Below are 43,009 nucleotides of genomic sequence, written 5' to 3'. Positions count from 1 at the left end.
TCGTGTTCCCAGCTTATCAGATGTTTTCCGTGCCGTTCCCGGCGCTTCCTTCGTCCAACTCGCTGGTGTCTTCTGCGGCTTGACGCCCCGTCCGACGTTCCAAACTCTAGCCGACCCCCGCTCCGAAAAGCGAATCCGGCCGCAATCATCAAAAATGAGCACAACAAAACAAACCCTTGCTGCGAAAGCCAAAAGGCATGGCGCAGCTCAGTCGGTTCTGGAAGTGGTGTTTCGAGGATTGGCCGCCCCGGGACCGTCCGCGCTGCTGCGTGTCCGGTGCTCCCTGTCGAGCGACTAGGGAACACTACGCCGGTTCGCGGCCGAAGGCAAACGCCCGGCAAACTCCCGGGACAAGCCGCAGGCCGGCCCGCACGGGTGCGGGCCGGCCTGTCGAGCGGGAGGGGCTCGGAGCGGGAGCGGGCGGGTGCCCGTCCGGATCAGTTGTTGGTCGGGAAGCCCAGGTTGATGCCACCGTGCGAGGGGTCCAGCCAGCGCTGGGTGACCGCCTTGCCGCGGGTGAAGAACTGGACACCGTCCTGGCCGTAGGCGTGGGCGTCGCCGAACAGCGAGGCCTTCCAGCCGCCGAAGGAGTAGTAGGCGACCGGGACCGGGATCGGCACGTTGATGCCGACCATGCCGACCTCGACCTCGTACTGGAAGCGCCGGGCCGCGCCGCCGTCGTTGGTGAAGATGGCGGTGCCGTTGCCGTACGGGTTCGCGTTGATGAGGGCCAGGCCCTCCTCGTAGGAGTCGACCCGCACCACGGACAGGACCGGGCCGAAGATCTCGTCGTTGTAGACGGACATGCCGGGCTTGACGTGGTCGAACAGGGTGGGGCCGAGCCAGAAGCCGTCCGCGGTCGGCGAACCGTTGCGGTCCTCGGCGGTGATCTCGTGCTTGCGGCCGTCGACGGCCAGCTCGGCGCCGTCGGCGAGGCCGGACTCCACGTAGGAGGTGACCTTGTCCCGGTGCTGGCCGGTGACGAGCGGGCCCATCTCGGACTCGCCGTTGCAGCCGGGGCCGACCTTGAGGGTGGCGATCCGCTGCTTGATCTTCTCGACCAGCTCGTCGCCGATCGGGTCGACCGCGACCAGGACGGAGACCGCCATGCAGCGCTCGCCGGCCGCGCCGAAGCCGGCGTTGACAGCGGCGTCGGCGCTCAGGTCGAGGTCGGCGTCCGGCAGGACCAGCATGTGGTTCTTGGCGCCGCCGAGGGCCTGGACGCGCTTGCCGTAGCGGGTGCCGGTCTCGTAGACGTAGCGGGCGATCGGGGTGGAGCCCACGAAGCTGACCGACTTGATGTCGGGGTGCTCCAGCAGCCGGTCCACGGCGACCTTGTCACCGTGGACGACGTTGAAGACGCCGTCCGGCAGACCGGCCTCCTTCCACAGCTCGGCCAGGAAGTTGGCGGCGGACGGGTCCTTCTCGGACGGCTTGAGCACCACGGTGTTGCCGGCCGCGACGGCGATCGGGAAGAACCACATCGGCACCATGGCCGGGAAGTTGAACGGCGAGATGATGGCGACCGGGCCGAGCGGCTGACGGATCGAGTAGACATCGATGCCGGTGGAGGCCTGCTCGGTGAAGCCGCCCTTGAGCAGCTGCGGGATGCCACAGGCGTACTCGACGACCTCGAGGCCGCGGGCGATCTCGCCGAGCGCGTCCGAGTGCACCTTGCCGTGCTCGGCGACGATGATCGACGCCAGCTCGTCCTTGCGGGCGTTGAGCAGCTCGCGGAAGGCGAAGAGCACCGTGGTGCGCTTGGCGATCGAGGCGGCGCGCCACTCGGTGAAGGCCGAGGCGGCGGCGGCAACCGCCTGGTCGACGTCCGCGACGTCCGCGAAGTCGACGTGGCCCGTGACCTGGCCGGTGGCCGGGTCGAAGATGTCACCGCGACGGGGCGCGGCACCGGCGGTGGCGACCGGGCGGCCGCCGATCCAGTGGGTGATGTGCTTGCTCAAGGTCCGTCTGCCTCCGAAGTCCGGGCGGCCTTGCGCCACCGGTCCCTTGTGTGACGCCGCCCGCACGGGACGGGGGCGGCGAGGTCACGGGGCTACCGCGCTCACTCGTCCAGTCTGCTGGGCGGTGGGGGCTGCCTCAACGAACAGGCTGACGGGGATTGCGGATTCAGCCTTACAGGTCGTACTGCCGACCCGTTCCGAGGGCCCGGTCCTCCACGTCCTCCACGTCTTCCAGGTCCACCAGGTCCTCCCGGGCCTCCACGTCCTCGAGGTACGGGTCGTGCAGGCCGTCCGCGTCCTCGCGGGTCTCCAGGAGGTCCAGCCTGAGGTCCTGGGCCCAGGCCAGCGCCCACCGCTTCAGCGCGTCGACCTCCCCGCCGGGCAGGCCGCGGGCCCGGAACCGCCCGTCGGCGGCCTCGGCCAGGGTCTCCAGCCGGTCGGCGAGCGCGGTGGGCTGGAACTCGGCGTCCAGCGCGGTGGCCAGCGCGAGCAGTTCGCCCTCCCGGTAGCAGGCGGTGAGGGCGTGCACGTCGATCAGGTCCCGGGGCATCGCCCGGTCGACGAGCAGCGCGGTGGTGAGGGCGGCGGCGTCCTCCAGCGCGACCGTGTCCACCACGAGCGGGGTGCCGGGCGCGCTGTCGGAACCAACGCTGTCGGAACCAACGCCGTCGGAACCAACGCCGTCGGAACCAGCGCCGTCGGGACCGGGGCCGCCGAGGTCGAGGCGGACCGGACGGTGCCCCAGCGGTTCCTTGCGCAGTTCGACGGTGTGCGCCCGCCCGCCCAGGGTGAGCCGGACGGAGAGCTGTTCCAGCCGGGGCGTGCCGGGACGCTCCACGACCACGCCGCCCACCGTCCGGTAGGCCTGCGCCAGCTCGGCGGCGGCCCGGGGCAGGTCGGCGGTCCCGGTGGCCACCAGGGTGATCCCGTCCTGGTCGCAGGCCCGGACGCCGTGGGCGCGCAGGGCGTGCCCGCCCGCGAGGGCGAGGCCGTACCGCTCGCGCACGGGTCGGGCCAGGTCCACGAGGCGCAGCTGGGCCGGGCCCGGGTGGAGGGCGGGGTCGACGGCGTCCGGGGCTGTGGTCACCCCTCCAGTCTGGCGCGCCGCCCCCTCCGGCGCGCCCGACCGGGAGGACCGCAGGCGGGCCGGACCGCTCCGGTCACCAGTCGCCGAGCCCGGCCGCCGCCTCGTGCAGGGCGAGTTCCAGGAGTACGGGGTCGTTGAGCCGTCCGGACCCGTCGGGCGGTACGAGCCAGCGCACGCCCCGGCCCCGCCGCTCGGGGTGGGGGACGACGATCCAGGTGCCCTCCCCGGCGCAGCGCACGCCGGTGCCGATCCAGCGGGCGGCGGTGCCGGCGGGCACCAGGAAGCCGATGTGCTCGTCACCGAAGTCGGCCAGGACCGGTCCGCAGGAGCCGGTGCCGAGGAGTTCGACGACCGGGCGGCCCAGCCGGCCGGGTACCGAGAGGACGTCCCAGTGCCGTCCGGCCGGGAGCAGGACCAGGCCGAGGCCGGAGCGTTCCCACTGGGCCCGGAAGGCCTGCGGGTCCGGCGCGGCCTGGGCCAGCCAGTCGAGTGCCGTGGTCTCCATGTGCTGTCCCCGCTCTGCGCGTCGGTGTGTTCGATAACGCGGCGGGGCATGCGGAGACCCGCCGTCACCTTCGAGAGGCGAACGGCGGGTCTCTCTTACACGAGTACACGGGTCCGGTTCACGGGTCCGGCCCGGATCCGTGAACCGAATTCGTGGACCGGACCCGTTGTACCGGTCAGCTCGTGCACCGGTCAGCTCGTGCACCGGTCAGCTGTCGAAGCCGAGCCCCAGCTTGTCGAGGGTGCGCAGCCACAGGTTGCGCTCCCCGCCGGTGCGGTCGGCGCGCTCCAGCGAGCGGGTGGTGATGCCGATGCCGGCCCAGCGGACGGGCTCGGGCGGGAAGGGCAGCGGCTTGCGCCGCACCATCTCCAGTTCGGTGCGCTCGGTGCGCTCGCCCGCGAGCAGGTCGAGCATGACCTCGGCGCCGAACCGGGTGGCGCCGACGCCGAGGCCGGTGTAGCCGGCGGCGTAGGCGACCCGGCCCCGGTAGGCGGTGTCGAAGAACGCGGAGAACCTGGTGCAGGTGTCGATCGCGCCGCCCCACGCGTTGGTGAAGCGGACGCCCTCCAGTTGCGGGAAGCAGGTGAAGAAGTTCCGGGCCAGGGTGCGGAACGTCTCCGGCCGCTGGTCGTACTCGTGCCGGACGTGCCCGCCGAACCGGTAGACGGCGTCGTACCCGCCCCAGAGGATCCGGTTGTCCGCGGAGAGCCGGAAGTAGTGGAACTTGTTGGCGCTGTCGCTGAGGCCCTGGCGGCCCTTCCAGCCGATCGCGGCCAGCTGCTCGTCGCTGAGCGGCTCGGTCATCAGCGCGTAGTCGTACACCGGGACGATGAACGGACGGACGCGCTTGACCAGCGAGGGGAAGGCGTTGGTGCCGAGCGCGACCTTGCCGGCGAAGATCCGGCCGTAGGGGGTGCGGACGGCCATGCCGGCGCCGTGCTCGCGCAGGGCCTCGGCCGGGGTGTGCTCGAAGATCCGCACGCCCAGGCCGAGGCAGGCCTGCTTGAGGCCCCAGGCGAGCTTGGCGGGGTGGACCATGGCCACGCCCTCCTTGTCCCAGATCCCGCCGAGGAAGGTCGGCGAGTCGACCTGGGCGCGCAGTTCGCCGCGGTCGAGCACGGTGACGTCGAGGCCGTACTGGGCGACGGCCTCGGCGACCTCGTGGAGTTCGTCGAGCTGGTGGGGCTGGGTGGCGATGTCGATCTCGCCGGTGCGCTCCCACTCGGCGTCGATGCCGTAGCGGGTGAGGGTGGCCTCGATGCCGTCGAGGTTGTCGGCACCGAGGCGCTCCAGCCGGCCGAGCTCGGCGGGCCAGCGCTGCAGGCCGTTGCCGAAGCCGTGGGTCAGGCTGGCCGCGCAGAATCCGCCGTTGCGCCCGGACGCGGCCCAGCCCACTTCCTGGCCCTCGACCAGGACGACGTCCAGGGAGGGGTCGCGCTCCTTGGCGACGAGGGCGGTCCAGAGGCCGGAGTAGCCGCCGCCGACGACCAGGAGGTCGCAGTGGGCGTCGCCGACCAGGGCGGGCTGCGCCGTCGGCCGCCCCGGGTCCTCGAGCCAGAAGGGGGTGGGCCTGGCGTCACTGAGCGCGCGGGCGGAGTCCATGCATTATCAGCCACTTTCTGCACATTGATGGTGATGATCGGCCGCCGTCCCGACGGTACGCCGGGACGGCGGCCGGGGCGGTCAGGCGGTCGCCTTCCGGCGGTTCCCGAGCCACTGCCCGCCCACGGTGAGCCCGACGGCGGCGATGAACATCGCGGTGCCGATGACGTTCACCTGGACCGGGATGCCGCGCTGCGAGGCGCCCCAGACGAACATCGGGAAGGTGACCGTGGTCGGTCCCGAGTTGAACTGGGTGATGATGAAGTCGTCGAAGGAGAGCGCGAAGCTGAGCAGCGCGCCGGCCGCGATGCCGGGGGCGGCGAGGGGCAGGGTGACCCGCAGGAAGGTCTGGACCGGGGTGGCGTAGAGGTCCTGGGCGGCCTGCTCGAGCCTCGGGTCCATGCTCATCACGCGTGCCTTGACCGCCGTCACCACGAAACTCAGGCAGAACATGATGTGCGCGATGAGGATGGTGGTGAAGCCGAACGGGATGCGCATGTTGAGGAAGAGCGTGCCGAGCGAGGCGGCCATGACCACCTCGGGCATGGCCATCGGCAGGAAGATCATCGCGGTGGTGGCGGAGCGGCCGCGGAAGCGGTAGCGGGCCAGCGCGAAGGCGACCATGGTGCCGAGCACGGTGGCGCCGACGGTGGCGAGCACCGCGACCTGGAGGCTCAGCGAGAGCGACTGGCACATGTCGGCGACGCCGCAGGGGTCGGTCCAGGCGTCGGTGGAGAACTCGTTCCACTCGTAGTTGAACTTGCCGACCGGCTTGTTGAACGAGAAGGCGAGGACCACCAGGTTGGGCAGTACCAGGTAGGCGAGGGCCAGCAGGCCCGCCAGCACCACCAGGTGCGCGCGGATCCATGTGAAGAATCGGGACATCAGACCAGTTCCTCCGTCCCGGCCTTGCGCATGTAGACCGTCACCATGCCCAGGATCAGGGCCATCAGGATGAAGCTGAGCGCGGCGGCCGTGGGGTAGTCGAGCACGTTCAGGAACTGCTTCTGGATGCCGTTGCCGACCATCTGCTCGCTCGGCGAGCCCAGCAGCTGGGCGTTGATGTAGTCGCCGGAGGCCGGGATGAAGGTGAGCAGGGTGCCCGCGACCACACCGGGGAGCGAGATCGGGAAGGTGACCTTGCGGAAGGTGGTGAACGGGCGGGCGTAGAGATCCCCGGCGGCCTCGTGCAGGCGCGGGTCGATCCGCTCCAGCGAGGTGTACAGCGGCAGGATCATGAACGGCAGGAAGTTGTAGGTGAGGCCGCAGACCACGGCGAGCGGGGTGGCCAGCACGCGGTCGCCGGAGGTGAGACCGATCGCGCTGGTGACGTCCAGCACGTGCAGGGTGTTGAGCAGGCCGACCACCGGGCCGCCGTCCGAGAGGATGGTCTTCCAGGCCAGCGTGCGGATCAGGAAGCTGGTGAAGAACGGCGCGATGACCAGGATCAGCAGCACGCTGCGCCAGCGCTTGCTCGCCTTGAAGGCGATCGTGTAGGCGAGCGGGTAGCCGATGGCGAGGCAGAGCAGGGTCGCGGTGGCCGCGTAGCCGAACGAGCGGACGAAGTGCCACTTGTACTCGACCAGGGCGTCCCAGTACGTGGCGAGGTGCCAGGTGACGCGGAAGCCGTCCTCGAGCGAGCCGGTCTGCAGCGAGGTGGAGCCCTGGTAGAGCATCGGCACGGCGAAGAAGACGACCAGCCAGGCGACGCCGGGCAGCAGCAGCCAGTACGGGGTGAGCTTGCGCCGGGTCCTGGGTGCGGAGCCGGCGGGCTGGCCGCTGTCGGGGGGTATCGCCTGCGGCGGGGCGGCCTCGGTGAGGGTGCTCATGCCGCCGCCTCCCCGGTGCCCGCGTCGATCGCCTGCGCGGCGTCGAGGGCGAAGGAGTGCGCCGGGTTCCAGTGCAGGACGACCGGGGCGCCGGGGACGACCCGGGCGTCGCGCTCCATGTTCTGCTCGAAGACGGTGACCTCCTGGCCGCCCTCGGTGCGCACCAGGTACTGGGTGGAGACGCCGATGAAGCTGGAGTCGACGACGGTGCCGGCCAGCCGGTTGCGGCCCTCGGCGACCTCGGCGGAGCCGTGCTCGATGGTGATCTTCTCCGGGCGGACGCCGAGGTGGACCCGCCTGGCCTCGGTGGCGCAGCGGGCCCGGGGCACGGTGAGCCGGGCGCCGGCGGCGCTGAGCAGCAGGTCCTCGCCGGCGCCGCCGGTGACGTCGGCGGGCAGCAGGTTGGACTGGCCGAGGAAGTTGGCCACGAAGGTGGTGGCGGGGTTCTCGTAGAGCTCGGCGGGCGCGCCGAGCTGCTCGACCCGGCCGCCGTTCATCACCGCGATGGTGTCGGCCATGGTCATGGCCTCCTCCTGGTCGTGGGTGACGTGCACGAAGGTGATGCCGACCTCGGTCTGGATCCGCTTGAGCTCCAGCTGCATCTGGCGGCGGAGCTTGAGGTCGAGGGCGCCGAGCGGCTCGTCGAGGAGCAGCACCTGCGGGTGGTTGATGAGCGCGCGGGCGACGGCGACGCGCTGCTGCTGGCCGCCGGAGAGCTGGTGCGGCTTGCGCCGGGCGTACTGGCCGAGCTCGACGAGTTCGAGCATGTCCTCGACCTGCTTCTTGACGTCCTTGCGGCCGCGCCGGCGCAGGCCGAAGGCGACGTTCTCGAAGATGTCGAGGTGCGGGAAGAGCGCGTAGCTCTGGAAGACGGTGTTCACCGGCCGCTTGTACGGGGGCAGCGCGGTGACGTCCTGGCCGCCGATGAGGACGGTGCCGCTGGTGGGCTCCTCCAGGCCGGCGATCATCCGCAGGGTGGTGGTCTTGCCGCAGCCGGAGGCGCCGAGCAGGGCGAAGAAGGAGCCCTGGGGGACGGTCAGGTCCAGCGGGTGGACGGCGGTGAAGGAGCCGTAGGTCTTGCCGATGCCGGTGAGCCGGACGTCGCCGCCGACGGCTGCGGGGCTCTGCTGCTCTGTCATGGATGGTGTCTCTCTGGGTTCGCTGCCGTCAGTGGGGGTCAGGCGCCGATGAGCTTGGAGAACTTCTCCTCGAAGTCGCTCTCCTCGGTCTCGGTGAGGGTCCGGAAGACGTGCGCCTTGGCCGCCATCCCGGGGGTGGGGACGACCAGCGGGTTGGCGGCGCTGTCCGGGGCGATCGCGGCCAGTTCCTCCTTCACCCCGGTGACGGCGGAGACGAAGCCGATGCCTGCGGTCAGCTGCGCCGCGATCTTCGGCTGATAGTAGAAGTCGATCAACTTCTCGGCGTTCGTCTTGTGCTGCGCCCTGGCCGGGACCAGCAGGTTGTCGGTGCTGGTCACGAAACCCTTCTCGGGGATGACGAACTCGATGTCCGGGTTGTCGGCCTGCAGCTGGATCAGGTCGCCGCCCCAGGCGACGCAGGCGGCGATGTCGCCGGAGGAGAGCTCCTGGCCGTAGTCGTTGCCGGTGAAGCGGCGGATCTGCTTGTTGTCGACCGCCTTCTGCAGCCGGGCGACCGCGGCGGCGTAGTCGTCGGCGGTGAACTTCGCCGGGTCCTTGCCCATGTCCAGCAGGGTGATGCCGATGCTGTCGCGCATCTCGGAGAGGAAGGTCACCCGGCCCTTGAGGTCGGGGTCCTCCAGCAGCTGGGCGACACTGGTGACCTCCTTCCCCTTGGTGGCCTTGCGGTTGTAGGCGATGACCACCTGGATGCCGGCCCACGGGTAGCTGTACAGCCGGCCCGGGTCCCAGTCGGGGGCCCGGAAGCGGGACTCGACGTTGGTGATGGCGGTGGTGACGTTGGCCGGTTTGAGCTTCTGCGCCCAACCGAGGCGGATCAGCCGGGCCGCCATCCAGTCGGTGAGCACCATCAGGTCGCGGCCGGTGTCCTGGCCGGCGGCGAGCTGCGGCTTGACCTTGCCGAAGAACTCGACGTTGTCGTTGACGTCCTCGGTGTACCTGACCTTGATGCCGGTGGCGGCGGTGAAGGCCTCCAGGGTGCCGTGCTTCTCCTTGTCGTTCTCGTCGGTGTCGACGTAGAGCGGCCAGTTGGAGAAGTTCACCTCCTTCTCGCTGTCCGAGAGGTCCTTGGCGGCGTTCGCGGTGGAGTCGCCCGTCCCGCCGGTGTGCCCGGCGGGCGGGATGCCGCAGGCGGCGAGGCCGGCCGCGCCGGCGGTCAGGGCGGCGGCGCGCAGCACGGCGCGCCGGCCGAGAGCGGCCCGGCCACTGGTCAGACTGCGTTCCCAGGCCTTGCGGACCGGTTCCGACAGTCCGTCGGTGAGCTCGTTGAACGCCATGGGACGGGCCTCCTGGGGGGCGAAGGGGGGTGTGGGGGGCACCCCGGTCCGGGTTATCTGTCTCCGAAGACGGTGCGGTGCCAGTCCTTGCGGGCGACCGCGGTGGTGTCGAACATGACGTGCTTGACCTGCGTGTACTCGTCCAGCGAGTACTGCGACATGTCCTTGCCGTAGCCGGAGGACTTGTAGCCGCCGTGGGGCATCTCGCTGAGGATCGGGATGTGGTCGTTGACCCAGACGCAGCCGGCCGCCAGCTCGCGGGTGGCCCGCAGCGAGCGGTGGACGTTGCTGGTCCAGGCGGAGGCGGCCAGGCCGTAGGGGGTGTCGTTGGCCAGCCGCAGGCCCTCGTCGTCGCTGTCGAAGGGCAGGACCACCAGCACCGGGCCGAAGATCTCGCCCTGGACGACCTCGCTGTCCTGGGCGGCGCCGGTGATCAGGGTGGGGCGGTAGTAGGCGCCGCGGGTGAGGTCGGTGCCGTCGTGGCCCTTCGCGGGCGCGGCGCCGCCGGTGACCACGGTCGCGTAGCCGCGGGCGCGCTCGACGAAGCCGGCCACCCGGTCGCGGTGGGTGAAGGAGACCAGCGGGCCGAGGTCGGTGCGCGGGTCCAGCGGGTCGCCCAGCCGGATCCCCCGGTACAGCTCGGCCACGCCGGCCACGAAGGCGTCGTAGAGCGGGCGCTGGACGTAGGCGCGGGTGGCGGCGGTGCAGTCCTGGCCGCTGTTGATCAGGGAGGCGGCGACGGCGCCGTGCGCCGCGGCGTCGAGGTCGGCGTCGTCGAAGACCACGAACGGGGCCTTGCCGCCGAGTTCCAGGTGGGTGCGCTTGACGGTCGCGGTGGCGAGTTCGGCGACCCGCTTGCCGACCGGGGTGGAGCCGGTGAAGGAGACCATCGCGACGTCCGGGTGCGACACCAGGTGCTCGCCCGCGACCCGGCCCGCGCCGGTGACGACGTTGACCACGCCGTCCGGGATGCCGGCCAGGGTGCAGGCCCGGGCGAACATCAGCGAGGTCAGCGGGGTCAGCTCGGCCGGCTTGAGGACGATGGTGTTGCCGGCCGCGATCGCCGGGAGGACCTTCCAGGCGGCCATCTGGAGCGGGTAGTTCCAGGGCGAGATCGAACCGACCACGCCGATCGCCTCGCGCCGCACGTACGAGGTGTGGTCGCCGGAGTACTCGCCGGCCGCCTTGCCCTCCAGGTTGCGGGCGGCCCCGGCGAAGAAGGCCGTGTTGTCGATGGTGCCGGGGACGTCGAACTCGGTGGAGAGCTTGATCGGCTTGCCGGTCTGCGCGGTCTCCACCCGGGCGAGGTCGGCGGCCGCGTCGGTGAGGACGGCGGCCAGCCGGGTGAGCGCCTCGGAGCGGGCACCGGGGGTGGCACCGGCCCACTCCGGCAGCGCGGCCCGGGCGGCGGCCACGGCCTCGTCGACCTGTCCGGTGGAGGCCAGGGAGAACTCCTCGACGACGCTTCCGTCGGCCGGGTTGACGACCTGGAAGGCGTCACCGCTCCCCCGGCTCTGCCGGCCCGCGATGTACTGCGCGCCCGCGCCGAAGTCGGTCAGGTCCATCTGGTTCCTCCAGGTTCCGGTGGTGCGACCGTCCGGACGACCGCCCCGGGCCGTCCCGCCCGCGCCGCCGTGGGGGGCGGGCGAGGGGGCGGACAGGGCGTGGCCGGCAGGCCGGTCGTCGCGCTCGTGGCGCCGGGTTCCGGCCACAGGGCCGGAACCGTCACGGTCGACCCGCTGACCATGCCTGCTGGCGCCGGGGCGTGACAAGGACCACTGCGACAACCTCGGCGGAAAGCGCCTTACAAGGTGCAAGGCTTCGGGCAGGGCAACAGGTCGTCGCCGCGATGGATGATTTCCCTGACACTCTGAACCCTGGAGGCCCCGCGATGCTCCCCACCGTCGCCCGTGTGCTCGACCTGGAGGTGATGCGCCGCGGCCTCCCCCAGGTGGTGGCCGGAGCCGACCACCTGGAACGCCCGGTCCGCTGGGTCCACGTCAGCGAGCTGCCCGACGTCGCCGGCATGCTGCAGGGCGGCGAACTGGTGCTGAGCACCGGCATCGCCCTGCCCGAGGACCGCGAGGGCCTGGCCCGGTACGTGCGCGAGCTCGCCGACATCGGCGTCGCCGGACTGGTCATCGAGTACGGCCGGCGCTACTTCGACAGCCTGCCGCGCGCTTTGGTGCACGCTGCCGAGCAGCGCGGACTGCCGCTGATCGCGCTACGCCGCGAACTGCGCTTCGTCTCCGTCACCGAGGCCGTGCACGCCCTGGTGGTCAACGCCCAGCTGGAGCAGCTGCGCACCTCCGAGGCGATCCACCAGGTGTTCAACGAACTGGTCGTGGAGGGCGCCGAACCGGCCGAGGTGGTCCGCCAGGTGTCCCGGATAGCGGGAGCCCCGGTCGTCCTGGAGAACCTCGCCCACCAGGTGCTCACCCACGAGTCCGCCGGGCGGCCCGAGGCCGAGCTGCTGGAGGACTGGGAGCGCCGTTCGCGCGGGGTGCGCCCGCCCGGGCGCACCGGGTACGACCCGCGCAGCGGCTGGCTGGTCACCGCGGTCGGCGCCCGCGGGCAGGACTGGGGCCGGCTGGTGCTGATGCAGGAGCCCGGTCCGCAGCCGGAGGGCGGGCCGCACCCGTTCACCATGCTGCTGGAGCGCGGCGCCTCCGCGCTGGCCCTCAACCGGCTGGTGGTCCGCGACCGGGAGAGCCTGGAGCGGCAGACCCACCGCACGCTGCTCTCCGGGATCCTCACCCATGCGCTGACCGTCTCCGAGGTGGCCCTGCGCGCCCAGGCGCTCGGCGTGCCGCTGGAGGGGCGGCGGCTGGTCGGCGCGGTGCTGCGGCAGCGGCGCGGCCCGATCCCGGCCGCGCTGGAGGCGCAGGCCCGGCTGCGCGACTTCACCGAACTCGCGGCCAGCGCCGTCCGCGCCTGCCGGCTGTCCGCCCTGGTCGGGGCCCTGGACGACGAGGGCGTCGGCGTGCTGATCACGCTCGGCCCGCAGCAGGACGAGCACGCCGCGCTGGACGCCTTCGCCGCGGCGCTGCGCCGGCTGGCCGCCGAGGCGGCCCGGGACGCCACCGCGCCGGAACCGGTGGTCGCGGTCGGCTCCTCGGTCGGCTCGGTCCGCGACGCCCGGCGCACCCTGCTGGAGGCCACCCAGGTCGCCGACGCGGCGCTGCACGACGCGCCCGGCGGTCGGGCCGCGTCCTACTACCGGCTGCCCGACGTGCGGCTGCGCGGACTGCTGCACCTGCTGCGGGACGACGCCCGGCTGCAGACCTACGTGGAGCGGGAGCTGGGGCCGCTGCTCGCCTTCGACGCCGAGCACAACGGCCAGCTGGTGCAGATGCTGCGGATCTACCTGGAGCAGGGCCGGAACAAGTCCGCGGCGGCGGACGCCGCGCACCTGTCCCGGCCGTCCTTCTACGACCGGCTGCACAAGGTCGAGCGGATCCTCGGGGTCGACCTCGACCAGGTCGAGTCCTGCCTCTCGCTGCATGTCGCCCTGCTCGCGCTGGACGCCGTCCGCCGCTGACCCGGTCGCCGCCCGCCCCCGCGCTCGCCCCGAGAAGGACCGGTCGACGGGGGCGGGGCCACGGCCCCTGGACGCCGGTCAGACGCCGGTGATCCGGGTCCAGACCTTGTGCAGACCGGGCCGCTCGGCGGAGCCGACGTCGCGCATGGTGTGCAGCCGGGCCCGCATCTCCTCGGTCGGGAAGAGCAGCGGGTGCTCCGCCAGCTCCGCCTTCTCCCGGTCCCCGCTGGCCGCCAGCACCTCGCGGGCGGCCGGAACGGGGCAGATGTACTGCACCGCGGCCGCCAGCTCGGCGGCCACCTCGGGCTGGTAGTAGTGGTCGATCAGCAGCTCGGCGTTGCGCTTGTGCTCGGCCCGGTTGGGGATCATCAGGCTCTCCGCCCACAGCTCGCCGCCCTCCTCGGGCACCACGAACGCGATGTCCGGGTTCTCGGCGGTGAGCTGCACGGCGTCGCCGGAGTACGCCTGGCAGGCCAGCGCCGCGCCGGAGGCCAGGTCGCTGGTGTAGTCGTTGCCGGTGAACCGCCGCACGTGCCGGCTGTCGACCATCCGCTGCACCAGGTCCATCGCCTGCCGGGCCTGGTCCTCGGTGAACGCCGAGATGTCGGCGCCCTGGGCGAGCATCAGCAGGCCGAGCGCCTCGTCCAGCCCGGCGAACAGGGTGACCCGGCCCTTCAGGTCGGGCGCCCAGAGGTCGGCGACGGACTTGATCTCCCGGCCGAGCTCCTTGCGGTTGTACGCGATGCCGGTGATCCCGGACTGCCAGGGCACGCTGCGCCGGCGCCCGGGGTCGAAGGCCGGGTCGGCGAGCTGCGGGTCCAGCTGCGCCGTGACATTGGGCAGGTTGGCCCGGTCCATGGCCTGCACCCAGCCGAGCGAGACGTACCGGCCGGCCATCCAGTCGCTGACCACCATCAGGTCGCGGCCCGGGTCGGTGCCCTGAGTGAGCACCGGGCCCATCTTGCCGAAGAACTCGTCGTTGTCGTTGATGTCCTCGGTGTAGGTGACCTTGATGCCGGTCCGCTCGGTGAAGGCGTCCAGGGTCGGGCGCCCGCCGTCGTCGTCGACGTCGATGTACTGGGTCCAGTTGGAGAAGCCCAGCCGCTTCTCGCTCTCCGAGCGGTCGGGGGCGGAGCGGCGGTCCTCGTCCACGTAGGCGGACGGGATGCCGCAGCCGGTCAGGGCGGCGGCCCCGAACAGTCCGGCACCGGCGCCGAGCACCCCGCGGCGGGACGGACGGCGGCGGGTCGGACCGTGGAGACCGCTCGGGCGGCGGGCGGGGGTGGTGCTGGGCATGGTGGGGCCTCCGGAGCGGGAGACGGCCCCGGACGCGAGGGCGCCCGGGGCCGTCCTGTCGGTGAGAGTCAGACGGTGTGCGCGTCGGCCAGCGACAGCACCTCGTCGAGGACGGCGAGGCCGGCCTTCGCCTCCTCCTCCGTCACCGTGCACGGCGGAACGACGTGGAAGCGGTTCATGTTCACGAACGGCCAGAGCCCGCGCTGCTTGCACGCGGCGGCCAGCTCGGCGATCGGGCCGTTGGCGGCACCCGCCGCGTTGTACGGCACCAGCGGCTCGCGGGTGGCGCGGTCCTTCACCAGGTCGAGCGCCCAGAAGACGCCGAGTCCGCGCACCTCGCCGATGGACGGGTGGCGCTCCGCCAGCTCGCGCAGGCCGGGGCCGAGCACGGTCTCGCCGATGTGCTTGGCGTTCTCGACGATGCCCTCCTCCGCCATGGTGTTGATGGTGGCGACGGCCGAGGCGCAGGCCAGCGGGTGGCCGGAGTAGGTGAGCCCGCCGGGGAACGGCCGCTCCGCGAAGGTGGCGGCGATCTCCGCGCTGATCGCCACGCCGCCGAGCGGGACGTAGCCCGAGTTGACGCCCTTGGCGAAGGTCAGCAGGTCCGGGGTGACGCCCCAGTGGTCGGCGGCGAACCACTCGCCGGTGCGGCCGAAGCCGGCCATCACCTCGTCGAGGATGAACACGATGCCGTAGCGGTCGCAGATCTCCCGGACGCCGGCCAGGTAGCCGGGCGGCGGGATCAGGATGCCGGCGGTGCCGACCACGGTCTCCAGGATGACGGCCGCGACGGTGCCGGGGCCCTCGAAGGCGATGACCTGCTCCAGGTGGGCCAGCGCGCGCTCGCACTCCTGCGCCTCGTTCTCGGCGTGGAAGTTGCTGCGGTAGGCGTACGGGCCCCAGAAGTGCACGATGCCGGAGACACCGGTCTCGCTGGCCCAGCGGCGCGGGTCGCCGGTGAGGGCGATCGCGTTGGCGGTGGCGCCGTGGTACGAGCGGTAGGTGGAGAGCACCTTCTGCCGACCGGTGTGCAGCCGGGCCAGCCGGATGGCGTTCTCGTTGGCCTCGGCGCCGCCGTTGGTGAAGAAGATCTTGTCCAGGTCGCCGGGGGTGCGCTCGGCGATCAGCCGGGCGGCCTCGCTGCGCGCCTCCACCGCGAAGCCGGGGGCGATGGTGCAGAGCTTCGCCGCCTGCTCCTGGATGGCCGCGACCACCTTCGGGTGCTGGTGCCCGATGTTGGTGTTGACCAGCTGCGAGGAGAAGTCCAGGTAGCGGTTGCCGTCGTAGTCCCAGAAGTACGAGCCCTCGGCGCCGGCCACCGCGAGGGGGTCGATCAGCGCCTGGGCGGACCACGAGTGGAAGACGTGCGCGCGGTCGGCGGCCTTGACGGCCTGGCCGGCGGCCGAGTCGGCGGTGGGGATGCTCATGCGGCAAGGCTAGGGACTCGCCGTACCGAAGTGGAGAGCCATCCTGTCAGCCGGTCGGCTCAACGGCCGACAGGGTGCAAAGGCACAGGGCCCGGGTCGCGGGGACCCGGGCCCATGGTCGGATCACACGATCGTCGTCCGGTCGGACCGTGCTCCGGTGGTGGTGCTCGCTCAGATGGCGGTCATCACGTGCTTGACGCGGGTGTAGTCCTCGAAGCCGTAGGAGGAGAGGTCCTTGCCGTAGCCGGACTTCTTGAAGCCACCGTGCGGCATCTCGGCGACCAGCGGGATGTGGGTGTTGATCCAGACGCAGCCGAAGTCCAGGCGGCGCGACATCCGCATGGCGCGGGCGTGGTCCTTGGTCCACACCGAGGAGGCCAGCGCGAACTCGACGCCGTTGGCGTAGTCCACGGCCTGCTCCTCGTCGGAGAAGCGCTGCACGGTGATGACCGGGCCGAAGACCTCGTTCTGGATGATCTCGTCGTCCTGCTTCAGGCCGGAGACGACGGTCGGGGCGTAGAAGTAGCCCTTGTCGCCGACCCGGTGGCCACCGGCCTCGACCTTGGCGTGCTGCGGCAGGCGCTCGATGAAGCCGGAGACCTGCTTCAGCTGGTTGGCGTTGTTCAGCGGGCCGTAGAGCACGTCCTCGTCGTCCACGCCACCGGTCTTGGTCTCGGCGGCGGCCTTGGCCAGCGCCTCGACGAAGGCGTCGTGGATCGACTCGTGCACCAGCACGCGGGTGGCGGCGGTACAGTCCTGGCCCGCGTTGAAGAAGCCCGCCACCGAGATGCCCTCGACGGCCTCGGCGATGTCGGCGTCCTCGAAGACCACGACCGGGGCCTTGCCGCCCAGCTCCAGGTGGACGCGCTTGACGTCCTTGGAGGCCGACTCGGCGACCTGGATGCCGGCGCGCACCGAGCCGGTGATGGAGGCCATCGCCGGGGTCCGGTGCTCGACCATCAGCCGGCCGGTCTCGCGGTCGCCGCAGATCACGTTGAAGACGCCGGCCGGGAGCTCGAGGTCCTTGAGGATGCCGCCGATGATCTCGGCCAGCAGCACGGTGGAGGCCGGGGTGGTGTCGGAGGGCTTCAGCACCACGGTGTTGCCGGCGGCGATGGCCGGGGCGAACTTCCAGACGGCCATCATCATCGGGTAGTTCCACGGCGCCACCTGGGCGCAGACGCCGACCGGCTCGCGGCGGACGATCGAGGTCATGCCGTCCATGTACTCACCGGCGGACTTGCCCTCCAGCAGGCGGGCGGCGCCGGCGAAGAAGCGGATCTGGTCCACCATCGGACCGATCTCCTCGGAGAGGGTCAGCCCGCGCGGCTTGCCGGTGTTGCGGACCTCGGCGTCGACGATCTCGTCGGCACGGGCCTCGACCGCGTCCGCGATCTTCAGCAGCAGCTTCTGCCGGGTGCTCGGGGTGGAGTCCCGCCAGGCCGGGAACGCGGCCGCGGCGGCGTCCATGGCGGCGTCGACGTCGGAGGCGCCGGACAGCGGGGACGTCGCGTAGACCTCGCCGGTCGTCGGGTCGACGATGTCGAGCGTGCGGCCGTCGGCCGCATCGACGAACTCACCGTTGATGTAGTTGCGCAGCGTGCGAAGGTCGCTCACGGATGTCTCCTCGGTCTCGGCCTGCGGCATTGCAGAATCCGGCGCCATGGTACGTCGGTTGCCGGGGCCGACGGCGGGCGCCGAGTGGCCGCGCCGGTCGTGCCGCGGTCCACTGGTTGGCGGAATGCGCGCGGCACAGCGGAGCCGCGCGCGTACCGTAGCCAGGGTAGCCGTACGACTGCCGTTATCGACAGGCCGAGCGCGCATAGACGATGAAATCCGCATGCGTTTTCCAAGATCTCGACGAAATCAGCAGCTGCCGCGCTTGCGCACACGAGACCGATCGGGCACAGTGGCGGCGTGGCCAACCGCGACCGGAACGCCAGCGTTCCCCTCGACGCCGCCTCCAAGGCGATCATCGAGCAGCTCCAGGAGGACGGGCGCCGCCCGTACGCCGCCATCGGCAAGGCCGTCGGCCTGTCCGAGGCGGCCGTGCGACAGCGCGTCCAGAAGCTGCTCGACCAGGGCGTGATGCAGATCGTCGCCGTCACGGACCCGCTCACCGTCGGCTTCACCCGCCAGGCGATGGTCGGAATCCGGGTCGAAGGAGACATCGATCCCGTCGCCGACGCGCTGGCCGCCCTCGACGAGGTCGACTACGTCGTCTGCACCGCCGGCTCGTTCGACCTCCTGGCCGAACTGGTCTGCGAGGACGACGAGCACCTGCTCGAAATGATCAACAAGCGCATCCGCGCGCTTCCCGGCGTGCGGAGCACCGAGAGCTTCGTTTACCTGAAGCTCCGGAAACAGACCTACACCTGGGGCACCCGATGACAGCCGACCCGGCGCAGAAGGACCTTTCCAAGACCGCCTACGACCACCTGTGGATGCACTTCACCCGCATGTCGTCGTACGAGAACTCCCCCGTGCCGACGATCGTCAAGGGCGAGGGCACCTACGTCTGGGACGACAAGGGACGCAAGTACCTCGACGGCCTCGCCGGCCTGTTCGTCGTCCAGGCCGGCCACGGCCGCGAGGAGCTGGCCGAGGCCGCCGCCAAGCAGGCCAAGGAGCTCGCCTTCTTCCCGGTGTGGAGCTACGCCCACCCGAAGGCCGTCGAGCTGGCCGAGCGCCTGGCCAACTACGCCCCGGGCGACCTGAACAAGGTCTTCTTCTCCACCGGTGGCGGCGAGGCCGTCGAGACCGCCTGGAAGCTTGCCAAGCAGTACTTCAAGCTGACCGGCAAGCCGACCAAGTACAAGGTCATCTCGCGGGCCGTCGCCTACCACGGCACCCCGCAGGGCGCCCTGTCCATCACCGGCCTGCCGGGCCTGAAGGCCCCGTTCGAGCCGCTGGTGCCGGGCACCCACAAGGCCCCGAACACCAACATCTACCGCGCCCCGGCCTTCCTGGCCGGCCCCGACGGCACGGTCGACCCCGAGGCGTACGGCCGCTGGTGCGCCGACGAGATCGAGGTCGCGATCCTCAACGAGGGCGCCGACACCGTCGCCGCGGTCTTCGTCGAGCCGGTGCAGAACGCCGGTGGCTGCTTCCCGCCGCCGCCCGGGTACTTCCAGCGCCTGCGCGAGATCTGCGACCGCCACGACGTGCTGCTGGTCTCGGACGAGGTCATCTGCGCCTTCGGCCGCCTCGGCACCATGTTCGGCGCCGACAAGTTCGGCTACCAGCCCGACATGATCACCTGCGCCAAGGGCATGACCTCGGGCTACTCCCCGATCGGCGCCACGATCATCTCGGACCGCCTGGCGGAGCCGTTCTACAAGGGTGACAACACCTTCCTGCACGGCTACACCTTCGGTGGCCACCCGGTCTCCTCCGCGGTGGCGCTGGCCAACCTCGACATCTTCGAGCGCGAGGGCCTGAACCAGCACGTCCTCGACAACGAGTCGAAGTTCCTGGGCACCCTGGACAAGCTGCGCGACCTGCCGATCGTCGGCGACGTCCGCGGCAACGGGTACTTCTACGGCATCGAGCTCGTGAAGGACAAGGTCACCAAGGAGTCGTTCAACGACGACGAGGTCGAGCGCGTGCTCTACGGCTTCCTGTCGAAGGCGCTCTTCGAGAACGGCCTGTACTGCCGCGCCGACGACCGTGGCGACCCGGTCATCCAGCTGGCGCCGCCGCTGATCTCCGACCAGTCGACCTTCGACGAGATCGAGCAGATCCTGCGGACCAGCCTCACCGACGCGTGGGCGAAGATCTGACCCCTCGGAACTTTCCTCCCCACCCTCAGTCGCAGGGCGGTCCCGCTTCGGCGGGGCCGCCCTGCGGCGTTCCCGCTTCGGCGGGGCCGCCCTGCGGCGTTCCCGGCACTGCCCCGACTGCGGCTCCGGCGGCGGTTCCCAACACCGCCCCGGCACGGTTCCGACGGCGGTTCCCGGCCGTTCCGCCATCGGTCCGTCGATCAAACACGCCTGATTGCGGGTGATTTGCCCCGGATGGGCCAGTGTGCCGCAACCGCGCCCAGGCCCGATCGTTCTAATCTGACGACTGTCATATCCCTGCGGCCACCCAGGATGGAACCTCATGTCAGCGGCCCCTCCTGACAACGACGTGCTGTGGGCCCGGGGGATCGTCAAGTCCCACCAGGGCACCCCCGCGCTGCGCGGCGTCTCGCTCGGGGTCCGGGAGGGCGAGGTCCTCGCCGTCACCGGCCCGCGCGGCTCCGGCAAGAGCACCCTGCTCGGCTGCCTCTCCGCCCTGCTCCCGGTGGACGAGGGCGAGGTCTGGTTCAACAGCTCCCCCGTGCACACCCTCGGCCGGGCTGGCCGCGAACGGCTGCGCCGCGACCGCTTCGGCTTCGTCGGCTCCGAACCGCACCTGGTCCCCGAACTGACCGCCCGGGAGAACGTCGCCCTGCCCCTGCTGCTGGCCGGCGCCGGCGGCAAGGCCGCCTACACCGCCGCCGACGAGTGGCTGGAACGCCTGGACATCGGCGACCTCGCCAAGGTCCGGCCGGAACGGCTGGTCCAGGGCCAGCGCCAGCGGATCGCCGTCGCCCGCGCCCTCGCGCCGCTCCCGCCGGTCGTCTTCGCCGACGACCCCACCGCCCCGCTGCACCGCGAGACCGCCGAACAGGTCCTGCGGATACTGACCAGCGCGGCCCGCTCCCACCAGCTCACCCTCGTGCTGGCCACCCACGACCCCGAGCTCGTCCGGTACGCGGACCGCGCCGTCGCCCTCCTCGACGGCCGCCTGACCGGCCCCGCCACGCCCGTGCCGCGCGGCATCGCCGCCCCCGGCACCGCCGGGGCCACCGCCGTCCCGGCCGCCGGCCGCTGAAAGAGTCGACGCCGTGTTCTATCTCCGCCTGGCCCGGGGCTACCGGGTCCTCGACCTCGGCCGCTGGCTGCTGACCGCCCTGGCCGGCGCGGTCGTCGCCGCCTTCCTGCTGCGCGCGCTCGGTCGGGCGATGAGCGGCCCCGCCGACGGCCACGACGCGCTCGTCCGGCTGCTCTGGTGCCTGCCCCCGCTGGCCGCGGTCGCCTGGTTCGCGGCCGTCGCCGCCCGCGCCGTGCCCGCCCGGCGGGCCGACCGGATCACCGGGCTCACCACCGCCGGCGCCGGGGCCGGCCGGATCCGCGCGCTGATCGCCGGCGAGGTCGCGCTCGCCTGCGGGGCCGGCGCCGGACTCACCCTGCTGCTCTTCCTGGTCCTGCGCAACGACATCGCCGGACCGGGCCTCGCCGACGAACTGGGCATGGGCGTCGCCCTCCCCGCCGCCGCACCGGTCACCCTGCTCGCCCTCGTGCCGCTGACCGCCGGACTCGCCGCCGCCGGGGCCGTCCGGCCCGCCGAGACCCTGCCCGGCCGCTCCGGCGCCGAACCGACCGGCTTCGGCCCGTGGCGGCTCGCCCTGCCGATCGGCCTCGCCGTCATCGGCCTCGCCCTGGAACTGATCGCGCTGCGCCCCGGCGCCGCCGCCGACGGCCGCCCGATCCAGCTGCCGGCCGGTCTCGGCAGCACCAGCACCGCCGCGCTGGGCGGCTGGGTCGCCTCCGCGGTCGGCCTCGCCCTGCTCACCGGCCCGCTGCTCGGCTGGGCCGGCCGGCTGCTGGCGGTCGGGCGGCCCACCCCGCTGCGGCTGCTCGCCGGCCGCGGCCTCACCGCCCAGGCCCGCCGGCTCGGGGCGCCGCTGGCCGTCCTCGCCCTGGCGCTCGCGGTGGTGCTCACCACCGTCCGCTACTGGCTGGGCGAGCCCGGCAGCGCCGATGTCCTGCCCGCGATCGAGGCCGCGCTGGTGCTGGGCTGCACGGCCGGGGCGGTGGTGGTCCGGCTGGCCGAGCTGCGCACCGCCCGCCGGGGTGTCGCCGAGGCGCTGCTGCGGCTCGGGGCGGCGCCCCGGCTGCTGTTCGGCGCCGTCGTGCTGCGGACCCTGATGACCGGCACGGTCCTGCTGGTCACCGGCGGGGCGACCGCCGCCCTGGCCGCCGCCGGACTGCGCTGAGCCGCCGGGGCGGTCCACGGACGACGCGGAAGGGCCCGGCCGATGGCCGGGCCCTTCCGCGTGATTCGGCCGGTGGTCCGGCTCGTCGTTCGATCAGCCCGCCGCCGCGAGCTGGCCGCAGGCGCCGTCGATCTCCTGGCCGCGGGTGTCGCGGACGGTCGTCGGCACGCCGTGCGACTGGAGCCGCCGGACGAACTCCCGCTCGTCCTCGGGGCGCGAGGCCGTCCACTTGGAGCCCGGGGTGGGGTTCAGCGGGATCAGGTTGACGTGCACCCGGTGGTTCTTGATCAGCCGGCCGAGCAGGTCCGCCCGCCACGCCTGGTCGTTGATGTCCTTGATCAGCGCGTACTCGATGGAGATCCGGCGACCGGACTTCTCGGCGTAGTTCCACGCCGCGTCCAGCACCTCGGCGACCTTCCAACGGGTGTTGACCGGCACCAGCTCGTCGCGGAGCTCGTCGTCCGGAGCGTGCAGCGACAGCGCCAGACGGCAGCTGAGCCCCTCGTCGGCGAACCGGTACATCGCCGGGACCAGGCCGACGGTCGAGACCGTGATGCCGCGCTGGGACAGGCCGAAGCCGTCCGGCGCCGGGTCGGTCAGCCTGCGGATCGAGGCCAGCACCCGCTTGTAGTTGGCCAGCGGCTCGCCCATGCCCATGAACACCACGTTGGACAGCCGGGCCTCGCCACCGGGGATCTCCCCGCTGCGGAGCGAGCGCATCCCGGCGGCGATCTGCTCGACGATCTCGGCCGTCGACAGGTTGCGGGTCAGCCCGGCCTGGCCGGTGGCGCAGAACGGGCAGTTCATGCCGCAGCCCGCCTGGGAGCTGATGCACATGGTGACCCGGTCCGGGTAGCGCATCAGCACCGACTCGACGAGCGTGCCGTCGAACAGCTTCCACAGCGTCTTGCGGGTGGTGTCGTCGTCGCAGGACACGTGCCGCAGCACCGACATCAGCTCGGGCAGCAGCCCCTCGATGAGCTTCTCCCGGCTTGCGGCGGGGATGTCCGTCCAGCTCGCCGGGTCGTTCGACATCCGGCCGAAGTAGTGGTTGGAGAGCTGCTTCGCGCGGAACGGCTGCTCGCCCAGCTCGGCGACGGCCTCCTTGCGCTCGGCGGGGCTCAGGTCGGCGAGGTGTCGCGGGGGCTTGGCGCCGCGCGGCGCGACAAAGGTGAGTTCTCCGGGCTTAGGCATGGTTCATCCAGTGTCGCAGACGCGCGAGGGCCCCGGACGCCGTGCGTCCGGGGCCCCGGGCCGGGGCGGGTGGCCTCAGCTGCCCACGAAGGCCGCCAGCAGCAGCCAGACCACCGGGGCGGTCGGCAGCAGCGAGTCCAGCCGGTCCATGATGCCGCCGTGACCGGGCAGCAGGGTGCCCATGTCCTTGATGCCGAGGTCGCGCTTGATCATCGACTCGCCCAGGTCGCCCAGGGTCGCGGTGACCGCCGCGCAGCCGCCCAGGATCAGGCCCTGCCACCAGCTGCCGCCGTCGATGATCAGCTCCATCAGCAGCGCGCCCGCCAGCATCGACAGGCCGATGCCGCCGGCCAGGCCCTCGCGGGTCTTGCCCGGGCTGATCGTCGGCGCCAGCTTGGTCCGGCCGAACTTGTAGCCCACCGCGTAGGCGCCGGTGTCACTGCACACCGTGACGATCAGGAACAGCACGATCCGCTGCGGACCGTCGTCGGCCGCCAGCATCATCGCCACGAAGGTGGCGAGGAAGGGGACGTAGAAGGCGGTGAAGATGCCCGCCGTTATGTCCCGCAGATAGTTCTCCGGCGGCTCGGCCATCCGCCAGACCATCACCGCGAGGCCGGTGAGCGCGAGCGAGGCCGCCGCCCACTGGATCCCCGACCAGTAGCCGGTGGCGACCATCGCGATGCCGCCCACGACCAGCGGGACCAGCGGCGCCTTGATCTCCTTGCGCTCGGCGAGCCTGCTGGTCAGCTCCCAGACGCCGACCGACACCGCCGCGATCACCACGGCCAGGAACAGGGCCTTGACGAAGAAGAGCGAGGCGACGATGACCGCGCCGAGGCCGACTCCCACGCCTATCGCGGCCTGGAGGTTGCGGCCACCGCGCTGCTTGCGCTGCGCCGGCTGAGGCTGCGGATCGGGCTGGGCCACTGGTGTCTCCTGCCCTGGGTGGGACGACGGCACGAGGAACGGCTGCCCCGCCGCCGGTCCGCCCGGCACACCGGGGTGACCCGCCGCGACCGGCGGCGCCTGCGGCGCCGACGGCCCCGGGTACGCCGCGGCGCCCGGGTACGGTCCGCCGACCGGGGCGGACCTGGCGTCGTCGGTGATCGCGCGCAGCACGACCGTCTCCGACGCGCCCGGCTCCACCGCCCCGGGCTGCTCGTCGCGGAACAGCGGTCCGCTCAGCCGGCCCGTCTCGCGGGACGACCCCTCGGCGGGGTCGGGCCCGGACGGGGCTGCCGGCTGCGGGCCCGGGTCGGCCGGAACGGGAGGCATGACCTGAGTCTCCTCCGCGTCGGGGTCCCAGTACACCGGAGGCTGCTGGGAGTGACCCGTTCGGTGGCCGGGGTCACCCGAGCCGTACTGCCCGGGCCGGTCGTACTGGCCGGGTCGGTCGTACTGCCCCGGCCGGTCGTACTGCCCGTGCGGCGGCTGCGCCGGGTACCCGCCGGCGGCGGGCGCGCCGGACGGACCGGACGCGCCGGGTGCGCCGGGTTCACCGGCGGCCTGCGCAGGCGTGCCGGGGGCCTGCGCAGGCTCGTGCGGACGGTACGGCTGGTACTGCTGGTCGGACGTGCCCCAATAGCCAGGGGCGTCAGGGGCGTCGTTCATCAGACCTCGAGCAGCTCGGCTTCCTTGTGCTTCAGCAGCTCGTCGACGGTGGCCACGTACTTGGCCGTGGTGTCGTCGAGCTCCTTCTCGGCGCGACGGCCGTCGTCCTCGCCGATCTCGCCGTCCTTGACCAGCTTGTCGATCGCGTCCTTGGCCTTGCGGCGGACGGCGCGGATCGAGACCTTGGCGTCCTCGCCCTTGCCGCGGGCGACCTTGATGAACTCCCGGCGGCGCTCCTCGGTCAGCTCGGGGAGCACGACCCGGATGATGGAGCCGTCGTTCGACGGGTTGACGCCGAGGTCGGAGTCGCGGATCGCCTGCTCGATCGCCTTCAGCGCGGTCTTGTCGAACGGCGAGACGACCGCCATCCGGGGCTCCGGAACGGAGAAGGAGGCCAGCTGGTTGATCGGCGTCACGGCGCCGTAGTACTCCGCGACGATCTTGGCGAACATCGCCGGGTGCGCGCGGCCGGTGCGGATGGCGGCGAAGTCGTCCTTGGCGTGGGCGACGGCCTTCTCCATCTTCTCCTCGGCGTCGAGGAGGGTCTCTTCGATCACTGTGATCTCCCTGTCCGGTTCATCTGCTGGTGTCCCGACCGGGGTCGGGCGCCGGAGCCTCGCGGCGGCGCCGTCCGGTACGGCTGGTTACTGCTCAGGCCCGGACAGAATCCTGGCTGATGAGTGTGCCGATCTTCTCACTCTTCACCGCGCGCGCGATATTGCCCTCCGCAAGCAGCTCGAAGACCAGCATCGGCAGGTTGTTGTCCTTGCACAGCGTGATCGCGGTGAGGTCGGCCACCTTGAGGTCGCGCGCGATGACCTCGGAGTACTCCAGCGCGTCGAACTTGACCGCGTCCGGGTTGGTGCGGGGGTCGGAGTCGTAGACGCCGTCCACGCCGTTCTTGCCCATCAGCAGCACATCGGCGTGGATCTCCAGCGCCCGCTGGACGGCCGTGGTGTCGGTGGAGAAGTAGGGCATGCCCATACCGGCGCCGAAGATCACCACGCGGCCCTTCTCCAGGTGCCGGACGGCGCGCAGCGGCAGGTACGGCTCGGCGACCTGGCCCATCGTGATGGCGGTCTGGACCCGCGTCTCGATGCCCTCCTTGACCAGGAAGTCCTGGAGCGCCAGGCAGTTCATGACCGTGCCGAGCATGCCCATGTAGTCCGAGCGGGCCCGGTCCATACCACGGACCTGGAGCTCGGCGCCGCGGAAGAAGTTGCCGCCGCCGATCACCACGGCGACCTCGGTGCCCGCGCGGACGACCGTGGCGATCTCACGGGCGATCGCGTGCACGACGTCCGGATCGACGCCGAGCCCGCCGCCGCCGGCGAAGGCCTCACCGGACAGCTTCAGCATTACCCGGCGGCGCGTGCCGTCCTGGATCTCCCGCGCGGTCTCCTGCGTCTCCTGCATGGACTTCTCCTTCTGCACCTACTGGTTCACAGGCGCGGGTGTGCGGGTGCCCGGCCTGCGCGTACACGCGAGGAGGCCACTGCCGCGGGAACCGGTTCGGTGTCCTGCACGGCAATGGCCTCCTCGTCGTTCATGTCGCCGACGCGGCTCGCCCGTGAACGGATGGCGCTGGGTGAGCCCGTACGGCGCGTTCCCCGTGGCCCTGGTCAGCGGGCGGGGGGCGGTTCCCAGCCTACGGCCGGGGGGACCGGTGGAACGTGGCTCAGGCGCCGACGCGGAAGCGGGCGAAGCGCTTGAGGGCGACGCCGTTCTCCTCGAGGACCTTGGCGACGGTCTTCTTGTTGTCCTTCGCGAAGGCCTGCTCCAGGACGGAGTTCTCCTTCACGAAGCCGGTGACGCGACCCTCGACGATCTTCGGCAGGGCGGCCTCCGGCTTGCCCTCCTCGCGAGCGGTGGCCTCGGCGACGCGGCGCTCGTTCTCGATGTCCTCGGCCGGGATGTCCTCGCGGGACAGGTACTTCGGCGCGAAGGCGGCGATGTGCTGCGCGACGTCCTTGGCGACCTCGGCGTTCTCCTTGTCCAGCTCGACGAGGACGCCGACGGCCGGCGGCAGGTCGGGGCTGGTCTTGTGCAGGTAGACGGCGACGAAGCCGTCGCCACCGAACTGCGCGAAGCGGCGGAAGACGATCTTCTCGCCCAGGGTCGCGTTGGCCTCGTCCACGAACTGCTGGACGGTCTTGCCGGCCTCGATCTCGGAAGCCAGGGCGGCGTCCAGGTCGGCCGGGGCGCTCTTCGCGACGTGGGCGGCGATCGCGTCGGCGACCTGGACGAAGTTGTCACCCTTGGCGACGAAGTCGGTCTCGCAGTTCAGCTCGACCAGGACGCCGGACTTCTTGTCCTCGGCGATCAGCGCGGCGACGGCACCGTTGGAGGCGTCGCGGCCCTCACGCTTGGCAACGCCCTTCTGGCCCTTGATGCGCAGAAGCTCGACGGCCTTCTCGACGTTGCCCTCGGCCTCGTCCAGGGCCTTCTTGCAGTCCATCATGCCGGCGCCGGTGAGCTCACGGAGCTTCTTGACGTCCGCGGCGGTGAAGTTCGCCATGGTGTGAATCTCTTCTCGCGTCTCGCGTGTCTGCGTGGAGTAGCGCCGGGACCGATGGTTCGGCCCCGGCGCGGGAGAGAGGGGCACCGACCGGTGTCGTACCGGCGGGTGCCCCTCACCCTTGGTACGTCAGGCCTGCTCGGCCGGAGCCTCGGCGGCGGGGGCCTCGGCGACCGGGGCAGCCTCGGCCTCAGCGGCGGGGGCCTCGACGGCGGCGGCCTCGGCGGCCGGGGCAGCCTCGGCGTCGGCGGCGGGGGCCTCCTCAGCCTTCTTCTCGCCCTCCAGGATGTCCTTCTCCCAGTCGGCGAGCGGCTGGTCGGCACCCGGCTCGGCCTTGACGTCGCCCTTGGCGACACCCGCGCGGGACTTGAGGCCCTCGGCGACGGCGTCGGCGATCACGCGGGTCAGCAGGGTGACGGAGCGGATCGCGTCGTCGTTGCCCGGGATCTTGTAGTCGACCTCGTCGGGGTCACAGTTGGTGTCGAGGATGGCGACGACCGGGATGTTGAGCTTCCGGGCCTCGCCGACCGCGATGTGCTCCTTCTTGGTGTCCACGATCCAGACAGCGCTGGGAACGCGCTGCATGTCACGGATACCGCCGAGGGTCTTCTCCAGCTTGTCGTGCTCGCGCTGGAGGACCAGGAGCTCCTTCTTGGTGAGGCCGGAACCGGCCACGTCCGAGAAGTCCAGCTCGCCGAGCTCCTTGAGGCGCTGCAGGCGCTTGTAGACGGTCGAGAAGTTGGTCAGCATGCCGCCGAGCCAGCGCTGGTTCACGTAGGGCATGCCCACGCGGGTGGCCTGCTCGGCGATGGCCTCCTGGGCCTGCTTCTTCGTGCCGACGAAGAGGACGCTGCCGCCGTGGGCAACGGTCTCCTTGATGAACTCGAAGGCGCGGTCGATGTAGTTCAGCGACTGCAGGAGGTCGATGATGTAGATGCCGTTGCGCTCGGTGATGATGAAGCGCTTCATCTTCGGGTTCCAGCGGCGGGTCTGGTGACCGAAGTGGACGCCGCTCTCAAGCAGCTCCCGCATCGTGACGACGGCCATAGCCGTGCTCCTCAGGTGTTACGCCCGGCTCCCACGCAGCGGCGTCACGGGAGGCGCGCGATGGCGCTTCCCGTTCGGCTGTTGCGAACGGCCGGGTCAGGCTCGGTTTTGTCCGTGGCGGCCAGGTGACAGCCACGCCTGACGCCCCGAACGTGCCGAGCCGCTTCCCCCGGCGGTCCTGGGACCGGTCGGGCTCGGCGGACCGAGCGGCACTCGCACCTGGCGGGGGCGGCGGCTGAGCCGCTGTCCGACCGCCGGTGGCGGGGCGTGCGAAGTCGACCCGGCGGACCGGGTCGCGTGTGAAGTGTACGGGAAGCGCCGAGCGCCGAGCGACTCCGCGGAAGGCGGGCGGGCGGGGACCGGCCAGGTCCGGGGCACCCGGGCGGCGGTGTTGGGCTCCCGTGAACCTGCCGGGGTCCACCCGTTGGAGGGATGGCCATTGTCCCCAGGGGCCGGTTGTCCACAGGAAACGGGCCCCCGGTGGCAGGGCCGGGCCGCCCCGGGGAGCCTCGGCGGCATGACTGTCGGCGTGGGGGTGGTGGGTGTGGATGTGGGTGTGGGTGTGGGTGTGGACGCAAGTGTGGGCGTTGGTGCCGCTCCGGACGGGAGGGGCGGCGGGACGGGGGCGAGGCGGCGGGTGGTGTTGGTCGTGACGGTGGTGGCGGTCGCCCTGCTGACCGGTGGCCCGCCCGGGGCGCCCGGGGCGCTCGGGCATGCCGCAGGCAGGGCGGCCGGGGCGACGACCGGTGGCGCGGGAGAGACCGGGGCTCCCGGGATGAGTGAGGGCGGGCGGTGGTGGCCGGTGGACGGGTCGGACGGGAGGCCGGGCGCCGTGGTCGGCCGCTTCGAGCCGCCCGCGCGACCGTGGGGCGCGGGCCACCGGGGCGTCGACCTGGCCGCAACCGCCGGCGCGGAGGTCCGCGCCGCCGCGCCGGGGGTGGTGACGTTCGCCGGGCCGGTGGCCGGACGGCCGGTCGTCACGGTCACCCATGCGCCGACGGGATCCTCGGCGTCCGCGGCTCCGCCGGCTCCCCCGCTGCGGACCACCTATCTACCGGTGGACGGCACCCTCCCGGTGGGGACCGCCGTGGCGGCCGGACAGGTGATCGGACGGCTCGCCCCCGGCGGCGGCCACTGCGCCGACGGTCCCTGCCTGCACTGGGGCCTGCTGCGCGGGAAGCGCTACCTCGACCCGCCGGCCCTGTTCGGGAGCGGTCGGGCCCGACTGCTCCCGCTCGACCGTCCGACGGAACCGACCGTCGCCGCCGCGCCGGTCCCCCCGGCCGGACCGCGTGCCGTCCTCGGAGCCCGGCGGTTCAGCTCGGGCCGAGGCCGTACAGCGCGAGGGCGACGGCGGCATCCGCGATCACCTCGGGACTCTCGGCCCGGCCGCCCGCGGCCCGGTGCTCCGCCTGCCGCACCGCCGCTTCGACGATGCCCTGGAGCAGCGCGGCGGCCAGCCGGGGCTGCTCGTGGCCGAGGTCCTCGAGCGCCTGGACCACCAGCCCGACCAGCGTCCCGTGCGCGGCCCGGATACGCTCCCGGGCCGCGTCGTCCAGCTCCAGCGCGGAGATCGCCGCAACCGCGCGGTGGCGCGGATCGGCGGCCAGCGCGAGCTGGCTCCGGACATACGTCTCGATCCGCTCGGCGGCGGTGTCCCGGCTCGCCATCCCGGCTTCGATCTCGGCGGCCCACAGCGGGAAGTCCACCTCGCAGAGCGCTTCCACCACCGCCGCGCGGGAGCGGAAGTACTCGTACACCGAGGAACGCGCGAGCCCGGTGCGCATGGCGAGCGCGGGAAAGGTCAGGGCTTCCATGCCTCCCTCGGTGAGGAGACTGCGGGCAGCATCGAGGAGGGCTGCCCGCTGCATCTGGCGATGCTCGGCCACACTGGCTGCTCGGATCTTCGGCACGCCCTCCACTGTACGGAGCCCTACATCCCGCCGGTACGGTGCCGCGTACGGCGACGGATACGGAGGGATGCGTTCCGGGGCGCGGGGCGCCGACCCGGCGTACGCGGCGCACCGACCGGTCCGCGCCACGACCGGCCGGGGCGTGTCCGGCCGAGGGGCGTCCGACCGGGGACGGTTTTCGGCCGAGGGTGTTCGGCTACCGGATGTCCGATAGCTTGGCGCGCAGCTGGAGCACCGACTTGGTGTGGATCTGGCTGACCCTGCTCTCGGTCACCCCGAGGACCTGGCCGATCTCGGCGAGCGTCAGCCCCTCGTAGTAGTAGAGCGTCACCACGGTCTTCTCCCGTTCGGGAAGGGTGTTGACCGCCTGCGCCAGCAGTCGGCGCAGCTCCCGGTCCTCGGCCACCTCGACCGGGTCGTCCGCCCCGTGGTCCTCCAGCGTCTCCATCAGGCTCAGCCGGTCGCCGCCGTCGCCGACGGGGTGGAGCAGCTCGTCGAGCGCGACGACGTTGGCGAGCGAGAGCTGGCTGAAGATGGTGTGCAGGTCCTCGATCGCGATGCCCATCTCGGCCGCGACCTCGGGCTCGGTCGGCGTTCGCCGCAGCCGGGCCTCCAGCGTCGCGTAGGTGCGCTCGACCGCCTTCGCCTTCTGCCGCACCGAGCGCGGGATCCAGTCCAGCGCGCGCAGCTCGTCGATGATCGCGCCGCGGATCCGGCTGATCGCGTAGGTCTCGAACTTGATGGCCCGCTCGATGTCGAACTTCTCGATCGCGTCGATCAGCCCGAAGACACCGGAGGAGACGAAGTCGGCCTGCTCGACATTGGACGGCAGGCCGACCCCGACCCGGCCCGCCACGTACTTGACGAGCGGTGAGTAGTGCAGGATCAGCTGCTCCCGCAGCCGCTGATCGGCCGTCTCCTTGTAGGAGCGCCAGAGCTCTTCGAGCGCCGTGCGCTCGCGGCGGGGAGCCGGCGCCCCGGCGGACGCGGGGGCGGCCGTGTCGGCGGGAGCGCCGGGCGCGTCCGGGCGGTCGTCGTGCGCCCCGGTGAGCGCCGGACGGCCGCCCTGCCGCGCCAGGGCCCCCATCGCACCCGTGGACTTGGACGGGTACTCGGTCGCGGTCCGCCGCTCGGTGCGCGGCCCTCCCGAGGACCGGGCGCCACCGGTCACTCGGTGTCCGGGAATGTGTGTGGGCATACGTTGGTCTGCGCCGTTCTGCCGAGTCATGTGCTGATAGGGAAGGCATGGCGAGCGTAGCGTGACCGACTCGCTGCAGAGTGCTACCGCCACTCGGTCGTCCCCCGATCCGGTGGCGTTCGTGTCGCCCCACCCGGGCACCGGGGGTGGACGAACCGGATGCCCGCCCCGCCCGGCCGTTCCGCCCCGTCAACCCCGCGCCCTTCCTCGTCCTCCTCCCGGTCGCCCTTCGGGGGCGCGTCCTCCTGACGCTCCGCCCCACACCGCCCCCATGCTGGCCCCCGAGCCGTTCCGCCGTCACCGTCCGGACGGGCCGTCACCTCCTCCGCACCAGGCGCCAGTGCGCGCCGTGGCGCTCGACATGGCCGAGCGAGCCCAGCTCGTAGAGCCGCTGGAGCACCTCGTCCGGCGGAAGTCCCGACTGTCGGGCCAACCGCTCCACCGGCGCACCCTCCGCGGTGGCCGGCACAGCCTCCAGGACCCGTGCGGCCTCAGGCTCCAGGAGGTCCCTGGGCAGCACCGGCCCGCTGCGCTGCGGCGCCAGGTCCTCACCGATCGCTCCGATCAGCTCGGCGACCTCGGCCGCGTCGGTCACGACCGCGGCGGCGCCGCTGCGGATCAGCGCGTGCACCCCGGCGGAGAGTTCCGAGGTGACCGGCCCGGGCACACCCATGGTGTGCCGGTTGAGGTCGCGGGCGCGTCTGGCGGTGCTGAGCGCCCCGCTGCGCAGCGCCGCCTCGACCACCACGGTGCCGCGGGTCAGCGCCGCGATCACCCGGTTGCGCAGCACGAACCGGAACCTGGTCGGGTGCTCCCCCGGCGGAAGCTCGCTCACCAGCAGTCCCTGTTCGGCGATCCGGCGGATCAGCGCGGTGTTGCCCCGCGGGTAGGCCACGTCCACCCCGCAGGCCAGGACACCGACCGTCGGACCGCCGACCGCCAGCGCGCCCCGGTGGGCGGCCGCGTCGATCCCGTAGGCGCCGCCGGACACGACCACCCAGCCGCGCTCGGCGAGCTGTGCGGCGAGATCACCGGCGACGTGCGCACCGTACGCCGTGCAGGCCCGGGCCCCGACCACCGCGACCGATCGCAGGGCGAGCAGGCGCAGCGACCCCGTCCCGAGCACCCAGAGCCCGGTGGGCCGACCCTCCCCGAGGTCGTCCAGCTGGCTCGGCCACTCGGTGTCGCCCGGAATGATGAAGCGCCCGCCGACCGCGCGCACCCGCTCCAGATCGGCGACCGGATCGAGGTCGACCGCCCGGGCCCGGAAGGCCGCCAGTCTGGCGCTGTCCACGCCCAGCTGCTCGGCCGGGGCGTCGCCCCGGATCGCCCGTACGACGTCCAGTGCGTCGAGGCGGGCGAGCCAGCGGCCGAGCGTGGCGTCCCCCGGTTCGCCGAGCCGGCTGAGCGCCGCCCTGGCGAGGCGCTCCGGCTCGGGCCGGGACCGGGCCTGCGGCCCCGGCTCGGGGACGGCTGCCGGATCGGTGGGCGGGTGCTGCGGGAGGTTGTTCGCGGTGAGACTCATGTGCCGCTCCCCTCGGGCTTCTCGGGCTTCTCGGGCTTCTCGGGCTTCTCGGTGGGGGTGGGTTCGGGCGGGCGGCGGGCGGACCGGGAGCGGGTGGGACGGCGTCCGGCCCGGGCGTCCGGTGACTCCTGAGGTCGCTCCTCCGGCCGCTCGTCCGACCCGTCGCCGGAACGGTCGCCCGTCAGGTTCTCGGCGAGGTCGTCGGACCGGTCGGGGTCGTCGGCACGGTCCGGGCGGTCGGCGGCGGGCCTCGGACTGCGGAAGAACTGCTCCGTCAGTGGAAGCCCCTGTTCCACCCCGGTGCGCAGCACGAGGGCAGTCCGGATGTCGCGCTGTTCGGGGCGGTCCCGGCCGGCGAGGTCGGCGACGGTCCAGGCGACCCGCAGCACCCGGTCCAGACCCCGGGCGGTCAGCAGTCCCCGCTCCAGCTGGCGCGCCGCGTCATTCAGCGCGCCCGGCGCCAGCTGCCAGCGGGTGCGCAGCTCGTGTCCGGGGACCTCGGCGTTGGTCCGCCACGGTGTGCCCGCGAGCCTGGCCGCCGCGCGCTCACGCGCCGCCAGTACGCGGGCCGCGACGACCTCGGTGGTCTCCGCCGAGGTGTCGCGCTGCATCAGCTCGGCCCTGGTCACCGGGGCGACCTGGACCTGGAGGTCGACCCGGTCGAGCAGTGGGCCGGACAGCCTGCCCTGGTAGCGGCTGACCATGGCGGGCGTGCACTCGCACCCCTCGCCCCGCCGCGAGTGGCGCCCGCACGGACAGGGGTTGGCTGCCAGACAGAGCAGGAAGCGGGCGGGCAGCCGGAGCGATCCGGCGGACCGCGCGATCACCACCTCGCCGGCTTCGAGCGGTTGGCGAAGCGCGTCCAGGACCCGGACGGGGAACTCGGGCGCTTCGTCGAGGAACAGGACCCCTCGGTGGGCCAGCGAGACCGCACCCGGTCTCGGCAGGCCGCTGCCGCCGCCGACGATGGCGGGCATGGTGGTCGAGTGGTGCGGGGAGCAGTAGGGCGCGCGGTCGATCAGCGGCCGGCCGGCCGGGAGCAGGCCGGCGACGGAGTGGACCGCGGTGACCTCCAGCGCTTCCTTCTGGGTCAGCCTCGGGAGCAGCGCCGGCAGCCGCTCCGCCAGCATCGTCTTGCCCGCGCCCGGCGGGCCCTTGAGGTAGAGGTGGTGACCGCCGGCGGCGGCGATCTCCAGGGCCCGGCGGGCCTCGTACTGTCCGGCCACGTCGGCGAGGTCCATCCGGGCGGCCGCCTCGTCGGGCAGGCCGCGCACCCCGGCGCTGGGGAGCATGAGGCCCGCCATCAGCGGGTCGGGGCGCCCGACGAGGCGGTCGGGGGGCTCCTCCGGCTCGGGGGCGCCGGTGAGCACGGCGATCAGCTGGCGCAGGCTGCGCACGCCGATCACGCTCACTCCGGGGACCAGCTCGGCCTCGGCGGCCGTCTGATCGGCGACCACCACCCGCTCGTAGCCGGCGTCGGCGGCCGCCAGCACCGACGGGAGGATCCCGCGGACCGGACGCACCCGCCCGTCCAGCCCCAGCTCCCCGATGAGCAGCAGGTCGGCGATCGCCGAGGGGTCGAGCCGTTCGGCCGCGGCCAGTACGGCGCAGGCCACGGCGAGGTCGAAGCCGCTGCCGCTCTTGGGCACCGACGCCGGGCTCAGTCCTACGGTCAGTTTGCGCTGCGGCCAGGCCTCGCCGCTGTTCACGACCGCCGCGCGGACCCGGTCGCGGGCCTCGGAGAGCGCCTTGTCGGGCAGGCCGACCAGGGTGAACGCCGCCACCCCGGGCTCCAGGTCGGCCTGGACCTCGACAATCACCCCGTCGACCCCGACCAGGGCCACGGAACACGTCCGGGCGAAGGCCATCTAGACCACCCCCCGCAGGTGGTCGACCGTGGCCGCGCCGCGGACCCGGTTGATGACGGCGACGAGGTCGATCCGGACGCCGCCCGGCGGGACGGGCGCCCATGGCGGGTCGGTGGGGCCGGGCCGGTACTCGGGCCCCGCCAGCCGGGCGAAGTGGCCGGGCCAGCGCTCGGACATCCAGCGCTCGGCCAGGCGGCGCAGCCGGTCCGCCTTGATGTGGTCGATGGCCTCGCTGGGCTGCTGGAAGCTCCGCTCGGAGCGGGTCTTGACCTCGCAGACCGCCACCGTGTCGCCGTCGAGGGCGACGATGTCCAGCTCGCCCTCCACGCACCGCCAGTTGCGGTCGAGGATGCGCAGCCCCTCCTCGGCGAGCCGGCGGGCAGCCACGCTCTCGCCGTAGCGGCCGAGGCCGGTGTTGCCGAGCCTCGCCGGTCCGACCCCGGCGGGCGCGGGCAGGGCCGTTACGGGCGGGGCGGGCTCGGTCGGAGCGGATGCGGGCGTGACGGAGCCCGGGTCGGCCTGCGGGGGCGGGCCTCCCGCAGGGCCTCCCGCCGGGGCGCGTGCCGCCCGTCGGCGTGACTGCCCGTCCCGCCGGGCCTTCTCGGTCTGCTGGCGCGTGGCGCGCTCGATGTCCTGCACGGTGACCACCTCCGACGGGGAGGCTGCCGTGCGATCCGGAAGCGGACCAGAGGGTTGTTATTTCCTGTGGAAAACCCGGGCCTGTGGATAACTCCTGTCACCCACGGGAGTGAGAATTCCGGAATATCCGAAATTCCCCTGGACATCCGGGGACCGGGCGGTCCAACGTCAGTTCCCGAAGCCGGACTCGTCCGAGGGCAGCTCCAGATCGCTCTTCGCGAGTTCCTCGATGTTCACGTCCTTGAAGGTCAGCACCCGGACCTTGCGGACGAACCGGGCCGGCCGGTACATGTCCCAGACCCACGCATCCGCCATCGACACCTCGAAGAAGACCTCGCCCTGTACCGAGTGCACCTGCAGCTCGTAGTCATTGGTGAGGTAGAACCGTCGCTCGGTCTCGATCACGTACTTGAACAGGCCGACGACGTCCCGGTACTCCCGGTAGAGCTTGAGCTCCATCTCGGTCTCGTACTTTTCGAGATCTTCGGCACTCATCCAGGCGTCCCCTCAACTTGTCACGTCCACCCATTGTGGACCACCGCACTCACCCTCAGAGCCGTACCGGGGCGACCGGCGGCCCCTCGGTCAACAGCCGCTCCAGAAAGTCCACCAGTCCGACCGGATAGACCGTCTCGGAGGTGGACCGCAATTCCTCGACCGTCCACCAGCGCGCCGCGAGCAACTGGGCGTGTTCGTCCTCGCCCATGCCCGAGTGGTCCAGCACCGTCCGTGTCGTCCGGGCCAGGTGGAACCACTGTTCCTGCTCGAACCGCTGCCCCTGATAGGAGAACGAAGCATTGCCGTACGCGACCACCGGTCCCAGCTCCACGCCGCGCAACCCGGTCTCCTCCACCAGCTCCCGCTCGGCGGCGTCCCGGACGTTCTCCCCCTGCTCCAGTCCCCCGCCGGGGGTGAACCACCAGGTGACGCCGGGCGTCGCCGGGTCCGAGCCATGGAAGAGCAGCAGTCGGTCCTGCCCGTCGAGCAGCAGGATCCGCGAGGCCCTGCGCCGCTGTGCCGCCATGACGAGCCTCCACGCTCCCTCCGTCCGCCCCGGTCGTTCCCCCGATCCTGCCACCCGGCGCGGTCGTCCGGGGCGAGGTTCGGCAGAGCGGTCCCGGCGCGGGCGGCACCGGCCGGGGTCAGGCGGTGCGGCGACGGCGGCGCGCCAGGCCCACCGCACCGCCCACCGTCGAGGTCACGACGATCGTCGCCGCGCCTACGACGCTCGCCCAGAACGCGGGCTCCAGCGGCCCCGGGCCCGCCGGCCGGTGCCCGTCGATCGCGTCGAACGCCGAGGTGCCGCTCAGCAGCGCCATCCGGCCGAACGGCAGCACGGTGGCCTCCACCCTGGCCTGCACCTCGGTGGCCGGGACGGTCCCGCCGTCCGTCTCCAGGTGCACCCGGGAGTCGAGCGAGCCGAGCCGGTTGTCACCGAGCAGGAAGAGCCGGCCGGGCGGCACCTCCACATTGAAGGAGGCGCCCTGGGCACCTGTGCCGGCGAGGTAGGGCTCGTCCACCGGCTTGCCGTTCACGGTCAGCCGCCGGTCGCCCTCGCCGACCGCGACGGTGTCCCCTCCGACCGCGACCACGCGCTTGACCATGAGCTCGCCGCCCCAGGCCTGGTCGCGGAAGACCACCACGTCGCCCCGCCCGATGTCCGAGCCGTCGGACTTCCTGGCCAGGACGGTGTCCTGGGCCTGGAGGGTGGGCGCCATCGAGGCGGTCGGGATGTTGTAGGGCCGGTAACTCACGGCGATCACCGCGAAGCCGCCGATCAGCAGGACCAGCCCGAGGCCGAGCAGTACTCCCTGGGCCACGGCCGCGGGTCCGCGCCGGCGGCGGGCAGCGATCGGCGGATTGTCGGTCGCGCGTTCCACGACACTGCTCATCGATACCGTCCAAACCCAGACCGACCCGGAAACGCCCACGGCGCCGCGCCGGGACGACGGGCGGAAAACCCGGCGGGCCGTGGCACGTCCGAGCAGATTACTCGTCGGTACCACGGCCCGCGCAAGACCCGGGCGCCCCCGGCCGTCGTCAGGACCGGTCGTCGCGGTCCGTCCCGTTCCACCGCCGGCGGACCAGCGGGAGCAGTGCGACGGCGCCCACGGCACCGGCCGCGGCCGGAATCGCGGGCAGGGCCGCCGCCGCAAGCCCCTTCTGGTCGAAGGTGTCCGGCACCGGCAGCGTCGCCCAGCGGTTGATCGGCCAGGCCACCACGAAGGCACGCCCGATCACATCGTCCACCGGGACTGTGCCGCCACCCGGCTGGTCCATGTGGAAGCGCGAGTCGAGCGAGTCGGCGCGGTGGTCGCCCATCACCCAGATCCGGCCGTCCGGGACCTTCACCGGACCGAAGGGCTTGGTCCCGCAGGGGGTGTTGCCGGGATAGACGTAAGGCTCGTTGAGCGCGATCCCGTTGACCTTCACCGGGCCCTCGCCCTCGCACTCGACGGTGTCCCCGCCGACCGCGATGACGCGCTTGATGAGGTCCTTCTCGTTGTCGGACGGCATCAGGCCGACGAAGCTCAGCACGTTCTGGACGCCCCGGACGAAGGAGTTGCTGCTCTCGTTGGTGGGCTCGTCCGCCAGCCAGCCGCCCGGGTCGTGGAACACCACGACCTCGCCGCGCTCCGGCTCGGCGCCGAACCACGGGGTGAGCTTGTCCACCAGGACCCGGTCACCGACCTGGAGCGTGTTCTGCATCGACTCCGACGGAATGGAGAACGCCTGGACGAAGAACGTCTTGATCACGAGCGCCAGCACGAGGGCGATGCCGATGAGGATCGGCAGTTCCTTCCAGAACGACCGCGGCTTGCGCTCCTTCCGCTCCGGCTGGTCCTCGGTGCCGCCCGCCGGCTCGGTGCTGTCCGGGGTGGGCTTCGAGACGTCGTCCGTGCCGTCGCCGTGTTCGTCCGCGGAATGGGCCGCCGCGTCCTCGGCCGAGGCCGTAGGCGCCGCGGCATCCGCGGACCGGGCCGCCCGGCCGCCGACACCCTCGGGCTCTCCGGCGCCCGAGCGGGCGCCGATCACCAAATCCCCCACAACGTCTCCTCCCTGCTGTGCGGACGCCTGCGCGTCCGCGCTCACAGTGCCGCACAGCGGGCACCACGTTCCACGATCGGCCGCGCCCGCCGGAACCGCCCCTGCGGGGTGTCCGACACCGGCACAGCCGTCGGGCGCGGCTCGTCGCAACGGCCGCACCCAGCACTTCTCTATCACTCCCGGACATCCGGCTCGCGGTCCCACGCGCGCGTTCCGACCGTCCACCGGCCCGGCCGGGCCTACAGCCTGGGTCGTCCCACCCGGCGGCCGACGAGCGGAAGGATGCCCAACACACCCATAACGAGCGGAGGTTCCTCAGGGATCGGGTCAACACCCACCGCGTTCCGCGCAGTTCCGGGGTCCGTCGGACCCCGCGCCACCGAGGAGAGTGAAACCGGCACATCAAGTTGATGAACCCGGCCGACCGGCCAGGCGATCATGAACGCCCGCCCCAGCACCCCGCTCACCGGAATCGTGCCTTGGCCCGGATTTCCCATGTGGAAACGGGAGTCGGCGGAGACGTCCCGGTGGTCGCCCATCACCCAGAGCCGCCCCGGCGGCACCTTCACCTTGAACGGCTGCCGCGACGGCGGATTGCCCGACGCGAGGTAGGGCTCGTCCAGGGGCTTGCCGTTGAGGAGGAGCCTGCCCTGCTCGTCGCAGCACTCGACCGTGTCGCCGCCGACCCCGATCACCCGCTTGATGAGGTCCTGCTCGCTGTCGGAGGGCAGCAGTCCGACGAAGGTCAGCACCTGCTTGGCCCCGCGCAGGAGCGCACCGTCCGTCGACGCCCCGTGCTGGTTCTCCAACCAGCCGCCCGGGTCCTTGAACACCACGACCTCGCCGCGCTCCGGCTCGGCGCCGAACCAGGGAGTGAACTTGTCGACCAGAACCCGGTCCCCGATCAGGATCGTCTGCTCCATCGATCCCGAGGGGATCACGAAGACCTGCACCAGAAAGGTCTTCATCACCAGCGCGACGACCAGCGCCACCACGATGATCAGCGGGATCTCCCGCAGATGGGAGCGCCTGCGGCGACGGGCCGCCCTGCGAGCGGTGCGGCGGCGCTCGGCGCGGCCGCGCACCACCGGGGCATCGGCTGCGTCGGCAGTGCCCACCGATCCGCCGGCCTCCCGCGTCCCGGCCCAGGTGGGCTCCCCGGCCCCGGCTTCCGTCCCGGACCCGCCCACCGTCCCGGAGCCGGAGCCGGCTCCGGCCGAGGGCTCGGAGCCGGCGTCCGGGCGGTCGGCGAGCCGCCCCCTACCCCTGCTCCCCATGGCCGCCCGTCCCTTCTGCAGCGGCGTAGGCGTCCGGCCGGTCCAGGTCGGCCCAGTGTCCGACCGGGTAGACCACCCAGGCGGCCCGCCCGATCACCTTGGACTCCGGGACGAAGCCGCCCCCCGGTTCGCCGAGGTGGTCGCGGGAGTCGCGGGAGGCACTGCGGTGGTCGCCCATCACCCAGAGCTTGCCGGGCGGCACCACCACGTCGAAGGCCACATTGGACGGCTCGTCCCCCGGGAAGAGCAAGCCGGACTCGTCGACCGGCACACCGTTGACGGTGATCGGGTGGCCCGGGCCGGCGCTGGTGACGCGGTCGCCGCCGATGCCGACGACCCGCTTCACGTAGACGGAGTCACCGGCCGGGACCAGTCCGACCTCCCGGCCGAAGGAGCGCAGCGAGGTCCCGAGGCCCGCGGGTTCGAGGGGCTTGCGCAGAAAGGAGCCGGTGCCGTCGAAGACGACCACGTCGCCGCGGCGCGGATGGCCGCCGAAGGCGTAGGAGAGCTTGTTCACGATCAGGCGGTCACCCGGGCGCAGGGTGTTCTCCATCGATTCGGAGGGCACCGAGAACGGGCGCGCCACGAAGGCGTTCACCAGCAGCAGTACGAACAGGCAGATACCGGTGAGCAGCAACAGCTCGCGCGAGCGCGAGCGCCCGCCCTCCCCCGGGTCCTCGTCCGCAGTGGCCCCGCCGTCCGCGTCGGCCCCGTCGGCCGCGCGGTCCAAGCCGCCCAGACCGTCCAGCCCGTCCGAGGCGCCCGACGGACCCGCGGCGCCCGGGCCGTCCTGCGGCCCCCGGTCGACCGCCTCCCCCGCATCGGGCGCCACCCTGGCGTCGGGCGCGGAAACGACCGCGGACCGCGTCGGCGAGTCCGCACCGGTGGGTGCGGGACGGCCGTCGCGGTCCGCGGGTGGTTCGTGCGTGCTCATCGGGGGCTGAGCCTACCGTGCGGCAGCTCGGCCCCCCAGAGCGATCCCGATCCCCCGGCAGTGCCGGGGGCCGGTGGATCAGCGGTCGCGCTTCTCCTTGATCTTCGCGGCCTTGCCGCGGAGGTCACGCAGGTAGTACAGCTTGGCGCGGCGAACCGCACCGCGGGTCACGACCTCGATCTTCTCGACGATCGGGGTGTGCACCGGGAAGGTGCGCTCGACACCGACGTTGAAGCTGACCTTGCGAACGGTGAAGGTCTCACCGATGCCGGCGCCGTGACGGCGGATGACGACGCCCTGGAAGACCTGGACACGGGAGCGGTTGCCCTCGATGACCCGGACGTGAACCTTCAGGGTGTCACCGGCGCGGAAGGCCGGAATGTCGCTACGCAGCGAGGCCGCGTCGACAGCAGCGAGCTTGTTGCTCATGTTGCTCTCCATCGCAGGCGCCACGGGCCGCCCACGGAAGTCGTCACAAATGGGGTTCGCTGCGGGCCGCACCGGTTACCGACGAGCCCCCCGTGGCGGGGGCGACGGACCACGTGACCCCTACGGGAGGAGCCCAGCGACAGACAGCAGCGGCCTATTCTTCCACACCATCGGCCGCGGACCGAAATCGGCCGAGGTGCTCGTCCCAGGCCAGGCCGAGCACGCTGAGCGCCTCGCGGTCCTTCTTGTCGAAGTCCGCGTGCCGCCAGCGCGCCACCAGGTCCGCCCGGTTCGCCAGCGTGCGGGCGAAGGCCTGCTCGCGGCGCCAGCGGGCGATCCGGCCGTGGTTCCCGCTCAGCAGGACGTCCGGCACGGTGCGGCCGCGCCACTCGGCGGGCTTGGTGTAGACGGGCCCCTCCAGCAGGTCGGCCATCGCGCCGGGCGCGAAGGAGTCGTCCCGGTGGGACTCGGCGTTGCCGAGCACGCCGGGCAGCAGCCGGGCGATCGCCTCGACCATGACCAGCACCGCGACCTCGCCGCCGGCCAGCACATAGTCGCCGATCGACGCCTCGACCACCGGCATCCGGGTGGCCGCCTCCTCGATGACCCGCCGGTCGATGCCCTCGTACCGGGCCGGGGTGAACGCCAGCCAGGGCCGGCCGGCCAGCTCCTGCGCGAGTTCCTGGGTGAACGGCCGGCCGCTGGGGGTGGGCACCACCAGGGTCGGCACCTCGCCCTCCGGCCCCTGGCCGAGCACCGCGTCCAGGGCCTCGCCCCACGGCTCGGGCTTCATCACCATGCCGGGGCCGCCGCCGTACGGACTGTCGTCGACGGTCCGGTGCACGTCGTGCGTCCAGTCCCGCAGGTCGTGGACGTGCACGTCGAGCTGGCCGCGGGCGCGGGCCTTGCCGACCAGCGAGATGTTCAGCGGCTCCAGGTACTCGGGGAAGATCGACACGACGTCGATCCGCATCCCGTCCCGCACGGAGGGCCGCTCGGACGACACCGCGGACGACTCCGCAGACGACTCCGCGGACACGCCCACAGGCTCCCCCGCGTCCGCCGTCACGGCCGCCGCGCCTTCCTCAGTGCTCAACGCGATTCCTCCGCGTCACCGGCGTCGGCAGCAGCGTCGTCACCGGCACCGGCCTCGGCGCCGTCACCAGCGCCGTCACCAGCAGCACCGTCACCAGTGCCGTCACCGGCCGCGACCTCGGCCTGGCCCAGGTCGATCAGCCCGACCGGCGGGTCGATCACCGCGCGCTGGTTCTCCAGGTCGATGGTCGGCACGATCCGGGTGACGAAGGGCACCAGCGCCTCCGTACCGTCCGGCTTCCGCACCGTGAGCAGGTCCTGGTACGGCAGGTGGACCACCTCGGTGAGCTCACCGACCAGGGTGCCGTCGAGCAGGACGACGTCCAGGCCGATCAGCTGGTGGTCGTAGTACTCCTCCGGGTCGTCCGGACGCTCCTCCGGGTCCACCTCGGCGATCAGGATCGTGCCCCGCAGCTCCTCGGCGGCGTTGCGGTCCTTGACGCCGGCGAACCGCAGCAGCAGCCGCCCGCTGTGGACCTTGCCCGACTCGACGGTCAGCGGACCCGCGGAGGCCGGGTCGGTGAACAGGACGGCACCGGGCCCGAGCCGGAGCTCGGGCTCGTCGGTGCGGACCTCGACGCTGACGTCCCCCTTGATGCCGTGGGCGCGGCCGATCTTGCCGACGACGAGCTGCACGGTGATCGTTCTCCTGGATGAGTGCTGCGGAGTTGCGGAGTTACGGATTTGCCGCCGGAACGGCGAAAGCCGGCCGGGACGACATGCGTCCCGGCCGGCCTCGAAACCCTGACGGCTGAACGAGCAGCCGGATCAGCGAATGTTGTCCACGTCGACCAGGTCGACCCGGACGTTGCGACCGCCGAGGGCGCCGACGACCGTGCGCAGAGCACGAGCCGTACGACCACCCCGGCCGATCACCTTGCCGAGGTCATCGGGGTGCACCCGCACCTCGATGGTGTTGCCCCGACGCAGGTTGCGCGAGCGCACCTGCACCTCGTCGGGGTGCTCGACAATGCCCTTCACCAAGTGGTCGAGGGCATCCTCG

General features: G+C 72.3%; 37 protein-coding genes and 2 pseudogenes (1 of these 39 only partly in view). 6 read left to right on the top strand and 33 right to left on the bottom strand.

The features are described from left to right. Positions 1-437: 437 nt before the first annotated feature. The 9 genes from IF01_RS0130285 to IF01_RS0130245 form a co-directional block, all read right to left on the bottom strand. Positions 438-1,961: a CoA-acylating methylmalonate-semialdehyde dehydrogenase gene (locus IF01_RS0130285; protein ID WP_030396774.1), complete on the bottom strand. Its 1,524-nt coding sequence runs from the start codon at positions 1,959-1,961 to the stop codon at positions 438-440. A gap of 172 nt (positions 1,962-2,133) precedes the next feature. Then, complete coding sequence (locus tag IF01_RS44420; RefSeq protein ID WP_051756500.1) at positions 2,134-3,048, bottom strand: hypothetical protein; 915 nt, start codon at positions 3,046-3,048, stop codon at positions 2,134-2,136. 73 nt (positions 3,049-3,121) lie between these two features. Further along, the gene (locus IF01_RS0130275) at positions 3,122-3,553 is read right to left on the bottom strand and encodes a bifunctional DNA primase/polymerase (RefSeq protein WP_030396772.1); all 432 of its coding nucleotides are present in this window, start codon (positions 3,551-3,553) and stop codon (positions 3,122-3,124) included. Between the two features lie 207 nt (positions 3,554-3,760). Then, positions 3,761-5,155, bottom strand: a complete 1,395-nt coding sequence (locus tag IF01_RS0130270; RefSeq protein WP_030396771.1) for an NAD(P)/FAD-dependent oxidoreductase — start codon at positions 5,153-5,155, stop codon at positions 3,761-3,763. Positions 5,156-5,236: 81 nt separating this feature from the next. After that, a complete protein-coding gene (locus IF01_RS0130265) occupies positions 5,237-6,040 on the bottom strand; it encodes an ABC transporter permease (RefSeq protein ID WP_030396770.1) in 804 nt (267 codons plus the stop codon). Further along, positions 6,040-6,984 carry an ABC transporter permease gene (locus IF01_RS0130260; protein WP_030396769.1) on the bottom strand — a complete coding sequence of 315 codons (945 nt, stop codon included), beginning with the start codon at positions 6,982-6,984 and terminating at the stop codon, positions 6,040-6,042. Before IF01_RS0130260 ends, IF01_RS0130265 begins: the two co-directional genes overlap by 1 nt. Beyond that, positions 6,981-8,123 carry an ABC transporter ATP-binding protein gene (locus IF01_RS0130255; protein WP_030396768.1) on the bottom strand — a complete coding sequence of 381 codons (1,143 nt, stop codon included), beginning with the start codon at positions 8,121-8,123 and terminating at the stop codon, positions 6,981-6,983. Before IF01_RS0130255 ends, IF01_RS0130260 begins: the two co-directional genes overlap by 4 nt. Before the next feature lie 38 nt (positions 8,124-8,161). Beyond that, complete coding sequence (locus IF01_RS0130250) at positions 8,162-9,418, bottom strand: polyamine ABC transporter substrate-binding protein (RefSeq protein WP_030396767.1); 1,257 nt, start codon at positions 9,416-9,418, stop codon at positions 8,162-8,164. 53 nt (positions 9,419-9,471) lie between these two features. Further along, on the bottom strand, positions 9,472-10,983 hold the full coding sequence (locus tag IF01_RS0130245; protein WP_030396766.1) for a gamma-aminobutyraldehyde dehydrogenase: 1,512 nt from the start codon (positions 10,981-10,983) through the stop codon (positions 9,472-9,474). Between the two features lie 326 nt (positions 10,984-11,309). Here IF01_RS0130245 and IF01_RS0130240 point away from each other — a divergent pair, with 326 nt between their 5' ends. After that, positions 11,310-12,959, top strand: a complete 1,650-nt coding sequence (locus tag IF01_RS0130240; protein WP_030396765.1) for a PucR family transcriptional regulator — start codon at positions 11,310-11,312, stop codon at positions 12,957-12,959. A gap of 78 nt (positions 12,960-13,037) precedes the next feature. Here IF01_RS0130240 and IF01_RS0130235 read toward each other — a convergent pair whose 3' ends face one another. From IF01_RS0130235 to IF01_RS0130225, 3 genes are all read right to left on the bottom strand, one after another. Continuing rightward, on the bottom strand, positions 13,038-14,255 hold the full coding sequence (locus IF01_RS0130235; RefSeq protein ID WP_051756498.1) for a polyamine ABC transporter substrate-binding protein: 1,218 nt from the start codon (positions 14,253-14,255) through the stop codon (positions 13,038-13,040). A 68-nt stretch (positions 14,256-14,323) separates the two neighbouring features. Continuing rightward, complete coding sequence (locus IF01_RS0130230; protein WP_030396763.1) at positions 14,324-15,682, bottom strand: aspartate aminotransferase family protein; 1,359 nt, start codon at positions 15,680-15,682, stop codon at positions 14,324-14,326. 171 nt (positions 15,683-15,853) lie between these two features. After that, positions 15,854-17,329, bottom strand: coding sequence for a gamma-aminobutyraldehyde dehydrogenase (locus tag IF01_RS0130225; RefSeq protein ID WP_030396762.1), 1,476 nt, complete (start codon positions 17,327-17,329; stop codon positions 15,854-15,856). 270 nt (positions 17,330-17,599) lie between these two features. Here IF01_RS0130225 and IF01_RS0130220 point away from each other — a divergent pair, with 270 nt between their 5' ends. The 4 genes from IF01_RS0130220 to IF01_RS0130205 all read left to right on the top strand — a co-directional run bounded on the left by IF01_RS0130220 (position 17,600) and on the right by IF01_RS0130205 (position 21,707). Further along, positions 17,600-18,073 carry an Lrp/AsnC family transcriptional regulator gene (locus IF01_RS0130220; protein ID WP_030396761.1) on the top strand — a complete coding sequence of 158 codons (474 nt, stop codon included), beginning with the start codon at positions 17,600-17,602 and terminating at the stop codon, positions 18,071-18,073. After that, a complete protein-coding gene (locus tag IF01_RS0130215) occupies positions 18,070-19,464 on the top strand; it encodes an aspartate aminotransferase family protein (protein ID WP_030396760.1) in 1,395 nt (464 codons plus the stop codon). Before IF01_RS0130220 ends, IF01_RS0130215 begins: the two co-directional genes overlap by 4 nt. A gap of 322 nt (positions 19,465-19,786) precedes the next feature. Beyond that, positions 19,787-20,542 carry an ABC transporter ATP-binding protein gene (locus tag IF01_RS0130210; RefSeq protein WP_030396759.1) on the top strand — a complete coding sequence of 252 codons (756 nt, stop codon included), beginning with the start codon at positions 19,787-19,789 and terminating at the stop codon, positions 20,540-20,542. A 13-nt stretch (positions 20,543-20,555) separates the two neighbouring features. Further along, a complete protein-coding gene (locus tag IF01_RS0130205; RefSeq protein ID WP_030396758.1) occupies positions 20,556-21,707 on the top strand; it encodes a hypothetical protein in 1,152 nt (383 codons plus the stop codon). Positions 21,708-21,800: 93 nt separating this feature from the next. Here IF01_RS0130205 and rlmN read toward each other — a convergent pair whose 3' ends face one another. The 6 genes from rlmN to rpsB form a co-directional block, all read right to left on the bottom strand. Further along, a complete protein-coding gene (gene rlmN / locus IF01_RS0130200) occupies positions 21,801-22,901 on the bottom strand; it encodes a dual-specificity RNA methyltransferase RlmN (RefSeq protein WP_030396757.1) in 1,101 nt (366 codons plus the stop codon). 75 nt (positions 22,902-22,976) lie between these two features. Next, complete coding sequence (locus tag IF01_RS0130195) at positions 22,977-24,179, bottom strand: phosphatidate cytidylyltransferase (RefSeq protein ID WP_369826152.1); 1,203 nt, start codon at positions 24,177-24,179, stop codon at positions 22,977-22,979. Positions 24,180-24,514: 335 nt separating this feature from the next. Then, entirely contained in the window at positions 24,515-25,072 is a 558-nt protein-coding gene (frr, locus tag IF01_RS0130190) for a ribosome recycling factor (RefSeq protein ID WP_030396755.1), read from the bottom strand. A gap of 94 nt (positions 25,073-25,166) precedes the next feature. Beyond that, positions 25,167-25,931, bottom strand: a complete 765-nt coding sequence (gene pyrH, locus IF01_RS0130185; RefSeq protein ID WP_030396754.1) for a UMP kinase — start codon at positions 25,929-25,931, stop codon at positions 25,167-25,169. A gap of 262 nt (positions 25,932-26,193) precedes the next feature. Beyond that, the gene (gene tsf, locus IF01_RS0130180; protein WP_030396753.1) at positions 26,194-27,033 is read right to left on the bottom strand and encodes a translation elongation factor Ts; all 840 of its coding nucleotides are present in this window, start codon (positions 27,031-27,033) and stop codon (positions 26,194-26,196) included. A 129-nt stretch (positions 27,034-27,162) separates the two neighbouring features. Continuing rightward, a complete protein-coding gene (gene rpsB, locus IF01_RS0130175) occupies positions 27,163-28,080 on the bottom strand; it encodes a 30S ribosomal protein S2 (protein ID WP_030396752.1) in 918 nt (305 codons plus the stop codon). A 517-nt stretch (positions 28,081-28,597) separates the two neighbouring features. Between rpsB and IF01_RS51390 the strand changes: the two are divergent. Further along, positions 28,598-29,215, top strand: a pseudogene (locus IF01_RS51390) (peptidoglycan DD-metalloendopeptidase family protein); the annotation flags it as partial. A 181-nt stretch (positions 29,216-29,396) separates the two neighbouring features. On the opposite strand, the gene IF01_RS0130170 reads toward IF01_RS51390, so the two are convergent. From IF01_RS0130170 to IF01_RS0130100, 15 genes and pseudogenes are all read right to left on the bottom strand, one after another. Continuing rightward, on the bottom strand, positions 29,397-29,969 hold the full coding sequence (locus tag IF01_RS0130170; protein ID WP_030396751.1) for a TetR/AcrR family transcriptional regulator: 573 nt from the start codon (positions 29,967-29,969) through the stop codon (positions 29,397-29,399). A gap of 220 nt (positions 29,970-30,189) precedes the next feature. Further along, the gene (gene whiG / locus IF01_RS0130165; RefSeq protein ID WP_341845512.1) at positions 30,190-31,164 is read right to left on the bottom strand and encodes an RNA polymerase sigma factor WhiG; all 975 of its coding nucleotides are present in this window, start codon (positions 31,162-31,164) and stop codon (positions 30,190-30,192) included. A 343-nt stretch (positions 31,165-31,507) separates the two neighbouring features. After that, the gene (gene dprA, locus IF01_RS0130160; RefSeq protein WP_078880443.1) at positions 31,508-32,716 is read right to left on the bottom strand and encodes a DNA-processing protein DprA; all 1,209 of its coding nucleotides are present in this window, start codon (positions 32,714-32,716) and stop codon (positions 31,508-31,510) included. 275 nt (positions 32,717-32,991) lie between these two features. Then, positions 32,992-34,584 (bottom strand): annotated as a pseudogene (locus tag IF01_RS0130155) (YifB family Mg chelatase-like AAA ATPase); the annotation flags it as partial. Beyond that, on the bottom strand, positions 34,585-35,040 hold the full coding sequence (locus IF01_RS0130150; RefSeq protein WP_030396747.1) for a YraN family protein: 456 nt from the start codon (positions 35,038-35,040) through the stop codon (positions 34,585-34,587). It abuts the pseudogene before it with no gap. Between the two features lie 351 nt (positions 35,041-35,391). Beyond that, a complete protein-coding gene (locus IF01_RS0130145; RefSeq protein ID WP_030056781.1) occupies positions 35,392-35,718 on the bottom strand; it encodes a DUF2469 domain-containing protein in 327 nt (108 codons plus the stop codon). 55 nt (positions 35,719-35,773) lie between these two features. Further along, positions 35,774-36,247, bottom strand: a complete 474-nt coding sequence (locus IF01_RS0130140) for an NUDIX hydrolase (RefSeq protein ID WP_030396746.1) — start codon at positions 36,245-36,247, stop codon at positions 35,774-35,776. Between the two features lie 118 nt (positions 36,248-36,365). Continuing rightward, on the bottom strand, positions 36,366-37,115 hold the full coding sequence (lepB, locus tag IF01_RS42500; protein WP_063764333.1) for a signal peptidase I: 750 nt from the start codon (positions 37,113-37,115) through the stop codon (positions 36,366-36,368). Positions 37,116-37,263: 148 nt separating this feature from the next. After that, positions 37,264-38,271: a signal peptidase I gene (lepB, locus tag IF01_RS0130130; RefSeq protein ID WP_030396744.1), complete on the bottom strand. Its 1,008-nt coding sequence runs from the start codon at positions 38,269-38,271 to the stop codon at positions 37,264-37,266. A 239-nt stretch (positions 38,272-38,510) separates the two neighbouring features. Then, positions 38,511-39,389, bottom strand: a complete 879-nt coding sequence (gene lepB, locus IF01_RS0130125; RefSeq protein ID WP_341845511.1) for a signal peptidase I — start codon at positions 39,387-39,389, stop codon at positions 38,511-38,513. Positions 39,390-39,531: 142 nt separating this feature from the next. After that, positions 39,532-40,482 carry a signal peptidase I gene (gene lepB / locus IF01_RS0130120; RefSeq protein WP_063764332.1) on the bottom strand — a complete coding sequence of 317 codons (951 nt, stop codon included), beginning with the start codon at positions 40,480-40,482 and terminating at the stop codon, positions 39,532-39,534. A 78-nt stretch (positions 40,483-40,560) separates the two neighbouring features. After that, positions 40,561-40,911, bottom strand: a complete 351-nt coding sequence (gene rplS / locus IF01_RS0130115; protein ID WP_030396741.1) for a 50S ribosomal protein L19 — start codon at positions 40,909-40,911, stop codon at positions 40,561-40,563. Positions 40,912-41,065: 154 nt separating this feature from the next. Beyond that, the gene (gene trmD, locus IF01_RS0130110) at positions 41,066-41,884 is read right to left on the bottom strand and encodes a tRNA (guanosine(37)-N1)-methyltransferase TrmD (protein WP_030396740.1); all 819 of its coding nucleotides are present in this window, start codon (positions 41,882-41,884) and stop codon (positions 41,066-41,068) included. 119 nt (positions 41,885-42,003) lie between these two features. Beyond that, a complete protein-coding gene (rimM, locus tag IF01_RS0130105) occupies positions 42,004-42,642 on the bottom strand; it encodes a ribosome maturation factor RimM (protein ID WP_030396739.1) in 639 nt (212 codons plus the stop codon). Between the two features lie 132 nt (positions 42,643-42,774). Beyond that, positions 42,775-43,009, bottom strand: partial view of an RNA-binding protein gene (locus tag IF01_RS0130100; RefSeq protein ID WP_030056773.1) — the 3' portion only. Its footprint extends 5 nt past the window's final position; the window shows 235 of its 240 coding nt (coding positions 6-240); the start codon falls outside the window, past its right edge; the stop codon is at positions 42,775-42,777.

Source organism: Kitasatospora purpeofusca, from assembly GCF_000718025.1.
Classification (GTDB): domain Bacteria; phylum Actinomycetota; class Actinomycetes; order Streptomycetales; family Streptomycetaceae; genus Kitasatospora; species Kitasatospora purpeofusca.
The sequence above is the reverse complement of the archived record's forward strand: the minus strand, read 5'-3'. Positions and strand labels throughout refer to the sequence as shown.

Coding starts and splice junctions, on each gene's coding strand:
- IF01_RS0130225 (WP_030396762.1), bottom strand. CDS start 17,329: ATGCCGCAGGCCGAGACCGAGGAGACATCCGTGAGCGACCTTCGCACG.
- pyrH (WP_030396754.1), bottom strand. CDS start 25,931: ATGCAGGAGACGCAGGAGACCGCGCGGGAGATCCAGGACGGCACGCGC.
- IF01_RS0130230 (WP_030396763.1), bottom strand. CDS start 15,682: ATGAGCATCCCCACCGCCGACTCGGCCGCCGGCCAGGCCGTCAAGGCC.
- dprA (WP_078880443.1), bottom strand. CDS start 32,716: ATGAGTCTCACCGCGAACAACCTCCCGCAGCACCCGCCCACCGATCCG.
- IF01_RS0130195 (WP_369826152.1), bottom strand. CDS start 24,179: ATGCCTCCCGTTCCGGCCGACCCGGGCCCGCAGCCGGCAGCCCCGTCC.
- lepB (WP_063764333.1), bottom strand. CDS start 37,115: ATGAGCAGTGTCGTGGAACGCGCGACCGACAATCCGCCGATCGCTGCC.
- IF01_RS0130240 (WP_030396765.1), top strand. CDS start 11,310: ATGCTCCCCACCGTCGCCCGTGTGCTCGACCTGGAGGTGATGCGCCGC.
- IF01_RS0130250 (WP_030396767.1), bottom strand. CDS start 9,418: ATGGCGTTCAACGAGCTCACCGACGGACTGTCGGAACCGGTCCGCAAG.
- IF01_RS0130140 (WP_030396746.1), bottom strand. CDS start 36,247: ATGGCGGCACAGCGGCGCAGGGCCTCGCGGATCCTGCTGCTCGACGGG.
- IF01_RS0130255 (WP_030396768.1), bottom strand. CDS start 8,123: ATGACAGAGCAGCAGAGCCCCGCAGCCGTCGGCGGCGACGTCCGGCTC.
- IF01_RS0130215 (WP_030396760.1), top strand. CDS start 18,070: ATGACAGCCGACCCGGCGCAGAAGGACCTTTCCAAGACCGCCTACGAC.
- IF01_RS0130210 (WP_030396759.1), top strand. CDS start 19,787: ATGTCAGCGGCCCCTCCTGACAACGACGTGCTGTGGGCCCGGGGGATC.
- IF01_RS0130265 (WP_030396770.1), bottom strand. CDS start 6,040: ATGTCCCGATTCTTCACATGGATCCGCGCGCACCTGGTGGTGCTGGCG.
- IF01_RS0130235 (WP_051756498.1), bottom strand. CDS start 14,255: ATGCCCAGCACCACCCCCGCCCGCCGCCCGAGCGGTCTCCACGGTCCG.
- IF01_RS0130245 (WP_030396766.1), bottom strand. CDS start 10,983: ATGGACCTGACCGACTTCGGCGCGGGCGCGCAGTACATCGCGGGCCGG.
- rplS (WP_030396741.1), bottom strand. CDS start 40,911: ATGAGCAACAAGCTCGCTGCTGTCGACGCGGCCTCGCTGCGTAGCGAC.
- rlmN (WP_030396757.1), bottom strand. CDS start 22,901: ATGCCTAAGCCCGGAGAACTCACCTTTGTCGCGCCGCGCGGCGCCAAG.
- rpsB (WP_030396752.1), bottom strand. CDS start 28,080: ATGGCCGTCGTCACGATGCGGGAGCTGCTTGAGAGCGGCGTCCACTTC.
- IF01_RS0130260 (WP_030396769.1), bottom strand. CDS start 6,984: ATGAGCACCCTCACCGAGGCCGCCCCGCCGCAGGCGATACCCCCCGAC.
- trmD (WP_030396740.1), bottom strand. CDS start 41,884: ATGCGGATCGACGTCGTGTCGATCTTCCCCGAGTACCTGGAGCCGCTG.
- IF01_RS0130145 (WP_030056781.1), bottom strand. CDS start 35,718: ATGAGTGCCGAAGATCTCGAAAAGTACGAGACCGAGATGGAGCTCAAG.
- IF01_RS0130270 (WP_030396771.1), bottom strand. CDS start 5,155: ATGGACTCCGCCCGCGCGCTCAGTGACGCCAGGCCCACCCCCTTCTGG.
- tsf (WP_030396753.1), bottom strand. CDS start 27,033: ATGGCGAACTTCACCGCCGCGGACGTCAAGAAGCTCCGTGAGCTCACC.
- IF01_RS0130275 (WP_030396772.1), bottom strand. CDS start 3,553: ATGGAGACCACGGCACTCGACTGGCTGGCCCAGGCCGCGCCGGACCCG.
- lepB (WP_063764332.1), bottom strand. CDS start 40,482: ATGAGCACGCACGAACCACCCGCGGACCGCGACGGCCGTCCCGCACCC.